This window comes from Aeromonas sp. INTO2 (assembly GCF_049860605.1).
Taxonomy (GTDB): Bacteria; Pseudomonadota; Gammaproteobacteria; order Enterobacterales; family Aeromonadaceae; genus Aeromonas; species Aeromonas caviae.
Genome location: NZ_CP187589.1, coordinates 1 through 42,544 on the forward strand (window position 1 = coordinate 1; position 42,544 = coordinate 42,544).

The 42,544-nt window shown below is 58.2% G+C and carries 39 protein-coding genes and 8 pseudogenes; 26 read left to right on the forward strand and 21 right to left on the reverse strand.

Annotated features, from left to right (window positions below; genetic code table 11):
- The first annotated feature begins 207 nt into the window (after positions 1-207).
- Positions 208-1,161 (forward strand): replication protein RepA, encoded by a 954-nt coding sequence (locus tag ACPW74_RS22970; RefSeq protein WP_077268876.1) that lies wholly within the window; start codon positions 208-210, stop codon positions 1,159-1,161.
- A gap of 652 nt (positions 1,162-1,813) precedes the next feature.
- Here the strand turns inward: ACPW74_RS22970 and ACPW74_RS22975 are convergent.
- Positions 1,814-2,743 carry a recombinase family protein gene (locus tag ACPW74_RS22975; protein WP_003150544.1) on the reverse strand — a complete coding sequence of 310 codons (930 nt, stop codon included), beginning with the start codon at positions 2,741-2,743 and terminating at the stop codon, positions 1,814-1,816.
- Between the two features lie 201 nt (positions 2,744-2,944).
- On the opposite strand from ACPW74_RS22975, the gene ACPW74_RS22980 reads away from it, so the two are divergent.
- The 3 genes from ACPW74_RS22980 to ACPW74_RS22990 are packed head-to-tail and all read left to right on the forward strand — an operon-like array spanning position 2,945 to position 6,591.
- Positions 2,945-3,184 (forward strand): ribbon-helix-helix domain-containing protein, encoded by a 240-nt coding sequence (locus ACPW74_RS22980; RefSeq protein WP_003089107.1) that lies wholly within the window; start codon positions 2,945-2,947, stop codon positions 3,182-3,184.
- A complete protein-coding gene (locus ACPW74_RS22985) occupies positions 3,184-3,594 on the forward strand; it encodes a putative toxin-antitoxin system toxin component, PIN family (RefSeq protein ID WP_003150546.1) in 411 nt (136 codons plus the stop codon). Before ACPW74_RS22980 ends, ACPW74_RS22985 begins: the two co-directional genes overlap by 1 nt.
- Positions 3,595-3,597: 3 nt before the next feature.
- Entirely contained in the window at positions 3,598-6,591 is a 2,994-nt protein-coding gene (locus tag ACPW74_RS22990; RefSeq protein ID WP_033995769.1) for a Tn3 family transposase, read from the forward strand.
- Between the two features lie 12 nt (positions 6,592-6,603).
- On the opposite strand, the gene ACPW74_RS22995 is transcribed toward ACPW74_RS22990, so the two are convergent.
- The 4 genes and pseudogenes from ACPW74_RS22995 to ACPW74_RS23010 form a co-directional block, all read right to left on the reverse strand.
- Entirely contained in the window at positions 6,604-6,816 is a 213-nt protein-coding gene (locus tag ACPW74_RS22995; protein ID WP_003089113.1) for a GDCCVxC domain-containing (seleno)protein, read from the reverse strand.
- Positions 6,817-6,823: 7 nt separating this feature from the next.
- Positions 6,824-7,099 carry a mercury resistance system periplasmic binding protein MerP gene (gene merP, locus ACPW74_RS23000; protein WP_003150552.1) on the reverse strand — a complete coding sequence of 92 codons (276 nt, stop codon included), beginning with the start codon at positions 7,097-7,099 and terminating at the stop codon, positions 6,824-6,826.
- Positions 7,100-7,111: 12 nt separating this feature from the next.
- A pseudogene (locus tag ACPW74_RS23005) lies at positions 7,112-7,327 on the reverse strand (mercuric transporter MerT family protein); the annotation flags it as partial.
- A gap of 251 nt (positions 7,328-7,578) precedes the next feature.
- Positions 7,579-7,755 (reverse strand): mercuric transporter MerT family protein, encoded by a 177-nt coding sequence (locus ACPW74_RS23010; RefSeq protein ID WP_224873767.1) that lies wholly within the window; start codon positions 7,753-7,755, stop codon positions 7,579-7,581.
- A gap of 74 nt (positions 7,756-7,829) precedes the next feature.
- On the opposite strand from ACPW74_RS23010, the gene merR reads away from it, so the two are divergent.
- Together merR and ACPW74_RS23020 are read left to right on the forward strand one after the other, a co-directional pair.
- Positions 7,830-8,228 carry an Hg(II)-responsive transcriptional regulator gene (merR, locus tag ACPW74_RS23015; RefSeq protein ID WP_003089120.1) on the forward strand — a complete coding sequence of 133 codons (399 nt, stop codon included), beginning with the start codon at positions 7,830-7,832 and terminating at the stop codon, positions 8,226-8,228.
- Between the two features lie 423 nt (positions 8,229-8,651).
- Entirely contained in the window at positions 8,652-9,542 is an 891-nt protein-coding gene (locus ACPW74_RS23020; protein WP_042046575.1) for a DNA-binding protein, read from the forward strand.
- A 55-nt stretch (positions 9,543-9,597) separates the two neighbouring features.
- Here the strand turns inward: ACPW74_RS23020 and ACPW74_RS23025 are convergent, their stop codons facing one another.
- Positions 9,598-10,032: a conjugal transfer protein TraD gene (locus ACPW74_RS23025; RefSeq protein WP_164954911.1), complete on the reverse strand. Its 435-nt coding sequence runs from the start codon at positions 10,030-10,032 to the stop codon at positions 9,598-9,600.
- 209 nt (positions 10,033-10,241) lie between these two features.
- On the opposite strand from ACPW74_RS23025, the gene ACPW74_RS23030 reads away from it, so the two are divergent.
- Both ACPW74_RS23030 and ACPW74_RS23035 read left to right on the forward strand, forming a co-directional pair.
- Positions 10,242-11,939, forward strand: coding sequence for a MobA/MobL family protein (locus ACPW74_RS23030; RefSeq protein WP_425859265.1), 1,698 nt, complete (start codon positions 10,242-10,244; stop codon positions 11,937-11,939).
- A gap of 224 nt (positions 11,940-12,163) precedes the next feature.
- Complete coding sequence (locus tag ACPW74_RS23035) at positions 12,164-12,511, forward strand: hypothetical protein (RefSeq protein WP_038988888.1); 348 nt, start codon at positions 12,164-12,166, stop codon at positions 12,509-12,511.
- Positions 12,512-12,737: 226 nt separating this feature from the next.
- Here the strand turns inward: ACPW74_RS23035 and ACPW74_RS23040 are convergent.
- Positions 12,738-13,034 (reverse strand): annotated as a pseudogene (locus ACPW74_RS23040) (hypothetical protein); the annotation flags it as partial.
- Between the two features lie 265 nt (positions 13,035-13,299).
- Between ACPW74_RS23040 and ACPW74_RS23045 the strand changes: the two are divergent.
- Positions 13,300-13,428: a type VI secretion protein gene (locus ACPW74_RS23045; RefSeq protein WP_001260374.1), complete on the forward strand. Its 129-nt coding sequence runs from the start codon at positions 13,300-13,302 to the stop codon at positions 13,426-13,428.
- A gap of 55 nt (positions 13,429-13,483) precedes the next feature.
- Here the strand turns inward: ACPW74_RS23045 and ACPW74_RS23050 are convergent.
- Positions 13,484-13,777: pseudogene (locus tag ACPW74_RS23050) on the reverse strand (hypothetical protein); the annotation flags it as partial.
- A gap of 378 nt (positions 13,778-14,155) precedes the next feature.
- Between ACPW74_RS23050 and msr(E) the strand changes: the two are divergent.
- Both msr(E) and ACPW74_RS23060 read left to right on the forward strand, forming a co-directional pair.
- Positions 14,156-15,631: an ABC-F type ribosomal protection protein Msr(E) gene (gene msr(E) / locus ACPW74_RS23055; protein ID WP_000052512.1), complete on the forward strand. Its 1,476-nt coding sequence runs from the start codon at positions 14,156-14,158 to the stop codon at positions 15,629-15,631.
- A 55-nt stretch (positions 15,632-15,686) separates the two neighbouring features.
- On the forward strand, positions 15,687-16,571 hold the full coding sequence (locus tag ACPW74_RS23060; RefSeq protein ID WP_000155092.1) for an Mph(E) family macrolide 2'-phosphotransferase: 885 nt from the start codon (positions 15,687-15,689) through the stop codon (positions 16,569-16,571).
- 358 nt (positions 16,572-16,929) lie between these two features.
- Here the strand turns inward: ACPW74_RS23060 and ACPW74_RS23065 are convergent, their stop codons facing one another.
- Entirely contained in the window at positions 16,930-17,472 is a 543-nt protein-coding gene (locus ACPW74_RS23065) for a plasmid replication DNA-binding protein (protein ID WP_004896925.1), read from the reverse strand.
- Positions 17,473-17,538: 66 nt separating this feature from the next.
- Positions 17,539-18,309, reverse strand: a pseudogene (repM, locus tag ACPW74_RS23070) (replication initiation protein RepM); the annotation flags it as partial.
- 64 nt (positions 18,310-18,373) lie between these two features.
- Between repM and ACPW74_RS23075 the strand changes: the two are divergent.
- Positions 18,374-19,078, forward strand: coding sequence for an IS6-like element IS26 family transposase (locus tag ACPW74_RS23075; protein ID WP_001067855.1), 705 nt, complete (start codon positions 18,374-18,376; stop codon positions 19,076-19,078).
- A 40-nt stretch (positions 19,079-19,118) separates the two neighbouring features.
- Here the strand turns inward: ACPW74_RS23075 and ACPW74_RS23080 are convergent.
- A pseudogene (locus ACPW74_RS23080) lies at positions 19,119-19,919 on the reverse strand (IS91-like element ISCR3 family transposase); the annotation flags it as partial.
- Positions 19,920-20,193: 274 nt separating this feature from the next.
- Positions 20,194-21,642: pseudogene (groL, locus tag ACPW74_RS23085) on the reverse strand (chaperonin GroEL); the annotation flags it as partial.
- Here groL and mraW point away from each other — a divergent pair.
- The 4 genes from mraW to ACPW74_RS23105 are packed head-to-tail and all read left to right on the forward strand — an operon-like array spanning position 21,629 to position 23,969.
- Entirely contained in the window at positions 21,629-21,745 is a 117-nt protein-coding gene (gene mraW / locus ACPW74_RS23090) for a 16S rRNA (cytosine(1402)-N(4))-methyltransferase (protein WP_079386535.1), read from the forward strand. The pseudogene groL and the gene mraW sit on opposite strands and share 14 nt — an antisense overlap.
- The gene (locus ACPW74_RS23095; protein WP_019726360.1) at positions 21,742-22,827 is read left to right on the forward strand and encodes a tRNA-ribosyltransferase family protein; all 1,086 of its coding nucleotides are present in this window, start codon (positions 21,742-21,744) and stop codon (positions 22,825-22,827) included. Before mraW ends, ACPW74_RS23095 begins: the two co-directional genes overlap by 4 nt.
- An 18-nt stretch (positions 22,828-22,845) precedes the next feature.
- Positions 22,846-23,589 carry a 16S rRNA (guanine(1405)-N(7))-methyltransferase RmtD1 gene (locus ACPW74_RS23100; RefSeq protein WP_019726361.1) on the forward strand — a complete coding sequence of 248 codons (744 nt, stop codon included), beginning with the start codon at positions 22,846-22,848 and terminating at the stop codon, positions 23,587-23,589.
- Complete coding sequence (locus tag ACPW74_RS23105) at positions 23,586-23,969, forward strand: hypothetical protein (protein ID WP_019726362.1); 384 nt, start codon at positions 23,586-23,588, stop codon at positions 23,967-23,969. Before ACPW74_RS23100 ends, ACPW74_RS23105 begins: the two co-directional genes overlap by 4 nt.
- Positions 23,970-24,205: 236 nt before the next feature.
- On the opposite strand, the pseudogene ACPW74_RS23110 reads toward ACPW74_RS23105, so the two are convergent.
- Positions 24,206-24,967: pseudogene (locus ACPW74_RS23110) on the reverse strand (transposase); the annotation flags it as partial.
- Between the two features lie 5 nt (positions 24,968-24,972).
- On the opposite strand from ACPW74_RS23110, the gene ACPW74_RS23115 reads away from it, so the two are divergent.
- A complete protein-coding gene (locus ACPW74_RS23115) occupies positions 24,973-25,677 on the forward strand; it encodes an IS6-like element IS26 family transposase (RefSeq protein WP_001067855.1) in 705 nt (234 codons plus the stop codon).
- Between the two features lie 167 nt (positions 25,678-25,844).
- Here ACPW74_RS23115 and ACPW74_RS23120 read toward each other — a convergent pair whose 3' ends face one another.
- The 6 genes from ACPW74_RS23120 to arr form a co-directional block, all read right to left on the reverse strand.
- Positions 25,845-26,345: a GNAT family N-acetyltransferase gene (locus ACPW74_RS23120; protein ID WP_000376623.1), complete on the reverse strand. Its 501-nt coding sequence runs from the start codon at positions 26,343-26,345 to the stop codon at positions 25,845-25,847.
- 127 nt (positions 26,346-26,472) lie between these two features.
- A complete protein-coding gene (sul1, locus tag ACPW74_RS23125; protein WP_000259031.1) occupies positions 26,473-27,312 on the reverse strand; it encodes a sulfonamide-resistant dihydropteroate synthase Sul1 in 840 nt (279 codons plus the stop codon).
- A complete protein-coding gene (locus tag ACPW74_RS23130) occupies positions 27,306-27,653 on the reverse strand; it encodes a quaternary ammonium compound efflux SMR transporter QacE delta 1 (RefSeq protein ID WP_000679427.1) in 348 nt (115 codons plus the stop codon). The genes sul1 and ACPW74_RS23130 overlap by 7 nt, the downstream gene beginning before the upstream one ends.
- Positions 27,654-27,821: 168 nt before the next feature.
- Entirely contained in the window at positions 27,822-28,376 is a 555-nt protein-coding gene (locus ACPW74_RS23135) for an aminoglycoside N-acetyltransferase AAC(6')-Ib' (protein ID WP_014454105.1), read from the reverse strand.
- A gap of 31 nt (positions 28,377-28,407) precedes the next feature.
- Positions 28,408-29,208 (reverse strand): oxacillin-hydrolyzing class D beta-lactamase OXA-10, encoded by an 801-nt coding sequence (locus tag ACPW74_RS23140; RefSeq protein ID WP_000846390.1) that lies wholly within the window; start codon positions 29,206-29,208, stop codon positions 28,408-28,410.
- A 317-nt stretch (positions 29,209-29,525) separates the two neighbouring features.
- Positions 29,526-29,978 (reverse strand): NAD(+)--rifampin ADP-ribosyltransferase, encoded by a 453-nt coding sequence (arr, locus tag ACPW74_RS23145; RefSeq protein ID WP_137162084.1) that lies wholly within the window; start codon positions 29,976-29,978, stop codon positions 29,526-29,528.
- A 175-nt stretch (positions 29,979-30,153) separates the two neighbouring features.
- Here arr and intI1 point away from each other — a divergent pair, with 175 nt between their 5' ends.
- The 4 genes and pseudogenes from intI1 to ACPW74_RS23165 all read left to right on the forward strand — a co-directional run.
- Positions 30,154-31,167: a class 1 integron integrase IntI1 gene (gene intI1, locus ACPW74_RS23150; protein WP_000845048.1), complete on the forward strand. Its 1,014-nt coding sequence runs from the start codon at positions 30,154-30,156 to the stop codon at positions 31,165-31,167.
- A gap of 123 nt (positions 31,168-31,290) precedes the next feature.
- Positions 31,291-31,539 (forward strand): type II toxin-antitoxin system YafQ family toxin, encoded by a 249-nt coding sequence (locus tag ACPW74_RS23155; RefSeq protein WP_012585400.1) that lies wholly within the window; start codon positions 31,291-31,293, stop codon positions 31,537-31,539.
- A gap of 125 nt (positions 31,540-31,664) precedes the next feature.
- Positions 31,665-32,240, forward strand: coding sequence for a recombinase family protein (locus tag ACPW74_RS23160; protein WP_425859254.1), 576 nt, complete (start codon positions 31,665-31,667; stop codon positions 32,238-32,240).
- A 29-nt stretch (positions 32,241-32,269) separates the two neighbouring features.
- Positions 32,270-32,611 (forward strand): annotated as a pseudogene (locus tag ACPW74_RS23165) (YoaK family protein); the annotation flags it as partial.
- An 81-nt stretch (positions 32,612-32,692) separates the two neighbouring features.
- On the opposite strand, the gene ACPW74_RS23170 reads toward ACPW74_RS23165, so the two are convergent.
- Positions 32,693-35,761, reverse strand: coding sequence for an efflux RND transporter permease subunit (locus ACPW74_RS23170; protein WP_425859256.1), 3,069 nt, complete (start codon positions 35,759-35,761; stop codon positions 32,693-32,695).
- Positions 35,762-36,856: an efflux RND transporter periplasmic adaptor subunit gene (locus ACPW74_RS23175; protein ID WP_063941755.1), complete on the reverse strand. Its 1,095-nt coding sequence runs from the start codon at positions 36,854-36,856 to the stop codon at positions 35,762-35,764. It abuts the gene before it with no gap.
- A 338-nt stretch (positions 36,857-37,194) separates the two neighbouring features.
- Here ACPW74_RS23175 and ACPW74_RS23180 point away from each other — a divergent pair, with 338 nt between their 5' ends.
- The 5 genes from ACPW74_RS23180 to ACPW74_RS23200 all read left to right on the forward strand — a co-directional run bounded on the left by ACPW74_RS23180 (position 37,195) and on the right by ACPW74_RS23200 (position 42,529).
- Positions 37,195-37,779, forward strand: a complete 585-nt coding sequence (locus ACPW74_RS23180; protein WP_110612457.1) for a recombinase family protein — start codon at positions 37,195-37,197, stop codon at positions 37,777-37,779.
- Between the two features lie 16 nt (positions 37,780-37,795).
- Complete coding sequence (locus ACPW74_RS23185) at positions 37,796-41,050, forward strand: Eco57I restriction-modification methylase domain-containing protein (protein WP_425859258.1); 3,255 nt, start codon at positions 37,796-37,798, stop codon at positions 41,048-41,050.
- Positions 41,051-41,186: 136 nt separating this feature from the next.
- The gene (locus tag ACPW74_RS23190) at positions 41,187-41,435 is read left to right on the forward strand and encodes a hypothetical protein (protein WP_033147138.1); all 249 of its coding nucleotides are present in this window, start codon (positions 41,187-41,189) and stop codon (positions 41,433-41,435) included.
- A 129-nt stretch (positions 41,436-41,564) separates the two neighbouring features.
- Positions 41,565-42,206, forward strand: a complete 642-nt coding sequence (locus ACPW74_RS23195) for an AAA family ATPase (RefSeq protein WP_033147139.1) — start codon at positions 41,565-41,567, stop codon at positions 42,204-42,206.
- A gap of 38 nt (positions 42,207-42,244) precedes the next feature.
- The gene (locus ACPW74_RS23200) at positions 42,245-42,529 is read left to right on the forward strand and encodes a hypothetical protein (RefSeq protein ID WP_033147140.1); all 285 of its coding nucleotides are present in this window, start codon (positions 42,245-42,247) and stop codon (positions 42,527-42,529) included.
- Positions 42,530-42,544 lie beyond the last annotated feature (15 nt).

The window sequence follows — 42,544 nt, forward strand, 5'->3', positions numbered from 1 at the left end:
ATGGCCGCCAACGATCAAGAGATTTGGGTATCAGCGTTCGATGTTCTCATCGCCCAGCTTGATGAAGCTCTCATTGAGTTGCGCCGGTCGCTTGCCAGCGTAGCCATAGAGCACGGTGTCGATAGCCCACAGGTTGCGGGAGTCCGGGCGCAGATCGACGAAGCCACCGCGAAGCGCGAGAAGGCGCAGGCCGAGCGGCAGCGCGTCATGGCCCAGCTTGCCGCCGGTGTGTCTGTTGCCGTCACTACCGAAAAGCCCAAGGCGACACCCAAGCGCAAACAGCCGGGCATCCTGACACAATCCGACCTCAAGCTGATTGAGGCATCGGCGGAGATCATGAGCACGCCGCCCGATGGTGAGGACATGGCCTTTACCCATTCGGTGCTGTGCCAAGTCGGCCTGCCGCGCTCCAAATTCGATGGCCGCGAGTTCATGCGCCAATCCGGCGCAGCTTGGATCAACGTGCAGGCGGGGTGGCTGGATGAGGGCAAGGGGCCTGTGCAGCAGCCCGTCCCCTATGGCCCTTTGCCACGCTTGGCGCTGGCGTGGATCTCCACGCAGGCCGTGCGAACCAAAGACCGCGAAATTGCCATCGGCAGCAGCGCAAGCGAGTTTCTGCGACTGTTGGGTAAGCCCACCACTGGCGGGGTGCGCGGATCGTTCACCACTCTGCGGAAGCAGATGCACGCCCTTGCAGCCTGCCGCCTGCAACTAGGCTTCAAGGGTCGCACGTTCAACGGGCAGCCGGTGGAGCAGTTCGACGCTTGGCTGGCGAACAGGGAAACGGGCCAGCAGGCGCTTTGGCCGGGCCTGTTGGTGTTGTCTGATGGTTACTTCAACTCACTGGTAGAGAACGCCGTCCCGCTCGATAACCGCGCCCTCATGGCCTTGTCTGATTCCGCGCTGGCTTTGGACGTGTACACATGGCTTGCCCACCGGCTACATCGCATTGAGGGGCGAGGCGTCACCCTTCACTGGAAGGCCATCCGCGAACAGTTCGCGCAGGAGTACAAGGGGAAAGACCCCGACAAGGACTTCAAAAAGGAGTTTGTGCCCGCGATCAAGAAGGTGTTAGCCGTCTATCCGCAGGCCAAGGTCAAGCCCGTCACGGGCGGCGTGCTGCTGCTGGGGTCGCCCCCCCCCATCGCATACAAGGGCTGAGGGGCCGGGGTGGGGATAAACCCTGTGGATGAAGCAAGTTATCCACGCTGAATCGCCCCCCCCCTAAACCGGTACGGTTATGCCTTTAATGTTTTAACCTATAAATATTTACCGATAATTGGCTGCGCCTATCGGTGGATAACTCAAGCCACCACGCAAAATCGACGCTGAAAGCGGCCTAAAGGCCGGGGCACCCCTGCGGGGTTCCCCCACCCTTCGGGCGGCTCCCCCTCCGGCTGAAAATGTGGCCGCAAGCGGCCAGCCGTTCACCAAGCGCGGACAAGCCGCGCACGCAGCCCCACCGCCTCAGCCTGGACAAACAGCAGTTGGCACCCAAAGGCCGCAAAAGCGGTTTTTCAGAAAGGCAGGCCAACGGCCAGCACTCCGAACAAGCCCCGAGACTGGCCGACACTCTCCCATCCCCCCCGCCCCTTCCCGCTGGGAAGGGGAGCACTGCATTGCCCGTGGGGGCTAGCCGGGAGGATGTGCGCCTTCGGCTTCTTCCTCCCGTCTGCCGATAGGCTTGGGTCGTTCCAAGGGCGTCAAGGGCCGGGCCTGCGGCCCTCTCCGGGCCGCCCCGGAGACCCTTGACCCCCCTTTCCACTCGAAAAGGGGGTTTGGGGAGCAATGGAACCAAAAACCAACGTAAGCCCTACCAACGCTTTTCGGTGTCTTCTTCCCAGGCGCCCATCTCGACAAAACAGTTGCGCATGTCGGCCTCCTGGCTGATCTCGGTCAGCAGGTCATGCACGCTCTTGTCCAGCTCATCGTCGCTCCGATACGGAATGGTCAACTCATAGTGGCCGGCATCCAGCCGCTTCATGCCATAGGGCTCCAGGCAGTAGCGCTCAATGTTCTCCGTGGCCCGCTTCCGGCCGCGCACGAACTTGCTGTTATTCACCACCGCGAGGCGCAGGGTGACGGTGGCCACCCGCTCGGCGGCGGGCGGCTCTGCCGGCGACGCGGCCGAAGGCTGCTGGTCGCGTGACCTGGCGCTCTTCTGGTACGCGCCGATCTCGACACCACGGTGGCGCAGGTAGCTGTACAGCGTGCTCTTGGAGATGTGCAGCTTCTCGCCGATCGCGCTGACGCTCAGGCGACCTTCGCGGTAGAGGGTTTCGGCCGCCATGGCGGTGGCCTCAGCCTTGGCTGGCAGGCCCTTGGGACGGCCACCGATCCGGCCACGCGCCCGTGCGGCCGACAGACCCGCCTGAGTCCGCTCGCGGATCAGCTCGCGCTCGAACTCCGCCAGCGAGGCGAACAGGTTGAACACCAGGCGGCCTTGGGCGTGGGTGGTGTCGATGGGGTCATTCAGGCTCTGTAAGCCGACCTTGCGCTCTGCCAGCTCGCCGACCAACTCGACCAGGTGCTTGAGGGAACGCCCAAGGCGATCCAGCTTCCAGATCACCACGGCATCACCCGGCCGCACGTTGGCCAGCAGTTTGTCCAACTCCGGCCGGGCGCTTTTCGCGCCGCTGGCGATGTCTTGGTAGATGCGTTCGCACCCGGCCTGTTTCAGGGCATCGACTTGTAGGTCGGCTTTCTGATCCCGAGTGCTCACTCGCGCATAACCGATCTTCATCAAAAGTACTGTTTACTCGACTACGTTAGTAATAGTTGAACTTTGATTAAGCGTACCAGTTATTTGAACCGTAGCGCGGGGAGCTTAACGAACCGAGCCATTCCTCGATAGAGTTCGGCAAAACCTTCGTTTTGTCGAACCATTGCATCGCCCTTTGTGATTGGCGTATAAACACACAAACACCTATTAGCGGAGAACGCTATGAATACCATTCGCTGGAATGTCGCCGTCTCGGCCGACACCGACCAGTCGCTTCGGATGTTTCTGGCCAGCCAGGGCGGCGGCCGTAAGGGCGACCTGTCGCGCTTCATCGAAGAAGCGGTACGGGCACACATCCTGGAGCTGAGCGCTGAGCAGGCCAAGGCCGCTAACGCCCATCTGAGTGAGGCAGAATTGACCAACGCGGTTGACGAAGCGCTCGACTGGGCACGTAAGCGCTGATGCGGGTCGTGTTGGATACCAACATCCTGTTCAGCGCCCTGATCTCGCCACATGGCGCGCCCGATGCGATCTACCGTGCCTGGCGGGCGGCGCGTTTCGAGGTGGTGACCTCGCGGATGCAACTCGATGAAATTCGTCGAGCCAGCCGCTATCCCAAGCTTCAGGCCATCCTACAGCCCGCCAAGGTGGGCGCCATGATCAATAACCTGCAACGGGCTGTGGTACTGGAGCGCCTGACCATCGAGGTCGAAGCCGATGATCCGGATGACTCGTTTTTGCTGGCCATGGCCTTGGCGGGCGATGCGGACTACCTGGTAACCGGTGATCGCCGCGCCGGCCTGCTGCAACGCGGGCACATCGAACGCACGCGGATCGTCACGCCCGCCGTGTTCTGCGTCGAGGTGCTGTGATCAATGCCGGTCGGTTTTCTGACTCAAGAGCAACGCGACGGTTTTGGCCGCTATGTTGATTCGCCCAGCCGTGAAGAGCTGGAACGTTACTTCCACCTGAGCGATGAAGACCGTGAAGCCATCCAGGTGCTGCGGGGTAACCATAACCGTCTGGGTTATGCCGTTCTGCTGACCACCGTCCGCTTCGTTGGCGTTCTGCCGGACAAGCCCGCCGCCGTGCCGGTGGAAGTCCTGCAGGTGCTTTGCCGACAACTGGCGATTCCAGACCCCGACTGCCTCCAGCGCTATAGCGATCATCGCCGCTGGATACATGCCACCGATATTCAGAACCGCTTTGGCTATCGTCATTTCACCGATCCGGGCATCGGCTTTCGCTTGAGCCGCTGGCTGTATGCCCTCTGCTGGACGGGCACCGACCGGCCGGGAGTGCTGTTTGAGCGAGCCACCTCGTGGCTGTTCACACAGAAAGTCCTCCTGCCTGGTGTGTCTCAACTAGAGCGCTTTATCGCCCAGTTGCGCAGTCGGGTCGAAGAACGCCTCTGGTTTACGCTGGGCCGCAGCGTGACTGAGGAACAGCGATTGCAACTGCAAGACTTGCTGACGGTGGCCGAAGGCAACCGCAGCTCCCGGCTGGATCAATTGCGCTCCGGCCCGGTCATGGTCAGTGGCCCCGCGTTGATTCGGGCACTGCGCCGGCTCGATGACGTGCGCGGCATCGGCATCACCTTGCCGGCGGCGGCGCACATCCCTCCCAGCCGTATCGCCGCCCTGGCCCGCTTCGCCAACACGGCCAAGGTCACCGCGATTAATCGGCTGCCGGCGTCGCGGCGGATGGCGACACTGGTGGCCTTCGCACTCTGCCTGGAGGCGACTGCGCACGACGACGCACTGGAAGTCCTGGAGGCCTTGCTGCGCGACCTGTTCAGCAACGCGGAGAAGGCCGACAAGAAAGCCCGCATGCGCAGCCTGAAAGACCTGGATCGGTCGGCCGCGACGCTCGCCGCCGCGTGCAAGGTCGTGCTGGACAGCTCGATCAGCGATGACAACGTGCGCGCCCGGCTGTTCAACGACCTGCCGAGGACCACCCTGGAAAAGGCCCTGGAAGAGGTCAACGCGCTGATCCGCCCGGTAGATGACGTCTATTTTCTTGCATTGGAAGCGCGCTACCGCAGCGTGCGCCGCTTCCTGCCCGACCTGCTCAAGCACATCCGCTTCGGCTTCAGCCCGGCCGGCAAGGGCGTGGCGGCTAGTCTGGAGTGGCTGCAACTGAACCTGCCGCGCCGGAAGCCAGAGGATGACGCGCCGCAGGAGATCGTGGCCAAGGCTTGGCAGAAGCACATCACCCGCGAAGATGGCTCCCTCGACATGGGTGCCTATGTGTTCTGCACGCTCGATGCGCTGCGCACGGCCCTGCGCCGCCACGATGTCTTCGTCTCGCCCAGTTGGCGCTATGCCGACCCGCGTCTTGGCCTGCTCGACGGTGCCGAATGGCTGGCGGCGCGACCGATCATCTGCCGGTCACTGGGCCTGACCATCGACGCCAAAACCACCCTGGACGCCTTGTCCGTCGAGCTGGATGCAACCTGGCTGGCAGTAGCCGCGCGCCTGCCCGACAACCCGGCGATTCAACTGAGCGAGAACACCGAGGGCAAGACCGAACTGTCGCTCGGGGCGCTGGACAAGCTGGACGAGCCCTGCTCGTTGCTGCAACTGCGGGCGGCCGTGTCTGACCTGATGCCGCGTGTCGATCTGCCGGAAATCCTCTTGGAAATCGCCGCCCGCACTGGCTTTTCCGAGGCCTTCACCCATGTCTCCGAACGCAATGCACGCGCCGACAACCTGGTCACCAGCCTCTGCGCGGTGCTGTTGGGCGGGGCCTGCAACACCGGCCTGGAGCCCTTGATCCGCACCGACAACCCGGCGCTGCGCCGTGACCGGCTGTCCTGGGTCAGCCAGAATTATATCCGCGACGACACCCTGTCAGCGGCTAACGCCATCCTGGTCGGAGCGCAAAGCCAACTGGAACTGGCCCAAGTCTGGGGTGGCGGCGAGGTCGCCTCCGCCGATGGCATGCGCTTCGTCGTACCGGTGCGCACCGTGCATGCCGGCCCCAATCCGAAGTATTTCGGCACCGGCCGGGGTGTCACCTGGTACAACCTGATTTCCGACCAATTCTCCGGCCTCAACGCCATCACCGTGCCCGGCACGCTGCGCGACAGCCTGGTGTTGCTGGCGGTCGTGCTGGAACAGCAGACCGAGTTGCAGCCGACGCAAATCATGACCGACACCGGGGCCTACAGCGATGTGGTGTTCGGGCTCTTCCGCCTACTTGGCTACCACTTCAGTCCGCGGCTGGCCGATGTCGGCGGTACCCGCTTCTGGCGCACGCGCCCGGACGCGGACTACGGCAAGCTCAACGGGCTGGCCCGCCAGTCGGTCAAACTCGACCTGATCGCCGAGCACTGGGACGACCTGCTGCGCCTGGCCGGCTCGCTCAAACTCGGCCGGGTGCCGGCGACTGGCATCATGCGCACGCTGCAAACGGGAGATAGACCCACCCGGCTGGCCCAGGCGCTGGCCGAATTCGGGCGGATCGAAAAGACTCTGCACACGTTGACCTATATCGACGACGAGTCCAAGCGCCGCGCCACCCTGACCCAGTTGAACCGAGGCGAAGGCCGGCACAGCCTGGCCCGCGCCGTGTTCCACGGCAAACGCGGCGAGCTCCGCCAGCGCTACCGCGAAGGCCAGGAAGACCAGCTCGGTGCTCTGGGCCTGGTGGTGAACATCATCGTGCTGTGGAACACCCTCTACATGACGGCGGCCGTGGAACGGCTCAAGCAGCACGGCTATCCAGTGCTGGAAGAGGATTTGGCCCGGCTATCGCCGCTGATCTACGAGCACATCAACATGCTCGGGCGGTATTCCTTTGCGGTACCGGAAGAAGTTGCGCGCGGCGAGCTGCGGCCACTGCGTAATCCAGACGACGACCTGTGATCCCCCTAAACGCTATGAGCAACACCCAAGCTGCTGCTGGATCGGCGGGCACTTCACCGAGCCGAACGAACAGAAAACGCAGCAATCCCCTGGGTTGGGGCGCAGCAGCGCCTTGCAGTTGCTGCACTCGTAATAGAACTGGCAGGCGTCCGTGGGCATGGTTTCCGGCTTGGCGAAGCCGCAGCGCGGGCAAGTCAGCACGGACTCAAGGACAATGGCGCTCATCGTGACCTCACTTCTGCACTGTGGAGGGGTATCCCGCGTTCGCGGTCGCCTCAGTCAGTGCCTCGGGCTGGGCCTTATCGGGATCGTAGGTGACGGTCGCCGTCTTCTGGTCGAAATTGACCTGGACGTCACTCACGCCGGACACCTTCTCCAGCGACTTCTTGACCGTGATCGGACAGAGTCCGCACGTCATGTTCTGCACGTCGAGCGTGACGGTTTTCGGGGGAGCCGCCAGCGCCACGAAGGGCAAGGCGAAAAGCACGGCGATCAGCAGTTTGCGCATGGTTAATCTCCTTCAGTAGAACAGCGGGGCGAGCCACGGCACGGCCAATAGGCCGAGCAGCAGCACGCTGACGATCCAGAACACGAGTCGCTGTCGCACGAGCGTGCGCGGATCGGCGCAGGGTGTACCTGGCGTACAAACCTGTGGCACCAGGTAGAGCTTGCGGAATGCCAATCCCAGGAACAGTAGAGTCAACCCGATGAAGAGGGGGCGTAGTGGCTCCATCATGGGGTCACCTCAGAAAACGGAAAAAATCGTACGGTAAGCCGCTGGCATGGTCTAGCTTCTCGCAAACGATCGTTTTTGAGAGGCTTCAATGAGAATCAGATCCGCGCTAGTGCTGGTATGGCATGTTGCTTTCTCGAAAACCACTCTCATATTGCACGGCTGAAACAGCCGAGTTTCGAGAACCACGAAAATGCTGTTTCTAGGGGTTGGCAGCTTGCGCAAAGCCGCGCAGTTGCTGGGTATCGGATCTCTTAACGTGCTTTAATTTCCGAATTCTGAAGCGACCCCATCATGGTCAGAGCGCCCACCCACGTACCGCCGACACCGAGTGCCAACAGCACCAGTGGCCCGACACAGCACACCGACGCACCGATGGCGGTCAGCGAACTCGCGACCAGCGAGCCTTTCCCGGTGAGTTGCATCCCCATTCCCATCTCCTGAGCCTGATTGCCTAGGTGCTATTCTAAACTCCGTACCAAAGTACGGAATCAAGGAGAAAGTGATGGCCACAGAGCTGACCATTGGCAAGCTGGCAGACGCCGCCGGGGTGAACGTCGAGACGATCCGCTACTACCAGCGACGCGGGCTGCTGGATGAACCAGCCAAACCCTTGGGTGGCCATCGGCGCTATCCGGTGGACATGGTGAAGCGACTGCGTTTCATCAAGCGGGCTCAGGCGCTGGGTTTCACGCTCTCGGAAGTCGGTGGACTGCTGACGCTGGATGAGTCGTGCGCCTGTGCCGAAACGCGAGCACGGGCTGCACGCAAGCTCGCGTTGATCGAGCAGAAGATGGCCGACTTGGTCGTCATGCAGCAACTGTTAGGCGAACTGGTGCAGCAATGTGATGCGGGAGACGGCGGAACGATCTGCCCGATCATCGAGGCACTGATCAGAGAGTAATGCCTGGCGGGTGAGCTGGAGATCGGAAAGCCCCTTTACGGTGGGATTCAGAGCTTACGTTGGTTTTTGGTTCCATTGCTCCCCAAACCCCAAAAGCGATCAGGAAGCGCCACAGCGGCCCGTAGGGCCGTTTTAGGGGTCTGGCATAACCCAGGCCACCCCAAGACCGGAAAACGCGCTGTAGGCCCGTTTCTGGCCGCTTTGCCCAAGTGGAGCCGGGCGGCGGGCGGAAAGCTCCGCTTTTCGTTCGACGGCTGGCCGACAACGAGCCGAAGGCGAGGCGTCAGCACGGTGTTTCACCAAAAACGAGCAGCCGACCGGGCAGCGGTACGTTACGAAAACCGCTTGTGTATCGTACTGTATAGCTGTATGGTATCGTATCAATACGAAATACAGTAATACGATACGAAAGGAGAAAGGATCATGGCACGTCAAGGCATCACTCGGGATCAAGTTTTCACCGCCGCTGACGCCCTCGTGGGCGACGGGCAACAGCCCACCATCAATGCGATCCGGGAGCGTTTGGGCGGCACCGGGTCGCCAAACACGATCCACAAGCATCTTGTGCAATGGCGTGAGGCCCGCCCGGTGGCTGCCGTTGCGGCCCCGGAGTTGCCGCAGGCGCTGACTGCCGCCATTGCTGGCGAGATCGAGAAGGCCGCAGCGAAGGCGCGGGCCGAGAAAGAGCAAGAACTCCAGCAAGCGCAGGCCGAGGCCGCCGAACTTGGGGCCGCAGGCGAGGCGCTGGAGGCCGAGCGCGACGAGCTGGCCGAGCAGGTGGCCGTCCTCACCACTGAGCGCGACACGCTGGCAGGCAAAGCCGCCCAGCAGGCCGCCGACTTGGCCGAGGCGCAGCAGCGCATCGAGCGCGAGCAGCAGGCGGCAGAGGCCGCCCGCGTGGAGGTGGCAACGGCACGGCTCAAGATCGAAGCGCAGACCGAGCGCCAGACGGAGCAGGCCGCAGAGATAGAGCGCCTACGCGCCGCACTGGCCGAGGCACAGCAGGGCCGCACCGCCGCCGAGCAGCAGGCCGCCGTGCTGGCCGCCAAGCTGGAGGCGTGCGCCGACCGCGCCGAGCAGATCGAGCAGCAGGCCGCCAAGGCTGCACAGGCCCACGACACCGCCCGCGCAGCAGCGGCGCAGGAAATCCGGCAGGCGCAGGCCGAGCGTGACGAGGCCCGCAAGGTGGCAGCAGAGGCCCGCGAGCAGGCCGCACGACTTGCCGGGCAGCTTGAGGCGCTGCAACGGCAGCAGGACAAGGCCGAGGCCGCCGAGAAGGCCACCAAGGCACCGAAAGGGAAAGGGGGGGAGTGATGCCAGCCGCCGCCCAGTTCGGCGGGGCGGGGGTCGATGGCATAGCCGTAGTCCGTCATCGCCGCGCCCTCTCGGCCATCAGGGCATCGCCTTTGGCCTTCCAAGCTGCCCTCTTGGCGTCATCGACCTGGGCCTCGGCCAGCGACACCAGAGCGCCCAGCAGTTCGCCCCGGTCGCGGGTCGGCTTGCCGGTCTTGGTATCGATCAGCCCGGCCAGGATCATCAGGCCCGCCGACTCGTACAGCTCATGGTCGCGGGCCTTCCTCTCGGCGGACTTCTCGGCGTTGATGATGCGGGCGGCGTCGGCGCGGGCCTTCTGGGCGCGTTCGGCGGCCTTCTCGGCGCGTACCAGGGCGGCCAGTTTGCGGCCATCGTCGGCGGTGCGGTCGGGCTTGTCGGCCAGCATCAGCAGCAGGCGCTGTTGATCGCTGGGAGCCTTCAAGCCGCGCAGGTATGCCAGCCGTTCGGCCAGCCACTTATCTTGTGTCATGGGTGCGTCTCCCTCTGTGATGGAGGCTCCCATTTTACGCGGAAGGTGGCCGGGGCGCGACGGCTGCGGTATCCTTCCGTTTTACGGAAGGCGCGCTTAGTTGTTTCTCGGCAAGCCGAGAAACGCGCGGCAGGGGAAGCCCCTGCACCCCAGCGCCTACGGCGCAAAAAACACGAGGAGCGGCGGCGGTGGCAATCGGGCGATTGAGCATGAAGGTAGGCAAGGCCGGTAAGGCCGGGCCTCATGCCGCCTACATCGCCCGCGAAGGCCAGTACGCCAACCGCCTAGAGCGCGGCGAAAAGTTGGAAGCGACCGAGGCGGGCAACATGCCCGCCTGGGCGCAGTCCAACCCGCTTGCCTTCTGGCAGGCCGCCGACGCCTACGAGCGCAAGAACGGCACGACCTACCGGGAGATGGAAATTGCCCTGCCGCGCGAGCTGAGCGCCGCGCAGCGGATCGAGCTGGTGCGCGAGTTTGTACGCCAGGAGATAGGCGACCGGCACGCCTACCAGTGGGCCCTCCATGTACCGACCGCCGCCGATGGTGGCGAGCAGCCGCACTTCCACCTGATGTTTTCGGAGCGACAGGTGGATGGCATCGACCGCGACCCGGAGCAGTACTTCAAGCGGTACAACGCCAAGGCCCCGGAGAAGGGCGGCGCACGCAAGGGCTACGGCCCGAGCGCGGGCCAGACCTTGACCAAGGCCGAGCGGGCCGCCGAGCTGAAAGAGCTGCGCGGGCGCTGGGAGGCCATGTGCAATGCGCACCTGGAGCGGGCCGGGGTGGAGCAGCGCATCGACATGCGCAGCCACGCCGAGCGCGGCACCGGCCTGGAGCCGGAGCGCAAGCAGTTGCCGAGCGCCTGGCGCGGCGAAGGTCGCGCCCAGGTGATCGAGTTTCGCGCCGCCCGCGCCGAGGTGGCCCAGGCCGCCGCCGAGCTGCGGCGCGCGGTGCCGGATACCGGCGCCGAAATCATCCACCTGGAAGCCGAGCGGCAGCGCCGCGAACAGGCCCAGCGGGAGGCCCGAGAGCGGGCCGAGCGGGAGAAGGCGCAGCAGGAGCGCCAGCGCCTGGAGCGCATGAGCAGCCGCGAGCTGGCCCAGGAGATTGCCCGCCTGCGCCCGCCGCGAGTGATCGACCTGGTAGAGCGCGACCGCGCTGTACTACAGGCCGAGGCCGAGCGGCAGGCGCTACAGAACCAGCACACCGAGGCGGGCAGCGCCGCAGCCCGCGCCCGCGACCAGGCGCAGGCATGGCGGGAGGCGCACAAAGTGCAGGCGTGGTTCCACGACAAGGGCATTGGTCATGCGCCCAAGCTGCGCGAGCTGGAACAGCAGCGCGAGGAACACCGCGCCGAGTGGCAGCGACTTGGGCAGCGCATCGAGGAGGCCAGCTTGCGCGTGCAGCACGTGCGCCAGCAGGCGCACCAGCGCATCACCGCCGAGCAGGAGCCGACGCTGGCGAAGCTGGCCGAGCTGGAAGCCTTGCAGAAGGAGAAGGCCCGCCAGGAGCGCGAGGCCGAGGCGAAGCGGCTACAGCAGCAGCGCATCGAGCGCGAGCGCGAGGAAGAGTCGATGGCCGCGCAAGAGGCTGACGCCACTCAGCCGGAGCCCAGCGATGATGATCCTCGCTGGGCGGCGTTTGAACGCACCTTCATGCACGCAGCCCAGTTCGAGCACTACCTCAGCTTGACCGTTCTGGCCGCACCGCTTGCCGGACTCAAAGCACGTTTCGCGGCGTACATGGATACCGCTGCGGAGCAAGGCATGACGCCGGAAATGTTCGCTCAGGCCTGCGCAAAAGGCATGGCCGAACAGGAGCGGCGGGCTATGCAGGAACAGGCGGCGAGGGATGCCGATCCCAAACAGCCACAAGAGGACTCCCCTGTTTCTACTCCCACCCCATGATGCCACCGGCAATGGTGGGAACAGTGTGGAAAGACGGTGGCGGCATGGTGTCAATGATGACGGTAACAAGGTGGTGACATGGTGGAACGATGGTGGCGGGATATTGGTAAGACAGTGGCGACACTGTGGCGGCTGTGTGTGCATACGGTGGCAATAGCGTGGCACTTCACCACAATGCAGCCACATTCCTGCCACCATCTGATGTCGATTCGGGAGGGTTGCGCATGAAAGTCTGGGCATTCGATGAGAACCGGGCCGATTTCGTAGATGCTGCGCCGGAGCGGATGAACGCTGATGCGACCGGGTACTACATCATCCGGCGCGGCGATGACGTGTTAGTCCGCGAGCACGGCCAGGAACGGCCCATGCCTGAGCGGCTGACCGTAGCCGGGGTGCCATTTGACCGGGAGCAGTTCGAGCACACCCACCCCCTGCCTCTGCGAGCGGAGATGAAACGAGACGGCCAATGGGCGCGGGCGCAATTGCAGGCCCGCGACCGGGCCGAAATCGCCCTGCCGCTGGAATTGCCCATTTGGGTGACGAAAACGCCGCTGACCGAGGGCAAGGCGTGATCCTGTCGCCCGTCTGCGGGGTCTGAAGGCCAATAGAACGAAAACGTACGTTAGTGAAGTAACTGTCTGATATATCGAAACATAATGTACATTGGAAAACGCCATCAAAACGGTGTCTTTTTAATCGAAAATTGGCACTTAACGGACTTTCTTGTCTACTAATCGATTTTTCAGACGATAATTTTCCTCTTACCGTACGTTTTCGTACGGTTGGACCTCAAACCCCTTTGAGCGTGGCAAGCTGCACAAAGGGATAGGGCGGCACCAGAGAAAAATCACTCAGGGTCAATGCCAGCGCTTCGTTAATACAGATGTAGGTGTTCCACAGGGTAGCCAGCAGCATCCTGCGATGCAGATCCGGAACATAATGGTGCAGGGCGCTGACTTCCGGTGCCAGCAGATATTTTGGCAGTTTGCCTTGGATCAGAGCCATCTGACGCAGGGCTAGTGCAGCCGGATAGTCAATAGCTACCGGCAGCGGTGCGGACTGTTGTAACTCAGAATAAGAAATGAGGCCGCTCATGGCGTTGACTCTCAGTCATAGTATCGTGGTATCACCGGTTGGTTCCACTCTCTGTTGCGGGCAACTTCAGCAGCACGTAGGGGACTTCCGCGTTTCCAGACTTTACGAAACACGGAAACCGAAGACCATTCATGTTGTTGCTCAGGTCGCAGACGTTTTGCAGCAGCAGTCGCTTCACGTTCGCTCGCGTATCGGTGATTCATTCTGCTAACCAGTAAGGCAACCCCGCCAGCCTAGCCGGGTCCTCAACGACAGGAGCACGATCATGCGCACCCGTGGCCAGGACCCAACGCTGCCCGAGATGCGCCGCGTGCGGCTGCTGGAGATGGCGGACGCGATGGATATGTTCTGCCAAGGGTTGGTTTGCGCATTCACAGTTCTCCGCAAGAATTGATTGGCTCCAATTCTTGGAGTGGTGAATCCGTTAGCGAGGTGCCGCCGGCTTCCATTCAGGTCGAGGTGGCCCGGCTCCATGCACCGCGACGCAACGCGGGGAGGCAGACAAGGTATAGGGCGGCGCCTACAATCCATGCCAACCCGTTCCATGTGCTCGCCGAGGCGGCATAAATCGCCGTGACGATCAGCGGTCCAATGATCGAAGTTAGGCTGGTAAGAGCCGCGAGCGATCCTTGAAGCTGTCCCTGATGGTCGTCATCTACCTGCCTGGACAGCATGGCCTGCAACGCGGGCATCCCGATGCCGCCGGAAGCGAGAAGAATCATAATGGGGAAGGCCTTATATCCAAGCATAAAACAAGGTTGTCTAGACTTCTTTTAACAGTAAAGTTATCATAAAACTGAATTTTATTTTTTAGGTAAGTTTATGCATTCTATCCGCATTCGTTAAGACACAACTATTTGCATAGTGACACTATTTTATAATGGTGGGCTTTTGTTGTGTCTTTAAGAATATATGCGGATATATAAAGTAAAAGTATGCTTAATTTATAAGTATGCTTTTAGTGCATAGTTTCCAGTTATAACTTAATTGACTAGCTATTTGTCCACCCTGTGGATGAATAGCTTTTTTTTTGGGAGGACACTGTGATGCTAGCTTTTGTTTTCACCTAAATCCTGTTTGCTGCATAAAAAATTTCAAGAGCTAAACAGGAGTAAATAAAAATGAGTTTAATTATTAAAGCGAGAAACATACGCTTGGATTATGCTGGGCGTGATGTTTTGGATATTGATGAATTGGAAATTCACTCTTATGACCGTATTGGTCTTGTGGGTGATAACGGAGCAGGAAAGAGTAGTTTACTCAAAGTACTTAATGGCGAAATTGTTTTAGCCGAAGCGACATTACAGCGTTTTGGTGATTTTGCACATATCAGCCAACTGGGCGGAATCGAAATAGAAACGGTCGAAGACCGGGCAATGTTATCTCGCCTTGGTGTTTCCAATGTACAAAACGACACAATGAGTGGCGGAGAGGAAACTCGTGCAAAAATTGCTGCCGCATTTTCCCAACAAGTACATGGCATTCTAGCGGATGAACCAACCAGCCACCTTGATCTCAATGGAATAGATCTACTTATTGGTCAACTTAAAGCATTTGATGGAGCATTACTTGTTATCAGTCATGACCGATATTTTCTTGATATGGTTGTAGACAAGATATGGGAGTTAAAAGACGGTAAAATTACGGAATATTGGGGTGGTTACTCGGATTACTTGCGTCAAAAAGAAGAAGAGCGACAACACCAAGCCGTAGAATATGAGCTGATGATGAAGGAACGGGAGCGATTAGAATCTGCTGTGCAAGAAAAACGCCAGCAAGCTAATCGATTAGACAATAAGAAAAAAGGAGAAAAATCCAAAAACTCTACCGAAAGTGCTGGACGACTTGGGCATGCAAAAATGACTGGCACCAAGCAAAGAAAACTGTATCAGGCAGCTAAGAGTATGGAAAAGCGTTTGGCTGCATTAGAAGATATTCAAGCACCAGAGCATTTGCGTTCTATTCGTTTTCGTCAAAGTTCAGCCCTAGAACTGCACAATAAGTTCCCGATTACGGCAGATGGTCTGAGCTTAAAATTTGGTAGCCGTACTATCTTTGATGACGCTAACTTTATAATACCGCTTGGCGCTAAAGTCGCTATAACTGGATCGAATGGAACAGGGAAAACGTCCTTGTTAAAAATGATATCAGAACGTGCTGATGGATTAACCATATCTCCAAAAGCTGAAATTGGCTACTTTACACAAACAGGATATAAATTTAACACGCATAAATCTGTGCTCTCCTTTATGCAGGAAGAGTGCGAGTACACAGTTGCGGAAATTCGTGCAGTATTGGCTTCAATGGGGATCGGAGCGAATGATATTCAAAAAAACTTATCCGACTTATCGGGAGGTGAAATCATCAAACTGCTTTTATCCAAAATGCTTTTAGGAAAATATAATATTTTGCTTATGGATGAACCAGGAAACTATCTTGACCTAAAAAGTATTGCCGCATTAGAAACAATGATGAAGTCCTATGCAGGAACTATTATCTTCGTATCTCATGACAAGCAATTGGTCGATAATATTGCTGACATTATCTACGAGATCAAAGACCACAAAATCATCAAGACTTTTGAGAGAGATTGTTAATGATAGCCAATCTAATCCGAACATTAATTATTGAACTCTTTAAAGGAAATTAAAAATGACAATTCAAGATATTCAATCACTTGCTGAAGCACACGGCTTGTTGCTTACGGACAAAATGAATTTCAATGAAATGGGCATTGATTTTAAGGTCGTTTTTGCTCTTGATACAAAGGGGCAACAATGGTTGCTGCGTATTCCTCGTCGTGATGGCATGAGGGAACAAATCAAGAAAGAAAAACGCATTTTAGAATTGGTAAAAAAACATCTTTCTGTAGAGGTTCCTGATTGGAGAATTTCATCTACAGAATTAGTGGCTTATCCCATACTTAAAGATAATCCTGTTTTAAATTTGGATGCTGAAACCTATGAAATAATTTGGAATATGGACAAAGATAGCCCGAAATACATAACATCTTTGGCAAAAACCTTATTTGAAATCCATAGTATTCCTGAAAAAGAAGTTCGGGAAAATGATTTGAAAATTATGAAACCTTCAGATTTAAGACCTGAAATAGCAAACAATTTGCAGTTAGTAAAATCTGAAATTGGTATAAGTGAGCAATTGGAAACCCGCTACAGAAAATGGTTGGATAATGATGTTCTATGGGCAGATTTCACCCAATTTATACATGGCGATTTATATGCTGGGCATGTACTAGCTTCAAAGGATGGAGCTGTTTCAGGCGTTATTGATTGGTCAACAGCCCATATAGATGACCCAGCGATTGATTTTGCTGGGCATGTAACTTTGTTTGGAGAAGAAAGCCTCAAAACTCTAATCATCGAGTATGAAAAACTAGGGGGTAAAGTTTGGAATAAACTATATGAACAGACTTTAGAAAGAGCAGCGGCCTCTCCTTTGATGTATGGTTTATTTGCCTTAGAAACTCAAAATGAAAGCCTTATCGTTGGAGCAAAAGCTCAGTTGGGAGTTATATAATTTAAAAATATGATTGCTGAGAACTGCCTTGTTTTGAAACTTGGTTGGCTTTAATTAGTTTTTAGTATTCTTTATAGAAAATGCCTCGATCAAGGGGCATTTCTAACAATCATTTAACATAAAATTTCTTATACGAAATGCTTGATATTTCTCTTTAAATATCATTATATTAACGTAAGCCGTTCTGGAGTATAGGGCACCAGAACGGCTTTTTATTGATTATTCATGTTCCACGATCACTAATTGAGCGATGTTCCACGGTTTTATTCAGTTTTAATAAACATCATCCGGTTTTTTGAGGAGTCATTATTTCAAGTGCTTGCACTGAAATTGGCTCTTCAAAAAACTGGAGTCTTGGCTAACCATATGGAAGGAAAAAGCGGCTTAGGAAGCCTCTCTTCTTCTGTTCTGGTTCAACATGCTCCGGGATAGGAATACGCTTATTGTCTTGCTGAGGAGTAGTCAATTCGTCATAGTTCGTTGCTAGTTCCGACCGAGGATCCGTTGCTATATCCTGTTTAAAGCTCTGATCGGTAAAGGTAGTCATATTGGCTTTTGGTGCTTCTAGTAAGCGCTGCATAGCTTCAATCTGTTCTTGATAAAACGATTCACGTTCTAAAGATTGATTTTCTCTCTGTATTGCCTGATTTAATTGTTTTTCCAGTATGTCAACTTGACGTTTTAGTAAGTCAACTTCTGTCAAGTTTTGACTGTTAATTGATTGACTTTGATTGACTGTATCCTCTTTTTTTTGTGGTTCCCCAAAAACTCTTAGGGCCTCTGAAAAGTCAATTAATCCATCAGATCCTTTAGATAAATTTCCTTTGTTTATATGTGCATATATGGCTTGTCTTGAATATCCATAAAGCTTAGCTAACTCTGAAACTGACAGTTTTTTCATTATGTAAACCAGTTTCTAACTTGTGTTAATACCTGACTGTTAACTTAACAATTTCAATTAACAATGTCATTGAAATCCTAATTTTCTGAGTAAAGGAAGTAATTCCTTAAATTTCTCTGCATCTTGCAGCATGGCAGCTATACGTACAGCAAACTGCTGATAGCTTTCTGTGCCTTGTGAATATTTACTCATCTCAGGAAGCTCTGAGAGCTTGTTGGCGAATAGATGGCGTTGTTTATCTGTTATTTTTGAAAAGAGGTCTAATGTATTCGGATCTCTTTTAGATTCGACTGAATGCGTGGCTGATTTTTTCTGTTTAAAGCTAAATGAAAAACCAGTAATAGATCTACCTGTTTTATGCTGTTCAACTTTGACAATAATATCGGTATGTTCATTTACTTGTTTTAATGCAATGTCTAAAACATATTTTTTAAAATCATACATTCGTTTGTATTCAGTCTCGAGTACACCTATTTTTTGTCTAAAATCATACATAGTTATGAGAGGCGTTTTTCCAGTACTACGCCATGCAATCAATATTTCATATAAACGAACAGCATAAGCACTTGTTAAATTACTTATTTGTTGTATTTCATACTTTGTAAATTGTTCTTCTAACCTAGTAATTAAAGGCACAATAGCAGGGGCAAAAATAAGTCTAACGACAGCTTCATTATCAATATAAGCCACCTCGCTCACCCATCTTGATTTGTGATTAATAGTGTTACCTTTTTCACTAAGACTCTGATAACTGAATTGTCTTGCAAACAAGTCATCGCAAGCATCTTTTAACGCCTGATAAGCCGTATTTCGATGTACACGGCACTGTTGCAAATAGGGCACTGTTGCAAATAGTCGGTGGTGATAAACTTATCATCCCCTTTTGCTGATGGAGCTGCACATGAACCCATTCAAAGGCCGGCATTTTCAGCGTGACATCATTCTGTGGGCCGTACGCTGGTACTGCAAATACGGCATCAGTTACCGTGAGCTGCAGGAGATGCTGGCTGAACGCGGAGTGAATGTCGATCACTCCACGATTTACCGCTGGGTTCAGCGTTATGCGCCTGAAATGGAAAAACGGCTGCGCTGGTACTGGCGTAACCCTTCCGATCTTTGCCCGTGGCACATGGATGAAACCTACGTGAAGGTCAATGGCCGCTGGGCGTATCTGTACCGGGCCGTCGACAGCCGGGGCCGCACTGTCGATTTTTATCTCTCCTCCCGTCGTAACAGCAAAGCTGCATACCGGTTTCTGGGTAAAATCCTCAACAACGTGAAGAAGTGGCAGATCCCGCGATTCATCAACACGGATAAAGCGCCCGCCTATGGTCGCGCGCTTGCTCTGCTCAAACGCGAAGGCCGGTGCCCGTCTGACGTTGAACACCGACAGATTAAGTACCGGAACAACGTGATTGAATGCGATCATGGCAAACTGAAACGGATAATCGGCGCCACGCTGGGATTTAAATCCATGAAGACGGCTTACGCCACCATCAAAGGTATTGAGGTGATGCGTGCACTACGCAAAGGCCAGGCCTCAGCATTTTATTATGGTGATCCCCTGGGCGAAATGCGCCTGGTAAGCAGAGTTTTTGAAATGTAAGGCCTTTGAATAAGACAAAAGGCTGCCTCATCGCTAACTTTGCAACAGTGCCGGTGATCGAACTCATCCGCAGCCCATCCATGCTGTCGTCGCCTGCAGCGCTGTCTGCCAGGAAGGCCGATTCGCCCTCCCCTTCGAGCCAGCCTTTGCGCGTCAGGTGCCGACACACCCGGTGCGCGATGGTAGCTGCCAGCTGGGTCAACTGCGCGGTGGTGGGCGCACGGGCGCGGTGCAGGCGCAGTTCGCGCCGCGGCAGCTCGGTGGCTTCCACGTACACGCCGTCGAGCCACAGCATGTGGAAGTGGATGTTCAGGTTCAGCGCGCTGCCGAAACGCTGGATCAGCGTCACCGCGCCGCACTGGGCGCTGGCGCGGTCGATGCCGGCTTGATCGGCCAACCAGCCGGCGATCACGCGCTGCACGATGCCCAGCACCGGGCCAATGGCTTCTGGCTTGCTGGCGAACAGGAAACGCAAGGGGTACGGAAAGCTCAGCACCCATTGCCGCACAGGCCGCGGGCCGAACACCTCCTCGACCAGGTGCCGCGCACTCTCGGCCATGCGTCGCGCGCCGCAACTCGGGCAGAACCCGCGCTTCTTGCAGGAGAAGGCCACCAGCCTCTCTGCACGGCAGTGCTCGCACACCACCCGCAGGAAGCCGTGCTCGAGCACGCCGCAACGCAGGTAGGCATCGAACGCCTCGCGGACATACCCGGGCAGCGAGCGGCCCTCCGCTTCGATCCGTGCAATGAAGTCCGGGTAGTGCGCCTCTACCAACGCGTACAGCAGCGTGCGCTCGGGCGCGTGGCGCGCGTACCGCGAACCGGTGTGGGCGGACGGCAGTGGCGCGCATCCCGCGGCTTGCCGCCGGGATGTGGCGAGGCGCGGCACGCAGCGCTCCGGTGCGGGGACGGCTGCTCAGTGTTGCGCCTGTGTTCGCACGTTCGTATCGGTGCGTTCTGATCTTCGCGTCAGACATTGCCGCGGCGCGGGCACAACAAAAAGCCCGGCATCGCTGCCGGGCTCCGGCCCCGTCCTTGGGGCCTTGATGTCGGGTCGTTGCCGGGATCGGACCGCGCTGGCGCGGTCCGGTTCCCTGACGACCGGGCCAACCGGATCAGAAATCCATCCCGCCCATGCCACCCATGCCGCCGCCGGCGGGCATGGCAGGTTCGTCCTTCTTCGGGGCTTCGGCCACCATGGCTTCGGTGGTGATCATCAGGCCCGCGATCGAAGCGGCGTTCTGCAAGGCGGTGCGGGTGACCTTGGTCGGGTCGAGGATGCCGAAGGCCACCATGTCGCCGTATTCGCCGTTGGCAGCGTTGTAGCCGTAGTTGCCCTTGCCGGCCGCCACTTGATTGAGCACCACGCTCGGCTCTTCACCGGCATTGGCGACGATCTCGCGCAGCGGGGCTTCCATGGCGCGCAGGGCGATGAGGATGCCGTGGTTCTGGTCTTCGTTGGCGCCCTTGAGGCCTTCCACGGCCGACTTGGCACGGATCAAGGCCACGCCGCCGCCTGGCACCACGCCTTCTTCCACCGCCGCACGCGTGGCGTGCAGGGCGTCTTCGACGCGCGCCTTCTTCTCCTTCATCTCGACTTCGGTGGCCGCACCGACCTTGACCACGGCGACACCGCCGGACAGTTTGGCAGCGCGCTCCTGCAGCTTCTCGCGGTCGTAATCAGAGGAGGTTTCCTCGATCTGCGCCTTGATCTGCTTGATGCGGGCCTGGATACGCTCGGCATCGCCAGCACCGTCGATGATGGTGCTGTTTTCCTTGGTGACGACGACGCGCTTGGCGCGGCCCAGATCGTTGATCGTGGCCTTCTCCAGCGACAGGCCGACTTCCTCGGAAATCACCGTGCCGTTGGTGAGCACGGCCAGGTCTTCCAGAATGGCCTTGCGGCGGTCACCGAAGCCCGGGGCCTTGACGGCGCACACCTTGACGATGCCGCGAATGGTGTTGACCACCAGGGTCGCCAGCGCCTCGCCTTCCACTTCCTCGGCCACGATCAGCAAGGGCTTGCCGGCCTTGGCCACGCCTTCCAGCACGGGCAGGAGGTCGCGCACGTTGGCGATCTTCTTGTCGTGGATCAGGATGAAGGGGTCATCCATTTCCACCTGCTGATTCTGCTGGTTGTTGATGAAGTACGGCGACAGGTAGCCGCGGTCGAACTGCATGCCTTCCACGACATCCAGCTCGTTTTCCAGACCCGAGCCTTCCTCGACCGTGATCACGCCTTCCTTGCCGACCTTCTTCATCGCCTCGGCAATGATGTTGCCGATCGACTCATCGGAGTTGGCCGAGATGGTGCCGACCTGGGCGATGGCCTTGTCGTCGGCGGTGGGCTTGGAGAGGTTCTTCAGCTCGGCGACGGCGGCCTTGACGGCCTGATCGATGCCGCGCTTCAGGTCCATCGGATTCATGCCGGCGGCAACCGCCTTGGCGCCCTCGCGGATGAAGGCCTGGGCCAGCACGGTGGCGGTGGTGGTGCCGTCACCGGCGGTGTCGGAGGTCTTGGAGGCGACTTCCTTCACCATCTGCGCGCCCATGTTCTCGAACTTGATTACGCGCAAACCGATCACGGCAAGCGAGAAAGAGCTTGCGGAGAACCCGCGCGCGCGAAGCGCGAGCCTGCGCGTTGCCGAAAAGCTGGAGGAAACATGAAGTATTTGGATACCGCCGCGGGCAGCTTGCCGCTTCCGGCGTTTTTCCCGGATGCGACGTACGGCGCGATTCGTGCGGGCACGTTTGAGGACGTTTACCGCGCGGAGCTGTACGGCTGCGAGATGAACAGCTATCATCTGATGAACAAACCGGGGGCGAAGCTGATCAAATCGCTGGGCGGCTTGCACGGCTTTACCGGCTATAAAGGCGCAATTCTTACCGATTCCGGCGGCTTTCAGCTGTATTCGCTGATTCGCGAAAACGCGGAATACGGCGAGATCCGCGACAAAGAGATCATCTTCCGCCCCGACCGCGGCAAGGAAAAGATCACGTTTACGCCGGAAAAGTGCATTCAGGTGCAGTTCCAGTATGGCTCGGACATCATGATGGCGCTGGATATGTGCACGCACCCGGGCGACCCGATTGACGTTCAGCGCCGCAGCGTCGAGCTGACCGTGCGCTGGGGAGAGCGCTGCAAGGCGGAGTTTGAAAAGCTGATCAAGCAGACGAAGCCGGAAAAGCGGCCGCTGCTGTTCGGTATCGTGCAGGGCGGTGCGGATCCTGAATTGCGAATGGAATGCGGGCGGCGGCTGGAGGAGATCGGCTTCGATGGCTACGGCTTCGGCGGCTGGCCTTTGGATGCAGACGGTTCGTTCCGCGCGGACATTCTGAAAATGGCAGCGGACGCGATGCCCGACCACAAAATCAAATATGCGATGGGTCTTGGCAAGCCCGAGGAAATCGTCGAGTGCGTGAAGATGGGTTACGGCTTGTTCGACTGCGTAATTCCCACGCGCGAGGCACGGCATCAGCGGCTGTATGTGTTTGCGGACGGCATGGAAACGCCGGAGGGCGTGCGTTCGGGTGCGAAATTCTATCGTTTCCATTATGCGATGGACGAAAAGAATGTCCGCGACCCGCGTCCGGTGGATGAGCATTGCAATTGCGAGCTCTGCAAAAACCATTCGCGCGCGTATCTGCACCATTTGTTCCGCGTCAACGATCCGCAGGCGATGCATCTGGCGACCGCACACAATCTGCGCTTTTTCGGGCGATTGATGCAGCTTTTGCAGGAAAAGTAAGCGCTTCTGGAGGAAAACATGAGCGAACTGAAGGAAAAACTGCTCGCTTCGAAAAAATATCGCGACGTTTGCCCGGACACGATCGAGCGCATATGGCGTGAATGCAGCGCGAAATTCAAAAAGGAAAAGGACGTGGACAAGGCGGCGCGCGAAGCGCTTCACGGCGTGACCGGCGCGTTCATGACCGAGCGCGAATACAAACGCGCAATGGAAATGGCGGCGGCACGCGATTGGGAAGCGCTGCTTGGAATGCACGCGTCCACGCGCGAACGGCTGCCTGTGGAATCGATGGATCGCGTGTTCGATCAGCTGTTTGAAGCCAGCGGAACGCCGGCGCGAATCCTCGATCTCGCGTGCGGGCTGAATCCTGTCTACCTCGCGCATCGATTGCCAAATGCGGCGATTACCGGCGTGGATATCAGCGGTCAGTGCGTAAACGTAATTCGTGCGTTTGGCGGCGCGGAAGCGCGTTTGGGCGATTTGCTGTGCGAAATCCCGGAAGACGAGGCGAATGCGGCGCTGCTGTTTAAGGTGCTGCCGCTTTTGGAGCGCCAGCGTGCGGGCGCGGCGATGGATGCGCTAATGCGCGTGAATGCGGAATGGATCGTCGCATCGTTTCCGACGCGTTCGCTCGGCGGGCGCAACGTCGGCATGGAAAAGCACTATTCCGAATGGATGGAGGCGCACGTGCCGGAAAATCGCGCGATTGCCGCGCGGCTGACCGGCGAAAACGAGCTGTTTTACGTGCTGAAACGAAAATGAAGGTGGAAGATTTCCGGTTCGAACTGTTCGAGCTGCGCGATTTGGCGCGCGCGAAAGGCGTCGATCGCCTGAAACGGGTGGGCAGATTGCTCCGCAAACATCCGGATACAGGGAAAAGCGCGCTGATTTGGGCGGGCGTGGCGATTCTTCTGTGCGTCTGTACGATCGCGCAAGGGCGAAGCGGCAGCCTTCGCGCATGGGAGCGCTGGCTCGATGCTATTGTGTGCATTTGCTACATGGTGCCGATCGTTAGTGCATACATATGCAGCAGGATTGGCAGCCTGATCGCCGCGTCCAAACGGCTGAACGAGCGCGCGGAAATACTGGGCGAGAACGAATTCAAGCGCGTTTCGGAATCGTTGGAGTATGTGCGCGTATAGGAAGTTCAAACGCCCTTTTCGGGCAGTCTGCTGGGTAGGCGGCGGTCGCGCAAGCCCCGTTTTGGGCACGGATCGGACGTCTGTGAGTGGGATTTCGGCATCGCGGGGCCACGCAGCGGCGTTGTCAGCAGCCATGCTTCGCTGATTCCCGACAGCGGGCCGAGCGCCGCCCTGCGGATCGTGGCCGCATCGGCTCGGATTCCGGTTTCGCCGTCGGCTGTGCAGCCGGCAGATCGTCACGCGGCTTGCACTGGCGGTGCGCGCGCTGCGGGCCTGTAGTGCGCTTCTTCCCGCGCGCCCTGCTTCACGAAGTGGCCAAGGATGGCGCGGATGGCGGCAGGTTCCTCGATGCTGGCGACGATCCGCACGGTGCCACCGCAGTGGACGCAGGCGGTGACGTCGATGGAAAAGACCCGCTTGAGGCGTTGCGCCCAGCTCATCGAACGGCGCTTCTCCTCGGGGCTGCGCGGCGCGTCGTTCGCGCTTGCGTCCGCCGGCTCCACAGCGGCGTCATGCCGCCTGCCGCGCCCCGATGGCGTCAACTGTGCGCGCAGGGCGGCGTTCGGGGCAAACACCCCGTGGAAGCGGGTCAGGTGGGCGCGCGGTGGCGGGACCAGCGCCGCCAGCTTGGCGATGAAATCCACCGGATCCCATTCCACATGCGTGGTGCCATTGCGCCACGGGGTCTTGAGCTGGTAACGCACCCTGCCCTGGAGCGCTATCGACAGCCGCTTCTCGCTGATCGCCGGGCGCGTGATGTAGCGGCACAGCTTTTCCAGCTTGTGGCTTTCGTGTGCTTCGGCCGCCACGCCGGCATGCAGTGAGAAGCCGCCGACCTTGCCGGCTTCGCCCTCCAGCGAACCGGCGTCACCGGGCAGCGTTTGCAGCGTGACGACCTTGCAGCCAGCGTCGCGGCCGGTGGCGATGCGGTAGGTGATCGGGCACTGTTGCAAATAGTCGGTGGTGATAAACTTATCATCCCCTTTTGCTGATGGAGCTGCACATGAACCCATTCAAAGGCCGGCATTTTCAGCGTGACATCATTCTGTGGGCCGTACGCTGGTACTGCAAATACGGCATCAGTTACCGTGAGCTGCAGGAGATGCTGGCTGAACGCGGAGTGAATGTCGATCACTCCACGATTTACCGCTGGGTTCAGCGTTATGCGCCTGAAATGGAAAAACGGCTGCGCTGGTACTGGCGTAACCCTTCCGATCTTTGCCCGTGGCACATGGATGAAACCTACGTGAAGGTCAATGGCCGCTGGGCGTATCTGTACCGGGCCGTCGACAGCCGGGGCCGCACTGTCGATTTTTATCTCTCCTCCCGTCGTAACAGCAAAGCTGCATACCGGTTTCTGGGTAAAATCCTCAACAACGTGAAGAAGTGGCAGATCCCGCGATTCATCAACACGGATAAAGCGCCCGCCTATGGTCGCGCGCTTGCTCTGCTCAAACGCGAAGGCCGGTGCCCGTCTGACGTTGAACACCGACAGATTAAGTACCGGAACAACGTGATTGAATGCGATCATGGCAAACTGAAACGGATAATCGGCGCCACGCTGGGATTTAAATCCATGAAGACGGCTTACGCCACCATCAAAGGTATTGAGGTGATGCGTGCACTACGCAAAGGCCAGGCCTCAGCATTTTATTATGGTGATCCCCTGGGCGAAATGCGCCTGGTAAGCAGAGTTTTTGAAATGTAAGGCCTTTGAATAAGACAAAAGGCTGCCTCATCGCTAACTTTGCAACAGTGCCAGTGGAGGATATCGACAACCTCTCGCGCAACCAAGACATCGCGGTCGGACTGCAAGTGATCTTGAAGCCACGGGCCCGTCCCACCCCGACATGGACCTCGATGCCCGAACGGACGTTAGATTTCGAGTTCTAGGCGTTCTGCGATGAAGGTTGGATCCCAGCCGGGATTGAAAGTGTCGACGTGGGTGAATCCGAGCCGCTCGTATAGGCCACGCAGGTTCGGGTGGCAGTCGAGCCGCAGCTTGGCGCACCCCTGCGTTCGCGCGGCATGGCGGCAAGCCTCGATCAGCGCGGAGCTGACACCCCGGCCCGCATGTGTCCGTCGCACCGCGAGCTTGTGCAGATATGCGGCCTCCCCCTTGAGGGCGTCGGGCCAGAACTCGGGATCCTCGGCCGACAAGGTGCAACAGCCGACGATGCCGTCGCTGCAACTCGCGACTAGGAGCTCGGATCTCAGGACGAAGGTCTCCGCGAATGTCCGGTCGATCCGCGCGACGTCCCAGGCGGGCGTTCCCTTGGCGGACATCCACGCCGCAGCGTCGTGCATCAGCCGCACAACCTCGTCGATATCACCCGAGCAGGCGACCCGAACGTTCGGAGGCTCCTCGCTGTCCATTCGCTCCCCTGGCGCGGTATGAACCGCCGCCTCATAGTGCAGTTTGATCCTGACGAGCCCAGCATGTCTGCGCCCACCTTCGCGGAACCTGACCAGGGTCCGCTAGCGGGCGGCCGGAAGGTGAATGCTAGGCATGATCTAACCCTCGGTCTCTGGCGTCGCGACTGCGAAATTTCGCGAGGGTTTCCGAGAAGGTGATTGCGCTTCGCAGATCTCCAGGCGCGTGGGTGCGGACGTAGTCAGCGCCATTGCCGATCGCGTGAAGTTCCGCCGCAAGGCTCGCTGGACCCAGATCCTTTACAGGAAGGCCAACGGTGGCGCCCAAGAAGGATTTCCGCGACACCGAGACCAATAGCGGAAGCCCCAACGCCGACTTCAGCTTTTGAAGGTTCGACAGCACGTGCAGCGATGTTTCCGGTGCGGGGCTCAAGAAAAATCCCATCCCCGGATCGAGGATGAGCCGGTCGGCAGCGACCCCGCTCCGTCGCAAGGCGGAAACCCGCGCCTCGAAGAACCGCACAATCTCGTCGAGCGCGTCTTCGGGTCGAAGGTGACCGGTGCGGGTGGCGATGCCATCCCGCTGCGCTGAGTGCATAACCACCAGCCTGCAGTCCGCCTCAGCAATATCGGGATAGAGCGCAGGGTCAGGAAATCCTTGGATATCGTTCAGGTAGCCCACGCCGCGCTTGAGCGCATAGCGCTGGGTTTCCGGTTGGAAGCTGTCGATTGAAACACGGTGCATCTGATCGGACAGGGCGTCTAAGAGCGGCGCAATACGTCTGATCTCATCGGCCGGCGATACAGGCCTCGCGTCCGGATGGCTGGCGGCCGGTCCGACATCCACGACGTCTGATCCGACTCGCAGCATTTCGATCGCCGCGGTGACAGCGCCGGCGGGGTCTAGCCGCCGGCTCTCATCGAAGAAGGAGTCCTCGGTGAGATTCAGAATGCCGAACACCGTCACCATGGCGTCGGCCTCCGCAGCGACTTCCACGATGGGGATCGGGCGAGCAAAAAGGCAGCAATTATGAGCCCCATACCTACAAAGCCCCACGCATCAAGCTTTTGCCCATGAAGCAACCAGGCAATGGCTGTAATTATGACGACGCCGAGTCCCGACCAGACTGCATAAGCAACACCGACAGGGATGGATTTCAGAACCAGAGAAAGAAAATAAAATGCGATGCCATAACCGATTATGACAACGGCGGAAGGGGCAAGCTTAGTAAAGCCCTCGCTAGATTTTAATGCGGATGTTGCGATTACTTCGCCAACTATTGCGATAACAAGAAAAAGCCAGCCTTTCATGATATATCTCCCAATTTGTGTAGGGCTTATTATGCACGCTTAAAAATAATAAAAGCAGACTTGACCTGATAGTTTGGCTGTGAGCAATTATGTGCTTAGTGCATCTAACGTTTGACATGAGGGGCGGCCAAGGGCGCCAGCCCTTGGACGTCCCCCTCGATGGAAGGGTTAGGCAACACTGCGTGTTCGCTCGAATGCCTGGCGTGTTTGAACCATGTACACGGCTGGACCATCTGGGGTGGTTACGGTACCTTGCCTCTCAAACCCCGCTTTCTCGTAGCATCGGATCGCTCGCAAGTTGCTCGGCGACGGGTCCGTTTGGATCTTGGTGACCTCGGGATCATTGAACAGCAACTCAACCAGAGCTCGAACCAGCTTGGTTCCCAAGCCTTTGCCCAGTTGTGATGCATTCGCCAGTGACTGGTCTATTCCGCGTACTCCTGGATCGGTTTCTTCTTCCCACCATCCGTCCCCGCTTCCAAGAGCAACGTACGACTGGGCATACCCAATCGGCTCTCCATTCAGCATTGCAATGTATGGAGTGACGGACTCTTGCGCTAAAACGCTTGGCAAGTACTGTTCCTGTACGTCAGCAAGTGTCGGGCGTGCTTCTTCTCCGCCCCACCACTCGACGATATGAGATCGATTTAGCCACTCATAGAGCATCGCAAGGTCATGCTCAGTCATGAGGCGCAGTGTGACGGAATCGTTGCTGTTGGTCACGATGCTGTACTTTGTGATGCCTAACTTTGTTTTAGCCACCAATGATGCCCTCACTTTCCATGATTTTGGTGGGAATGGATTTTCTTAGCGGCAACTTACTTTCGTTGTCTATATCCATGTTAAAGGCGAAAAAGTAAACCTCTGTCTCCTTCTCAACCCACCCAACCCACCATGCGACACCAGGATTTGACTCAGTTCCCACACCAGAAAAACCAGTTTTTGAATGCACTAGATATTCAGGTGCCGCCTCCGTTACCAAAGCCTCTTTTACTATTAGCTGGTTTTCTTTAGATGCTGACAATTTATTTAAATATAGAGACTCTAGAAACTCCACTTGATTAACTGCGGAAATTCTAAGCTGGCCTTCCAACCAGAATTTGTCAATGCCACCACTGATATTCTGGTTGCCATAGGAAAATTTTTTAAGGTATTTCTGCATTCTTACTTCGCCAACTTCTCTGGCGATTTGTTGAAATACGGGAACAGCTGAAACTTGTATTGCCCCTCTTAAGGTCAAGTCTCTTTCCCATTGCTTCATGGCTCTTGGCTTTCCGTCCCATTTGAAAACCTGATGCTCATTCTTTATGACACCAGTTTCTAGGCCGATAATTGCGTTGGGGATCTTAAATGTTGATGCTGGAAGATATTCCTTTGATGCACGAGCTAAGTCATTGGTAGCGCAGGATTTACTGCTACTTTTACAAAGCACGAAGACACCATTGACGGCTTCGGCAGAGAACTCTTTGTTCCAAGACGTATTTTCTGTAATTGAACCAGCTAATGCCGTACTCGAAAGACACGCGATAATTACATATGCGGCAAATGTTTTCATGGCACCTTCTTGGTGGCTAACGTTAATTCGGCCTCAGATGCGTTTAAGTCAAAAAGCGTCTGACGCCTAACATGATTTATAAAAATCTGATTTATCAACAAAATCAGAAAGATAGACGCCAAACTTTAAAACAAAGGCGTCAACACTTCAAGTGGCAAACCTTCGCTTCGGCGAGGCCTAACGCCGAGTTCAGCCGCAGGCTGTAAGTTGGTTTTTTGTGGAATACTTTTGCGTAGCAAAACCACAAAAAGGCAACTTACAGGCTGTCGAGTGCGCGAAGCGCACGCTGCTGGAACGATTTGTTAGGCAGGCTCCGCTTAATCATATATGACATGAAGTCCATTGCGCTTTAGATTCTCCAAGGAATCCAGCATCGCTTTCAGGGCTTCAGCGGAGTGTCCCTCCCACTCTTCAACGACCCCCACAATCTGGAGAGGCTCAGAAGTTCGATAGGACATTGTTGGATTTCCTGGAAATTTTTTATTGGTAAGATTCGGGTCATCCTCGAAAGGTCCAGTTGGTTCAACTAAGTATATGTATCCCCGGCCATCTAGACCAGACAGTGAAACAGCGAGTTCAGCCCCCCAAATTGCTGGCTCAAGCATAGCTGAAAAATAAACGTGCTTGAGTGTGCGACCCTCTTCAAAATGAGTGTTGAACCCAGTTGTTAGGAGTTCACCTACCGATAATTTAGCTTTGGTGCCATGATAAAACGGTCCCTGCATATTTTTACAATTTTCATGTGTGGTTGGAATCCAATCTTTAATCATTCTTCACTCCGAAGGTTGGGAAAAGGTTTGACAGCCTAACTTTGTTTTAGGGCGACTGCCCTGCTGCGTAACATCGTTGCTGCTCCATAACATCAAACATCGACCCACGGCGTAACGCGCTTGCTGCTTGGATGCCCGAGGCATAGACTGTACAAAAAAACAGTCATAACAAGCCATGAAAACCGCCACTGCGCCGTTACCACCGCTGCGTTCGGTCAAGGTTCTGGACCAGTTGCGTGAGCGCATACGCTACTTGCATTACAGCTTACGAACCGAACAGGCTTATGTCCACTGGGTTCGTGCCTTCATCCGTTTCCACGGTGTGCGTCACCCGGCAACCTTGGGCAGCAGCGAAGTCGAGGCATTTCTGTCCTGGCTGGCGAACGAGCGCAAGGTTTCGGTCTCCACGCATCGTCAGGCATTGGCGGCCTTGCTGTTCTTCTACGGCAAGGTGCTGTGCACGGATCTGCCCTGGCTTCAGGAGATCGGAAGACCTCGGCCGTCGCGGCGCTTGCCGGTGGTGCTGACCCCGGATGAAGTGGTTCGCATCCTCGGTTTTCTGGAAGGCGAGCATCGTTTGTTCGCCCAGCTTCTGTATGGAACGGGCATGCGGATCAGTGAGGGTTTGCAACTGCGGGTCAAGGATCTGGATTTCGATCACGGCACGATCATCGTGCGGGAGGGCAAGGGCTCCAAGGATCGGGCCTTGATGTTACCCGAGAGCTTGGCACCCAGCCTGCGCGAGCAGCTGTCGCGTGCACGGGCATGGTGGCTGAAGGACCAGGCCGAGGGCCGCAGCGGCGTTGCGCTTCCCGACGCCCTTGAGCGGAAGTATCCGCGCGCCGGGCATTCCTGGCCGTGGTTCTGGGTTTTTGCGCAGCACACGCATTCGACCGATCCACGGAGCGGTGTCGTGCGTCGCCATCACATGTATGACCAGACCTTTCAGCGCGCCTTCAAACGTGCCGTAGAACAAGCAGGCATCACGAAGCCCGCCACACCGCACACCCTCCGCCACTCGTTCGCGACGGCCTTGCTCCGCAGCGGTTACGACATTCGAACCGTGCAGGATCTGCTCGGCCATTCCGACGTCTCTACGACGATGATTTACACGCATGTGCTGAAAGTTGGCGGTGCCGGAGTGCGCTCACCGCTTGATGCGCTGCCGCCCCTCACTAGTGAGAGGTAGGGCAGCGCAAGTCAATCCTGGCGGATTCACTACCCCTGCGCGAAGGCCATCGGTGCCGCATCGAACGGCCGGTTGTCATTTTCAGAAGACGACTGCACCAGACAACGCGGTTTGAAGGCTGTTGTGCAGTCGTCTATTGAACGAACAGTATCAGGAGTCCGCTGCACGAATGATGACCTCAAGCCGGTTCTGGTCGCGCTGGCGACCGATCAGCCCCTGGATGTGCGATACCGCGACCACGATCTTTCCGGCGATTGGGCGGGCTACCGCGAATGCCACATCAAGCCCGACCTGCTGCTGATCTACCGCAAGTCCGACGCCGACACCCTGCGACTGGCGCGGCTTGGCTCCCATAGCGAGCTGTTCGGCTGATGCCAGTCGCCTTGTCCGCCAAACGATCATTAGGCGGCCAAACCGGACCCTGTCCGAAAACATCTTGCGCAACGGGATGACGGACAATAAGATAGGCGGACGGTATAACGGACAAATGGGCGGAAATGGCACTCATCGGCTATGCGCGGGTATCGACGGCGGAACAGGACACCGCCTTGCAGACGGATGCGCTACGCAATGCAGGCTGCGAACGGGTTTTCGAGGACACGGCATCCGGGGCCAAGGCAGACCGGCCCGGCTTGGCCGATGCGCTGGCTTATCTGCGCGATGGCGATGTGCTGGCCGTCTGGCGGCTGGATCGGCTTGGCCGCTCCCTGCCGCACCTGATTGAGACGGTCGGCAAGCTGGAAGCACGGGGCGTCGGCTTCCGCTCGTTGACTGAAAACATCGACACCACCACGCCGGGCGGACGGCTCATCTTCCATGTGTTCGGTGCGCTGGGCCAGTTCGAGCGCGACCTGATCCGCGAGCGCACCAAGGCCGGGTTGACCGCTGCCGCCGCACGCGGGCGCAAAGGCGGACGCAAGCCGGTTGTCACTGCCGACAAGTTGCAACGAGCGCGGGAGCTTGTCGCCAACGGCTTGAATGTCCGCGAGGCCGCCGCACGCCTCAAGGTAGGAAAAACCGCTCTCTACGCTGCCTTGCAGGCGGCCAGTTCTGGCAGTGCAGCCGACTCCTGATATTTCGTGCAGTCGCCTTCTGAAAACGACAGAACGCCCTGATCACCAAGCTGTCGCGGGCGGAGATTCGCACCACCCATATCACCGGCATCGTCACCGATATCGGCATCGAGCTGGGCAAGCTGCTGTACTGGAACCGCCACGGCGAACAGTTCGGCCGGGTCCAGGTCGACCGCCAGCGTCTACAGGTGCTTAGCCTGCTGGCCCTGTATTTCTTTATGGGCGGGATTGCCGGGGCCTTTGGCTTTAACCGCCTGGGCTATGTGTCCACGCTACCGCTGGCCTTGCTGCTGATCAGCCTGGCCCTGGTGCCGATGCTGGATGACCTGCGCTCGGGCTGGCGGCGCTTTAGGCGCGCCCGCCAGATTTAGCAGGGAATAACAGCGGGTGGACAAGCTGCGCGTTGTCCACCCTACGCCACGTCACGCCAGCATAGGGTGGACAACCGCCCCTCAGACTTCTGCCTTGGTCTGCGCCTTGATCCCGTAGAACACGCAATAGAGCACCGGCAGCACCACCAGGGTGAGCAGGGTGGCGAAGCCCAGGCCGAACATGATCACCACCGCCATGCTCTGGAAGAAGGCGTCGGTCAACAGCGGGCTCATGCCCAGGATGGTGGTCAGGGCAGCCATGGATACCGGGCGTACGCGGCTGATGGAGGCCTCTTCCACGGCCTGCAGGGCGTCCTTGCCGCTGGCCAGCTGCAGCTGGATTTCATCCACCAGAACGATGCCGTTCTTCACCAGCATGCCGCTCAGGCTGAGCAGGCCGAGCAGGGCCATAAAGCCGAAGGGAATGCCGGTGAGCAGAAAGCCCAGGGTTACGCCGATCATCGCCAGGGGCACGGTCAGCCAGATCACGGTGGCGCGCTTGAACGAGTCGAACAGCAGGATGGTGATCATAAACATCACCAGATAGCCCAGAGGCAGACTGCCGAACACCGCGCCCTGGGCATTGCGCGAACTTTCGTATTCGCCGCCCCATTCCAGGTGATACCCCTCGGGCAGGGGGATGGCTTCGATCTCGGGCTTGATACGCTGGAGCAGCTGGGCTGCTGTTTCGCCGCTGAGCAGGGCTGGATCGGCCTGCACGGTGAGGGTGCGTTTGCGATCCAGACGCATGATCAGCGGGTCTTCCCACTCGGTGGAAAAGCCCTGCAGCACCTGCTCGATGGGCAGGTAGATGCCACGCACGCTGCTCCAGATCTGCAGGTCACTGAGGCTGTCGGCATTCAGCCGCTCGTTGTCCGGGGTGCGCGCGACAATCGGCAGCAGGCGGGTGCCGTCGCGGTACAGGCCCACGTTCATGCCGGAGAAGCTCATGCGCAACAGGTCATCCAGTGCACTCTTGTCCACCCCCAGTTCACGGGCGCGGGCCTCGGCAAATTGTGGACGAACCAGCTTGGTGCGCTCATGCCAGTCGTGCATCACTGCATTGGCTACCGGATCCTGGCGCATCAGGCGGCTGACTTCGCCACCCAGGCGGCGCAGTTCGTCGGGGTCGGGGCCGCTGAAGCGCGCCTCGATCTTGCTGTCGTTGCCGGGGCCGAGCATCAGCTGCTTGAACTTGGGTTTGACCTGCGGGTACTGCTCGGCCACGTATTGTTCGAGCTGATTGATCAGCGGTTCGATGCGTTCCAGGTTGTCGGTGCGTACCAGCAGCTGGGCGTAGTTGGGGTACTGCTTCTGTGGTGCGTAGGTGAGGATAAAACGCAGGGCGCCCTGGCCAATGCTGCTGCTGACCGTGGTCACCCCTTCCTGCTCAAGCACGTGACGATCCAGTTCGGCCACCAGCTGCTCGGTGTAGCGGATATCGGTGCCTTGGGGCAACCACAGGTCGATAAAGAACATCGGTGTGTTGGACGGTGGGAAAAAGCTCTGGCGCACCTTGCCGAAGCCGGCGATGGCCACCACCAGCAGCACCGCCAGCAGCCCGAGGGTGAGGCCACGGCGATTGAGGGCGAAGTCCAGCAGGGCACGGTAGGCAGTGAAGATCACGCCACCGTATGGATCGCCCTGATCCTGGTTGGTCAGGGTCTGGCTATCGCGGAAGAACAGGCTGGCGAAGAAGGGCGTCAGGGTGATGGCGGTGACCCAGCTGAGCAGCAGGGAGATCATCAATACCTGGAACAGCGACAGGCAGTATTCGCCGGTGGAGTCGTCGGACAGGCCGATGGGAGCGAAGGCGATGATGGCGATCAAGGTGGCGCCCAGCAGCGGCAGGTTGGTCTGCTTGACGATGGCCCGCGCCGATTCCAGAGTGCTCTGGCCACGCTGGCGGCCGACCAGAATGCCTTCGACAATGACAATGGCGTTGTCCACCAGCATGCCCAGGGCGATCACCAGGGCGCCAAGGGAGATGCGCTGCAGTTCGATGCCCAGCAGGCGCATAAAGATAAAGCTGCCCAGCACCGTCAGGGCCAGGATCAGGCCGATCAGCAGGCCGCTGCGCAGGCCCATAAAGATCAGCAGCACGACGATCACGATGGCCACCGAGGCGACGAAGTTGATCACGAAACCCTGCACCGAGGCCTGCACTTCGGCGGCCTGATCGTAGAACACCTGCAGCTGCATACCGGCGGGGCGCTGGTTGTCCAGCTCGGCCAGACGTGCATTGATCGCCGCGCCCACGTCCACCACGTTGACCTTGGGTGCGAAGGACACGCCCAGGGTCAGGGCCGGCTGGCCGTTCATGCGGTAGAGGTTGCCCGGGGTTTCGCTGAAGCCACGGCTGACCTGGGCGATATCGCCCAAGGTGATCTGCTGCGGGCTGCCCGGATCACTGATGACCAGGCGTTCAAGTTCGCGTACGTCCTGCAGTTCTCCCGTGGGGTGCAGGCGGATCGATTCGCTGCCGGCGAGAATACGCCCGGCGTTGGACACCACGTTCTGCTGGCTGAGCACCTGAGCCAGACGCTGCGGGGCGATGCCCAGGCTGCTCATCTTGCTGCGCGAGATTTCCACCTGCACCTGTTCCTGGCGCACGCCGGCCAGGCTGACCTTGCCCACCCCCGGCAGCAGCACCAGCTCACGGCGCAGGTAGTCGGCGAAATCGCGCAGTTCCTGGGCGCTGTAGCCCTCGCCGGTGAGCAGCAGGAAGAAGCCGAATACATCGCTGAAATCATCCCGCACCTGCGGCGGGTTGACCCCCGGTGGCAGGTTGGGCTGCAAGTCGTTGATCTTGCGCCGCAGTTCATCCCAGATCTGCGGGATCTGCTCGGCCTTGTATTGGCTGTGCAGTTCCAGGCTGATCTGCGACAGCCCGGCACTGGAGATGGAGGTGACCTTCTTGATCGAGGGCAGCTGCTGGATGGCGTTCTCCAGCGGGTAGCTGACCTCTTCTTCCACCTGCTGCGGCGAGGCGCCGGGGTAGCTGGTGATGACCATGGCGTTTTTCAGGGTGAAGGAGGGGTCTTCCAGACGGCCGATGCCGAGAAAAGCCAGTAGCCCACCGATGCCCAGCACCAGGGTGACCAGCCAGCTGGTAACGCGGCGCTGGATAAAGTAGCCGGCGATATCCATTTACAGCCCTCGCTCGCGTACCCAGGGCCTTACCGCCTGGCCTTCCTCCAGCTCGGCGCCACCCACGGCAACGATCTGCTCGCCGGGTTCGATGCCGCTGAGTACTTCGATGCTGTTGCGGCTCAGCTGGCCCACCTCGACCTGGCGGGCCGTCAGACGTAGCACGCCGTCCTGCTCGCGAGCCACCCACACCTGCTTGACCTCGGGGCCGCTGTCGTCCGGACTGAACACCGCCTCCACCGGCACCAGCAGGCGGCTACCCAGGTCACGGCTGACCTGGGCCAAGTCAACCTTGACCGTGGCACTCATCCCCGGTAACAGGTTGAGACCCTCGGGACGCGGCATGGACAGGGTCACCTGATAGGTCAGGGTCTTGGGATCAGGCTGGGTGCTGTGCTCCTTATAGACCGCCTCGAATTCGCGGCCGGGCAGGCTGTCGAGAATCACGCTGGGGTGATAGTCGCGGTTCTCTTCACGGCTGCGCAGGTTGATCAGCAGGTTTTCCGGCATCTGAAACAGCACATCCAGCTGATTGCCGCTCTGCAGGGTGACCACGGGCTGCTTGGCCTGCACCACCTGGAAGTTGTCCACATGGGTGCTGGCCACCACTGCATCGAAGGGCGCGAGAATGCTGGTGTATTCCAGCTCCTGACGGGCCAGGCTGAGCGCTGCGCTGGCCGAATCCAGGGTGGCCTTGCGCTGGTCATACTCAGCGCGGGAGATCATCTGCCGCTCCAGCAACTGGGCAATACGCTTGAACTGGGCGTTGGCCAGGTCATAGCTGGCCTGGCGATCACGCAGGCGTAGGCGCTGGTCGGCGTCATCCAGGCTGGCAATCAGCTGACCGCGTTTCACCGGCTGTCCCTGCAGCACGTTGAGGGTCTTCAGCTGGCCGCCGATACGGAACGACAGCTCGGCCTCCTCGGTGGCCTTCAGGCGCGCGGGGAATTCGCGCAGGCGCGCCCCGGCCGGGTCTTCCACGGTAAAGAGTTTGACCAGGCGCGGGGCCTGTTCTTGGGGGGCTGGTGCCTGGTCGCAGGCACTCAGCAACAGGGCGGCCGGCAGGCACAGAAAAAGCAGGGGACGAAGGTTCAAGGCGGCTATCCCTAATCTGGCGAGATCAATAAAAAGGCAGCCCGTTACGGGCCTGTGGCCGAGAGTTTAGGCGTTAATTGCGGCTTGCGCCATGTAGCTGGCAGCCGCGCCTGGCGATGAAATGCCATTGGCCCTGAACCCTGGCTTACGCTGCCTTGCAGGCGGCCAGTTCTGGCAGTGCAGCCGACTCCTGATATTTCGTGCAGTCGCCTTCTGAAAACGACAGGTTTTGCCTGTCCAAAGTGCTCCCTGGCTGTTAAAATTGCCGTCAACTTATCAACGTCCAGCAAACACACCTTTGCTGGACATTTTTTGTGCCTTGAGGGCGGGGATGGCCAATGGAGCAGCGCATCGGATACGCGCGTGTCTCGACAAGCGACCAGAACCCGGACTTGCAGAGGGATGCTCTCAGGCAAGCCGGGTGCGACGACGTGTACGAGGAAACGGCCAGCGGCAAGAGCGCTGACCGGCCTCAGCTCGCCGAGTGCCTGAGGCGCTTGCGGCGTGGAGACACCTTGGTGGTCTGGAAGCTCGACCGGCTGGGACGTTCTCTCTCCGACCTTGTGCAGATCGCCGACAGGCTGCGTGCTGCTGGCGTGTACATCGAGCTATTGCAGCCGCGAGTCGTGTTCGACGACTCGACGATGGGCAAGGCCATGTACGCGATGTTCGGCATGTTCGCGGAGATGGAACGTGACCTGATCCGCGAGCGCACCCGTGCAGGCCTTGCCGCAGCCCGAGCCAGAGGCCGCGCCGGCGGGAGGAAGCCAAAGCTCACCGAGGCCCAGATCAAAGAGATCAACGAGATGGTGGACGCGCAGAAGCTCCCCATCGGTCGAATCGCCGAGCTGTACGGTGTCTCGCGAACCACAATTTACAAGGTAGCTCCTATTGGGCGGCCCGAGCCGAAGCGGCAGAACTGAAAACAGAAGGACAACAATGGACACCAATACCAAGAAGGGCTACGACCTCATCAATCGCCGCCGCAAGCAGTGGGTCAACGAGGAAGAAGTACGCCACGCATGGATGAAGGGGCTTGAAGAGGCTTTGCAGATCGACTTGGACGCGGAGAGAGCCAAACGCGACTCCAGCTACAACAACGTCGTCATCGAGTTCAAAGGCCCCGGCCTCTTCAAGGGGAGTGAGACAAGTCCGAAGTTCATCGAGGCGACCGATGGTCGTCTCTTGAAATACATCCCCTGCTTGGCTGCTGAGCAAGGGCTGGATGAGAAGGACTACATCGGTATTGCCATCGACGGCGATCATGTGGGCTTTGCCCAAGTCCAAGACGGCAAGATCGTTCACCAGCCACTGATGCCGTTCTCGACCATTGCCTTCCAGATGGTGGTCGATGCGTTGAGAGCAAATTTCCGGCGAGCCATCACATCGGAGAACCTAGCCGAGGACTTTGGGCATCTATCCGAGACAGGCCGCGAGTTCATGCAGGAACTGTCCAATGCTCTTGCTGACGCTCTTGGGCAGCCCGGCAACCGCAAAATCAAGATGCTCTTCGAGGAATGGGCAACCTTGTATGGGCAGGCTGCTGACCTCAGCATTCAACAGCGCAAGAAGATCAATGGGTCATTGGGATTTGACTTCGCAGGCCCGGCCGCCATTGACTTGCCTGCCAAGCTTTTCGTCACCCACACCTTTCATTCTCTGCTGATGAAGCTGATCGCGGCCGAGATCGTGGCTGCACATGGCATGGCGTCAAGCACTTCCCTGATCTATGAGCTACTGGCTCTCGGATCGGACGAAGCCCTGATTGAGGCCCTACGCTCGGATGTCGAGAACGGCGGGTTCTTCAACGCAGTCGGCTTGCATGGCTTCGTCGAAGAAGCCATCTTTAGTTGGTATCTGGATGCCACAACCAAGAAGGCGATCCGCACGTCGATGTGCTTGGCGATTCGCACCTTGTTGGCCCAGCTTTCGGTCTATCGCTTCGATACCATCAAGAAGACCGGCCGCTCGCGCGATGTTCTGCGTGACTTCTATCAGGACTTGGTTCCGGAGGAATTGCGCAAGAGCCTTGGCGAGTTCTACACGCCGGACTGGTTGGTCGAGCACTCTGTGGCCAAGCTTGGCTACAAGCGAGACAAGTGGCTTGCTGCTCGGCTACTTGACCCGACATGCGGGTCTGGTTCGTTCTTGCTGGAGGCTATTGAGCAGAAGCGCCGAGCAGCGCTGACGGCGGGATGGACTGCTGAGCAGACCGTGGACATGCTGACCACGACGGTCTGGGGCTTCGACCTCAACCCACTTGCTGTGCAATCCTCTCGCGTCAACTTCCTGATCGCTATCGCAGACCTGTTGCAGCAGTGCAAGGGTAAAGACGTTGAGATTCCCGTTCTCTTAGCTGATGCGGTGTACTCCCCTGCCCCCCACCCTGACGGCGATCAAAAGGTGGTCGAGTACAGCATTGGCAGCCAGCAAGCAAATCTGCAAGTTGTTCTACCTGCCGACTTGGCGCGTGATCGCGTGTTGCTCGACAAAGTATTCCAGCTCATGGGAGAAGAGGTTGAAAACGACACTGAATTCCCGCCCGTCTCTAAGGCGCTGGTGAAAGCCAAGATACTGAGCAAGGCGCAGGCCGATGAGTGGAATGACCACCTCAAGACGACCTATGACCAAGTGCTCGCACTGCATCGGCAGAACTGGAACGGTATTTGGTTCAGGATCGTGCGCAACTTTTTTTGGTCAGCTACTGCTGGACAGTTTGATGCCATTGTTGGTAATCCGCCTTGGGTACGATGGTCGAATCTCCCAGAGGCATACCGGAACCGAGCTAAGCCCACCTGCGAAAAGTACGCCATCTTCTCGGACACCAAGTTCCATGGTGGCAACGAATTAGACATTTCCGCCATCATCACCTACACGACGGCTGACAAGTGGCTGGTCGAAGATGGACGGTTGGTGTTTGTCATCACGCAGACGGTGTTCCAGTCGCCTTCGTCGCAAGGCTTCCGGCGCTTCCGCATCAATGCAACCGACCGCTTGGTGCCTATCTCCATCGATGACATGAAGGAGCTAAAGCCGTTTCCAGACGCGGCGAATAAAACGGCTGTCGCCATGTTCACGAAGAAGATAGGGGGTACGACCCGCTATCCGTTGGACTACCGTGTCTGGCTTGGCAAGCCCAAGACCGACAATGCAGGCAATCCGAAGAAGGGACGCGGCGGTCAAGTGGCTCGCTTGAAGGCAATCGACCCACGTCTACATCGTGCAGAGGTGGCTGATCTTGTGGATGTGATTCAGATGGAAGCCAATCCCGTCTCGCAGACTATGGAGGGGGCTCCTTGGGCCATCATGAAGCCGGGGCACTTCGCCGCATGTCAGCCGATGTTTGGCCCCTCTACTTGGGTCAACGGCCGTAAGGGCATCACGACTGACCTGAATGGCGTCTATTTTGTGGATGTCATTGACTCGAACCCTGCAACAAAGACGGTCAAGGTGCGAACTCGGCCACATGAAGGCAAAACCGACTTGGGGCAGCCGCGCGAATTCTGGGTTGAGGCTGAGAGCTTGTTTCCCCTGGCAAAGGGCGCAGGCGACCTCCATCCATGCTATTTCCTGCCGGAGAACACGCTCTATGCGTTTGTGCCGAATAAGGGCATTGACCGGGCATCATTGGACAGCGCTGCGGCGCGCTACAGCAGTCACACGAATCCCAAGACATTCAAGTTCTTCAAAGCCTACAAGTCGTTTTTGGAGTTGCGTTCCACCTTCAGGACGCGCATGAAGGGTGCGCCCTTCTTCGCAATCTACAACGTGGGCGACTACACCTTTGCACCCTATAAGGTCATTTGGGCCGAGATGACCGGCGATTTTTCAGCGGCCGTCGTGGCGTCTGGGTCTGTGCCGGGCTACGGGCCGCGTGTTTATGTCCCTGACCACAAGCTCTACTTTGCCGACTTCGACCAGCCGGAGCCAGCCTTTTACTTGTGCGGATTGCTGCACTCGGAGATCGTCAAGGAGATGATCGAGGCGCACAACGTGGCAACCAATATGGGCGACATCTTCAAGCATGTGAGTCTGCCTGAGTATGACGCCAGTTTGGCCGAGCACAAGGCGCTTGCTGAGCTAGTGAAGCAGGCCCATCAAGAGCATGACTCTAAGAAGCGGGCCAATATCGTCGCCAAGGTCAGGGCTGCTGCTGCTGAGATCATTGAAGCTGAAATCGCACTTCGCCAGTAATGAGTTCGATGACGGAAAACTAATAGCAGGTGCAGCCGATAGTCCTGTAGCGCGTCGCCATGCATCGCAACTGTAGAAATCAGGGAGGAATATGAGCGATCAATACACCTACCGAATGAGCACAGGAGGCCCGATCATGACCACAACCACCACCGAGACAGCAAAAGAGGTGCTGCGCGGCTACGGACGCGCCAACGAGGCCGCGCTGGCGTCCCTGATGGACGTGCAAGACTGGCAGCGCATCGCCCGGCAGGAGCTTGAGCGCCGGGCTACCAGCATCGTGCAGGCGCTGGATGATGCGACCCTTGAGGCCATCGCAGCGGGCACGCTCGACATGCGGGCCATGTGCCGACAGGTGGCCGACGAGATCCACCAGATCGCCTAAGCCCTCCCCTGCCCTGCCACCGAACCCCGCTGCGTGCGGGGTTTTTTATGCCTGCGGCAAGCATTGACAAGCATCCTTTTTTCACTACAATAGCAACTGTTTTTAATATTAAGTTGAGGTGACAAGGCGATGATTATCACCGTTGGAAACACAAAGGGCGGCGTGGGGAAAACCACCATTGCCGTGAATCTGGCAATCGCCCGCGCATTGGCCGGGCGTGATGTGTGGCTGATCGACGGTGATCGTCAGGGCACCGCGCAGACAGCAATCAGCATTCGTGCCGAGGCCGGGCACACGCCGGGCATTGCCTGCGCGACCTACCCGGACGGCCCGACCCTGCGGGCACAGGTGCAGCAGCAAGCGGCCAAGTTCGATGACGTGGTGATCGACGCAGGCGGGCGCGACTCGACCGCGCTACGCGCAGCCCTCGTGCTGTCTGACGTGCTGCTGGTGCCGTTCCAGCCGCGCAGCTATGACGTGTGGGCGCTCAACGACATTGCGGCGCTGGTCGATGAGGCCCGCAGTGTGCGCGACGGTTTGCGCTGCTTTGCTGTCCTCAACTGCGCCGATCCGGGCGAGCACTCCACCGACAACGCCGAGGCCGCCGCCGCCGTGGCCGAGGTGCCCCAGTTCGAGTACCTGCCGACCCCGCTACGCCGCCGCAAGGCGTTTTCCAACGCCGCAGGGGCGGGGCAGTGTGTGCTTGAAATCAAGCCGCAAGACGGCAAAGCAAGCGCGGAACTTGATGCACTTATCAGCGCATTGTTTTAATATCAAATCAATATGCTTTAAGTGTGGAGATAGATTCAATGGCGATTACAAAGAAACCGACGAAGCCCGCGCAAGACGCTACCGCAGCGGCGGCGGATGCCTTCATTTCCGGTGCGCCGGATGCTGCCGCAGCCACCCCGGAAGCTCCGCGCCGGGTGCGCAAGGGTCGCAAGGTGCAAATCACGCTGACCATTGCCGAGCCGCTGCTGGATCGTGTCGATGAACTGGCTGGCCAGATTGGGCAGAGCCGGGCGGCTGTCATCAATCTGGCAGTGATGCAGATGCTCCAGAGCGGGCTACGCATCGAGGGCGAGGAACGATAAAGAGGGGAGGGGGCT

What these genes read in the sequence shown, in the direction of transcription:
- ACPW74_RS22970 (WP_077268876.1), top strand. Translation starts at nt 208, where the DNA reads ATGGCCCAGCTTGCCGCCGGTGTGTCTGTTGCCGTCACTACCGAAAAG.
- ACPW74_RS22975 (WP_003150544.1), bottom strand. Translation starts at nt 2,743, where the DNA reads ATGAAGATCGGTTATGCGCGAGTGAGCACTCGGGATCAGAAAGCCGAC.
- ACPW74_RS22980 (WP_003089107.1), top strand. Translation starts at nt 2,945, where the DNA reads ATGAATACCATTCGCTGGAATGTCGCCGTCTCGGCCGACACCGACCAG.
- ACPW74_RS22985 (WP_003150546.1), top strand. Translation starts at nt 3,184, where the DNA reads ATGCGGGTCGTGTTGGATACCAACATCCTGTTCAGCGCCCTGATCTCG.
- ACPW74_RS22990 (WP_033995769.1), top strand. Translation starts at nt 3,598, where the DNA reads ATGCCGGTCGGTTTTCTGACTCAAGAGCAACGCGACGGTTTTGGCCGC.
- ACPW74_RS22995 (WP_003089113.1), bottom strand. Translation starts at nt 6,816, where the DNA reads ATGAGCGCCATTGTCCTTGAGTCCGTGCTGACTTGCCCGCGCTGCGGC.
- merP (WP_003150552.1), bottom strand. Translation starts at nt 7,099, where the DNA reads ATGCGCAAACTGCTGATCGCCGTGCTTTTCGCCTTGCCCTTCGTGGCG.
- ACPW74_RS23010 (WP_224873767.1), bottom strand. Translation starts at nt 7,755, where the DNA reads ATGGGGATGCAACTCACCGGGAAAGGCTCGCTGGTCGCGAGTTCGCTG.
- merR (WP_003089120.1), top strand. Translation starts at nt 7,830, where the DNA reads ATGGCCACAGAGCTGACCATTGGCAAGCTGGCAGACGCCGCCGGGGTG.
- ACPW74_RS23020 (WP_042046575.1), top strand. Translation starts at nt 8,652, where the DNA reads ATGGCACGTCAAGGCATCACTCGGGATCAAGTTTTCACCGCCGCTGAC.
- ACPW74_RS23025 (WP_164954911.1), bottom strand. Translation starts at nt 10,032, where the DNA reads ATGACACAAGATAAGTGGCTGGCCGAACGGCTGGCATACCTGCGCGGC.
- ACPW74_RS23030 (WP_425859265.1), top strand. Translation starts at nt 10,242, where the DNA reads ATGAAGGTAGGCAAGGCCGGTAAGGCCGGGCCTCATGCCGCCTACATC.
- ACPW74_RS23035 (WP_038988888.1), top strand. Translation starts at nt 12,164, where the DNA reads ATGAAAGTCTGGGCATTCGATGAGAACCGGGCCGATTTCGTAGATGCT.
- ACPW74_RS23045 (WP_001260374.1), top strand. Translation starts at nt 13,300, where the DNA reads ATGCGCACCCGTGGCCAGGACCCAACGCTGCCCGAGATGCGCCGCGTG.
- ACPW74_RS23060 (WP_000155092.1), top strand. Translation starts at nt 15,687, where the DNA reads ATGACAATTCAAGATATTCAATCACTTGCTGAAGCACACGGCTTGTTG.
- ACPW74_RS23065 (WP_004896925.1), bottom strand. Translation starts at nt 17,472, where the DNA reads ATGAAAAAACTGTCAGTTTCAGAGTTAGCTAAGCTTTATGGATATTCA.
- ACPW74_RS23075 (WP_001067855.1), top strand. Translation starts at nt 18,374, where the DNA reads ATGAACCCATTCAAAGGCCGGCATTTTCAGCGTGACATCATTCTGTGG.
- mraW (WP_079386535.1), top strand. Translation starts at nt 21,629, where the DNA reads ATGTTCTCGAACTTGATTACGCGCAAACCGATCACGGCAAGCGAGAAA.
- ACPW74_RS23095 (WP_019726360.1), top strand. Translation starts at nt 21,742, where the DNA reads ATGAAGTATTTGGATACCGCCGCGGGCAGCTTGCCGCTTCCGGCGTTT.
- ACPW74_RS23100 (WP_019726361.1), top strand. Translation starts at nt 22,846, where the DNA reads ATGAGCGAACTGAAGGAAAAACTGCTCGCTTCGAAAAAATATCGCGAC.
- ACPW74_RS23105 (WP_019726362.1), top strand. Translation starts at nt 23,586, where the DNA reads ATGAAGGTGGAAGATTTCCGGTTCGAACTGTTCGAGCTGCGCGATTTG.
- ACPW74_RS23115 (WP_001067855.1), top strand. Translation starts at nt 24,973, where the DNA reads ATGAACCCATTCAAAGGCCGGCATTTTCAGCGTGACATCATTCTGTGG.
- ACPW74_RS23120 (WP_000376623.1), bottom strand. Translation starts at nt 26,345, where the DNA reads ATGGACAGCGAGGAGCCTCCGAACGTTCGGGTCGCCTGCTCGGGTGAT.
- sul1 (WP_000259031.1), bottom strand. Translation starts at nt 27,312, where the DNA reads ATGGTGACGGTGTTCGGCATTCTGAATCTCACCGAGGACTCCTTCTTC.
- ACPW74_RS23130 (WP_000679427.1), bottom strand. Translation starts at nt 27,653, where the DNA reads ATGAAAGGCTGGCTTTTTCTTGTTATCGCAATAGTTGGCGAAGTAATC.
- ACPW74_RS23140 (WP_000846390.1), bottom strand. Translation starts at nt 29,208, where the DNA reads ATGAAAACATTTGCCGCATATGTAATTATCGCGTGTCTTTCGAGTACG.
- arr (WP_137162084.1), bottom strand. Translation starts at nt 29,978, where the DNA reads ATGATTAAAGATTGGATTCCAACCACACATGAAAATTGTAAAAATATG.
- intI1 (WP_000845048.1), top strand. Translation starts at nt 30,154, where the DNA reads ATGAAAACCGCCACTGCGCCGTTACCACCGCTGCGTTCGGTCAAGGTT.
- ACPW74_RS23160 (WP_425859254.1), top strand. Translation starts at nt 31,665, where the DNA reads ATGGCACTCATCGGCTATGCGCGGGTATCGACGGCGGAACAGGACACC.
- ACPW74_RS23170 (WP_425859256.1), bottom strand. Translation starts at nt 35,761, where the DNA reads ATGGATATCGCCGGCTACTTTATCCAGCGCCGCGTTACCAGCTGGCTG.
- ACPW74_RS23180 (WP_110612457.1), top strand. Translation starts at nt 37,195, where the DNA reads ATGGAGCAGCGCATCGGATACGCGCGTGTCTCGACAAGCGACCAGAAC.
- ACPW74_RS23185 (WP_425859258.1), top strand. Translation starts at nt 37,796, where the DNA reads ATGGACACCAATACCAAGAAGGGCTACGACCTCATCAATCGCCGCCGC.
- ACPW74_RS23190 (WP_033147138.1), top strand. Translation starts at nt 41,187, where the DNA reads ATGACCACAACCACCACCGAGACAGCAAAAGAGGTGCTGCGCGGCTAC.
- ACPW74_RS23195 (WP_033147139.1), top strand. Translation starts at nt 41,565, where the DNA reads ATGATTATCACCGTTGGAAACACAAAGGGCGGCGTGGGGAAAACCACC.
- ACPW74_RS23200 (WP_033147140.1), top strand. Translation starts at nt 42,245, where the DNA reads ATGGCGATTACAAAGAAACCGACGAAGCCCGCGCAAGACGCTACCGCA.